Here is a 56896-nt window from a genome sequence, read left to right as displayed (position 1 = left end):
CTACCTCGCCGGCGACCGCGACCTCACCGGCCCCGAACGCGTCCGCATCGCCACCACCGCCTACGCCGAAACCGAAGACCACACCGGCCGCTTCTACGACGAATGCTGCACCCTCGGCCCAGACCTGCGCGCCGAGCAGACCGCCCTCTACGCCGCGTACAAGGCGTGGTGCCAAAATGAAGGGGCACCAGCCATGTCCTCGCGCGCATTCGCTGCCCGCACCCGAGAACTCGTCGGGCTGGCCTCGCCCAAGGAGATGATCCTGTCCAACCAGCGCAAGCACTATCCGGGCATCGGACTGCTCACCGACGAGGAAAGGGACGCCACCGCATGAGCTCCCTGATCACCGAGGACGAGATCAGCCACGAAACCGACATCGTCTGGCTGGAAGACATCGAACACCTCGACTACGTCCGCCAGAGCCTGGACCGACTGCCCACCCGCCGCGGCAAACCCCCCTACCACCGCCCCGGCCGCATGGTCGGCTACGCCCTCCTCGGCCCCCAGGCCAAAGCCTCCCGCTCCTCCGGCACCTTCCGCCGCCGCGTCTTCTGGCTCCTGCCCCACGACCGAGACACTGTCCCCGACGGCCTCTACGCAAAAGGTGCCCCCGCCGAGGCCGTGGATCCCCGCACCCTCGCCGCGGGCGTCAAGGGCTACAAGACCGAACGCTCTGAAGGCGGCCCGCCCTCCAGCGCGATGCAAGAACTCGGCATAACCCTCCCACTGTGACTGTCAGCCCACTTCAGCGCGCCACGGTCTATTGCCGGAACGACGGGCAGAACTCCGGCTCGCGGGACGAGGTAACTGCCCGCGCGACGCCGACCGCAAAGTTGAACTCCGAGATGGACTACTGCCATGCCCCATCCTCGGAACGACAGTGAGCCAGAGAGTTTTTGGTCGTTGGCTGCATGTACCAAAAACTGCAGGTCAGAGTGGTCATGACAAGCCGAGCAGCGACTGAAGCGACTCGCAGTCGGAATACAGAACGGTAAGCACGATCCGCTAGATCAAGGACGGCCAGATCGCCGCTGCCGACGGCAGAGAGTAAGAGAGGGGTGGGTCGATGGACAGGGTCGGGGACGGCCTCGAACAGGCACTCCAGAAGGCGTTCACCCGCCCCATCCCGAAGAGCGCAGGCGCGCAGATGCGCTACGTCGTCAAGCAGCTCAAGGGGACCAGGCCGACGGCCGAGCTACTCGGCATCACCCAACGCACGGTCGAACGCTACGTCAAGGACCAGATCCGCAAGCCCAGACGAGAGCTCGCGGAGCGCCTCGAGCGCGAAGTCCGCAGACGCTGGCAGCCGCAGGTCCGCGCCCGCGCGAAGAAGCAGGCGGCCACCACCACCGGCATCGTCATCGACACCCGCGCCCGCTTCGGCTACACCGCCGCCCCCGGCACCACCGACGACCCCCGGCTGCGCCACCTCACCGTGGCCCTGCCCCCCGAGTACGCCGCCCGCCTCTTCGACGCACAGGAAGCCGGCGCCACCGAGCGGCAGCTGCGCGACATCGCAGCCGAGGGCCTCGGCGAGATCTACTTCCGGGACCGCGGCCGCCGCGCCCAGCGCCTCGACGTTGAGTTCACCGACGTCGAGCACGTCGAGTTCGACCTCTGAGCCTGTTCACCGACGGCCCGGGCAGCTCAGCAGGAGGAGAAACGTCGCAGGTTGGCGCAGAGACAGAGCGATGAGGCGAAGCGGTGTTCTTCGAGCTTCTCGCCGTGATTTCGGATAATTCCCGCTTTCGGGTGGACGCGATAGGCGCGTTTCCCCGACGAACCAGACCGGTGTTGTGCTGCCGGAAGAATGGACCAGACCTGGTCGACAGCGACGGGAGCAGTCGTGGGCATCATCGGGACCTGGAACCTGGAAAACTTCTGCCGACCGCTGCCGCCGGGCAGCCCGGCATCCGCCAACAAGTGCGCTGCCAAGGACGAGGCCACCTACGAGGCGAAGGTGGAAGCGCTGGCCGGAGTGATCAGCGAGATCGGGCCGGACCTGCTCGGGGTACAGGAGGTCGGCAGCCATGAGGCCCTGGACGACCTGGCTGCGAAGCTGCCGGGCACCTGGCACACCGCGGTGTCGAACCATCCCGACGGACGCGGCATCCGGGTGGGGATCATCAGCCGCTGGCCGCTGCTCGACCTCCACCAGCGCGTCGCCTTCCCAGACCACCTGGGCCCGGTCCAGGTCGACGACGACGGCGGCACCATCAACGAGATGGGCCGCGGAGCCCTGTCCGCGCGAGTGGAGCCGGCCCCCGGAAAGAGCCTCCACGTAGCCGTCTGCCACCTGAAGTCCAAGCTCCTGACCTTCCCGGGCAACCAGCACAGCACGCACGACGAAGGCCTGCGCGCCCGCTACGCCGCCTACGCACTCTTCCGCCGCGGCGCCGAAGCCGTCACCATGCGCGCCCTGGCCGACGAGCTCCTCCAGGACGACGGCATCAACCGCGACGTCATCGTGCTGGGCGACTTCAACGACGACTGGCAAGCCGCCACCACCCAGATCCTCTACGGCCCGCCCGGCTCCCAGATCGGCACCAGCGGCTTCGACCACCCCGACCAGGGCGACACAAAGAGACTGTGGAACCTCGCCCCGCGCATCCTCGAACAAGGCGGATACTCCCGCATCTTCGAGGGCCAGCCCGAACTCATCGACCACATCCTGATCAGCCACTCCCTGCTCGCAAAATTCCAGAAGGTCTCCACCACAACCAACAAGCTGCCAACCGTGGTGTCCACGCAGCCGGCCGCACCGCACGACAAGCCTTCCGACCACTCGCCCGTGGTAGCCACGTTCAATCTCTAGTCCCGCGCCGGCGCGGTCCGCCCCACCCCCGGAACCAGCAGATCGCCGACATCGGCGCCATCCATCCACCCGAGAAGGAGACCCTCGGCCTCGCCATCGAGATCAGGCGGCTCTCCGTCGACTGATGATTTATCCGTGGTGCACGGGGCTGTGTTCCGGCCCGTCACGGACACATAGAGCGAGCCATCCTCCAACATTCGTTAATGAACATGTCAACAACGCGCCAAACCTGTCACTACGACATGTAGTGTCCCACCGGTACCGGACACTGACATGACGTCAAAGGGGGAGTGGCCGTGACAGGCTTCCGCGCGCCGGCGCAGAGCGACTTTCACGCCTATGCGGAGCTCACGAAGAAGCAGAGCGACCATTTGGGCAGACTTGTGCAGTGGAGTGCCAACGAGTGCGCGCAGGTCGACGGCCTGGACGGACTGCTCCTTGTGGCGCGCGCGTTCGTCCCCGAGGTCTCGGCCTTCTTCAGCGACAAGCTTGCCCAGTGCCAGCGCGGTATGGGCGTGATCGACGAAAAGATCCAGCGCACGAGTGCCGCCTACACCCAGGTCGACCAGGACAACGCGGCGTATCTGCGCAACATATACCCGCAGTCCTCCTTCTCCTTCCCGGACATCTCGACGCTTCCCGGCGCCTCGCACCTGGGCAACTTCAGCGACGAGGAAGTCGAACTCAAGAAACTGGACGACGCCGACGAAACCACGTCGAAAGCCATCCACGCCGCGCTGTTCGCGGCCAAGCACAGTGCAGACCTCAAGATGGCGGAGCACGCCTTCCAGTGGTGCACCGGCCAGAGCCTGGTCGAATTGATGCTGACGCCTCTCTTCGGCGAATTCGGTCGGCTGAGTTACCTGCACCACGCCTACGACGAATTGGCCAATGCGGCGTACACGGTGGCCGGAACGCTGCGCAGGGGTTCCTGGAGGCTCGGCAGTGAGTGGTCCGGGGAGACCGCGACGAACTTCGACTCGTACATGTTCCGCTGGACCATGGGCATCGGCGGCATCGGTGATGCGGCCAAGCTCGCGGGCAACGCGTTCAAGGACGGCTACTACGTCGTCGTGGGACTCGTCTGGAAGGCGCTCAGCGAGATCGGCGAGCTGATGGAGAACGAGATAAAGCAACTCATCGAGCAGTTCGCGGAAATGATTGCCGGCGACGCCGCCATCGAAGCGGTCGGCCTCGGGCCCGAAGACCCGGTCGCGGACGCCGTCGCGGGCTTCTGGACCGCCGAAAGGCTCTACAACATGTACAAGATCGTCAGGTTCATCATCAACAAGATCGGCATGATCCAGACGATCTTCGAGCAGATCTCCGAAGCCTTGGATGCCATCAAGAAGGAGGCCAAGAAGGCCATGGACTTCGTGGAGTCGCCCCCGTCCGTCGGCAGTCTCATCGACGACGTGGAGCAGCGCGGCTTCGAGTTCGAGAAGAGCGGCGGCTGGTCCCCGACCATGGGGGCGTCCCGCATCGGCATGCTACCCGCGGCCTGAACATCAGCACCGGCGCCCACGCCCAGGAGGAATCCAGTGAACCAGTTGCTCCAGTCACTTCAGGAGTTCACGGTCTCTGCCGACTACAGCCGCTCGCACACCACCTGGGAGGTGCGGGAAGCCGGGCAGCACGCGCCCGTGATCCTGATGCACAAGGATTCCCCGCACCACTCCATGCCCGAATACCGCGTATTCCCCTCGGAACGCCCGGACGAGACCCTGGGGTTCGTCACTCCGTGGATGCCGTTCTCGGCCGACCGCAGGCAGATCGGCGAGGTCCGCTCCCCCGACTGGCACCGGCATACCGGCGCGTGGACCCTGGTCCAGCATGACCTCGGGGAACTGACCGGGCAGCCCAAAGGCCTGAACACCAGGCTGCGCCGCGCTCCGGTCATCGACTGGTACCTCAGCCGCCCGAGCCTCGACGCCATTCTGTCCGCACAGCACCGCTTTTCCGGGCCGCAGTCCGAGGGGTTCGACTTCGCCCGGCGCGCAGGGATCCGGGCCACCTACGACGTCACGGTCCATGACTCCCGCGTGAACCGGCTGCTGATCCTCGCCTGGGTCCTGCACTTCAACGGGCACCACTCCATGGATGTACGCAAGACCGCGGTCGACCTGACCACCAACCCGTTCCGCGGCCTCGGCGAGGCGCGACAGGCCATGAAGCGCCAGAAGGCCCGACAGGCCCAGCAGAACCGGCAGACCGGGCAGAACTAAGCGGAAGGAACTGGAGCACGACCATGCCCTCCTACCACGCATACGGCGGCACAGACCCCGAGGACGACCCCGCCGCGCAGCGCCGTGCGGCCCGAATCACCGAGTTCGGCGAGGAGTTGGTGGCCAGCCAGACATGGCGGCAGAAGGAGATCGCAGGCAGGATCTACCAGGAGCTTAAGGCCGGCGCCCACGTCGAGGACATTCAGCACCTCATCAAGCAGCTACGCCAGACCACCATCGAGGACGCCCGCGACCGGAGCACGCAAAGGCGCCCAGGCGGCCGACGGTGATCCGGTCGCTCACCTCCTTCTCCGTGCTCCCCCGCTTCGGCCGTACTTCCCCCCTTCGACGTGCACGCCGACGGCACGGCCCGTTCGTGACCCGCACGTGAAACCCCACTCCGCCGGCGCTGGGTTACGGTCGCCGTGTGGCACATGAGGTCGATACGCGGTGGCTCCTGGTGTCGGTGACGACGGCGGGAGCCGCGTCGTCGCTGCGGATGCAGGTATGGCGAAAGCTGAAGGGACTGGGGGCGCTGTATCTGCAGCAGTCGGTGTGCCTGTTGCCCGACCGGCCGGCGGTGGCTGGCGCGGTCGCCGAGTTGGGCGAGCGGGTCAGGACGGATGGCGGGCGTATGCGGGTCGTCCACGTCAAGATCTCTGACGAAGGCGAGCGATGCGGACTCGCTGAGGAGATGACCGCCGCGGTCGACAGCGAGTACGCGGAGGTGCTGGAACGGCTGCCGTCGTTTTTCACGGAGCTCGAGATGGAGTCCGGGCGCGGACGCGCGATCTTCGCGGAGGTGGAGGAGTCGGAGGCGGACCTGGAGCGGTTCCGCTCGTGGGTCGCGAAGATCGAGGCCCGGGACTACTTCGGCGCTCCGCGGGGGGAACTGGTGCGCGCCGAGTTGGCGCGGGCGTCCCAGGCGCTGGCCGCGTTCGAGGCGGCTGCGCTGGGAGGCGAGCACTCCGACAGCGCCGACACGCCGACAAACCCCGCCTGAGCTGGGCACAGCGGCGAGCAGTATCAGGGCGGGCGCGCCTCTGAACGGTTACGGGGGATCGCCCACCTACTCCTGAGCAGCGGCCACCGGCAGTCCGGCAAGGCGGCGTACGACGTTCAGCCCGTCATCGGTGCCGGGCCAGTGGCGGGTGAGGGCGTCGGATCCGGACTGCCGGATGACGGCGCGCAGCACCAGGGCGACGGCAATGGCGTCGTCGGAGTAACCCAGGACCGGGATGAAGTCGGGGACCAGGTCGATGGGCAGGGCGAGGTAGCCGGCCAGGATCCACAGCAGCCAGCGGGTGCGGCGCGGGATGGACCGGTCACGGGCGAGGCGGGACACCAGGCGGAGCAGGTCGGGCAGGAGGCGGACCGCCTCGGTGAGCAGGTTGCCTTTCGGACGCGCGATCGCCAGCGTGGCGAGCAGGAGCAGCCAGCAGGCCAGAAAGCCCACCGTGACGCCGATCGCTGTCTGCCATATGCCGCTCACTGATCCACCTCATAGTCCATTGGCGCCGACCCGCCTCATGCCATGTTACGCCCGTAACAATGTTACTGGTGTAACATTCTCGCTGCTGTGAGGTCGGCACCCGCGCCTCGACTTCCCAGCCCGTCCAAGGGGAGTAACCCCGACTCTCCTTGGACCCTACGTGTTGTAGGGTCCGGCGCCATGAGCTGGTTTCATGCCGTCGTCCTGGGCTTGTTGCAGGGACTGACCGAGTTCCTGCCCGTCTCCTCCAGCGCCCACCTGCGAGTCTTCTCCGCCCTCGCAGGCTGGGAGGATCCCGGTGCGGCGTTCACCGCCGTGACCCAGCTGGGCACGGAGAGCGCTGTACTGATCTACTTCCGGCGCGACATCGGCAACATCATCCGCGCCTGGAGCGCCTCGCTCGTACGACCGGAGCGGCGCAAGGACCCGGACGCGCGCATGGGCTGGTTCGTCATCGTCGGCACGCTTCCGATCGGCGTGCTCGGCATGGCGTTCCAGGACACCATCGAGACATCGCTGCGAGACCTGCGGATCGTGGGCACCACGCTGATCGTCTTCGGCCTGGTCCTTGCGGTGGCCGACCGGACGCGGGCCATCCGGTACGCCAAGCCGGTCACCGAGCTGACCTTCCCGCAGGCACTGGGCTACGGCTTCGCGCAGTCTCTCGCTCTGATTCCGGGGGTTTCGCGTTCGGGCGGCACCATCAGCGCGGGCCTGTTCATGGGCTACACCCGCGAAGGCGCCGCACGCTATTCGTTCCTGCTGGCCATCCCCGCAGTGCTGGCCTCCGGCGGACTGGAGCTGCTCAAGATCGGTGAGGGTCCTGGGCCCGCGTGGGGGCCGACGCTGCTGGCGACCGGCATCGCGTTCGTGGTCGGGTACGCGGCGGTGGCGTGGTTCCTGAAGTACATCTCCCACAACAGCTTCATCCCGTTCGTGGTCTACAGGGTGCTGCTGGGCATCGCCATCATCGGGCTGGTGACCGCCGGCGTGCTCGCTCCGGGCGCAGGCTCCATGGGCTGATATGCACGTGACGGTGGGTCAGCCTCAGCGCTCTTCCTCGTCATGGCCGTCGTCCTCGACCTTGTGCTCCCTCTTGCTGTGGTCTTCTTGACCGCCGTCGCCTCCCGTACCCGAGGGTGTCGGCAGTTGTGGGGGAGCGGTCATGGCCGTGGGTGTCACAGGGACGGTCGGTGCGGTGGGCTGCGCCGGCGTTTTTGAGGGGGCGGCCCGACCGGTGGGGAGCGTGACCCGGGCGCCGCCCCCGGCGGGTTGCGCCTCGTTCCCGGGGAGGGTTAGGCCGTCCGTGACCATCGCCACGACGAGGAGGACACCAAGGAAGACGAAAGCCACGACGGCGGCGCTCAGGGCCGTGGCTCTGCGGTCTCCCAGCCGGTCCCACAGCCCTGGGCCGTCCTCCTCGGGGTCGTCGACGGCGGGGGTCACCGTGATCGGCGAGATCGGGGCGTCACCGAGAGGCCGGGCGGAGTTACACGTATCCGGCTCCGGCCTTGAGGACGGCTGAGGACGGCCTTCGGACTCGGATCGCACGGTGTCCTTTCCTGGCCTGGGGGCATGACCGCTGACCGGCAGCCTAGGAGGCCGGGGGACAGGACAAGTGCAGAGCTGTGCCAGCGGGTTGTTAGGAATCGACCAACGTTCCGCTCAGGCCGTGTCAGGCCGCTGGGCGGCGTGCGGCAGGCTGGTAGGCGGCGTCGGATCGGAATCGGCTGTCGATGCCTATGGGCGGCGGTGATGCCACCGCGGTGAGCGGGGCGGTGTTCTCGAGCGCGTGGGAGCGGGCCGCGATCACGGCCGACAGGGCGACGGCGGCCACGGCGGAGATCGCGCCGCCGAGGATGAGGCTGAAGCGGGCGCCGAGGGTGTCGGAGACCAGGCCGACCAGGGGGGCGCCAATGGGGGTGCCGCCGAGCAGGACGAGCAGGTAGACGGAGACGATACGGCCGCGCAGGCTCGGATCGGCGTGGAGCTGGGTCATGGCGTTGGCGGTGGTCGTGACGGTCACGGAGGCGAGACCGGTGGGCAGGAGCAGGAGGAGGAAGGTGGCGTAGCCGGGCATGAGGCCCGCCACGGCCTCCAGGGTTCCGAAGACGACCGTGGCGGTGACCAGACGGCGGATGGTGGGAGGTTTTCGTTTGCCGGCTCCGCGCAATGCGCCGATGAGGCTGCCGATGGCGTAGGCGGCGGACAGGTAGCCGTAGGCGGCGGAGCCGGAGTGGAAGACGGTGATGGCGACCAGGGAGATGGTGACCTGGAAGTTGAGGCCGAAGGTGCCGACGAAGGCGATGACCGTGATCGGCAGCAGCAGGTCGGGGGTGGAGCGGATGGCGCGGAAGGCGTCGGACAGTCGGGTGTTTCCGCGTCTCTTCTCCTTCGGGGCGTACAGCTCGCCGGCTCTGATCGCGATCAGGCCGTAGAGGACGGCCAGGTACGACGCTGCGTTGATCAGGAAGACGGGTCCGGTGCCCGCTGCGGCGACCGCCAGGCCCGCCACGGCCGGGCCGATCGCACGAGCGACATTGAACTGCGCGGAGTTGAGACTGACCGCGTTGGCCAGGCGTTCCCTGCCGACGAGTTCCGAGACGAAGGCGTTGCGGGCCGGGCTGTCCAGGGCAGTCGCGGTGCCGAGTACGAAGGCCAGGGCGTACACGTACCACAGGTTCACCGCACCGGTGACGGTCAGGACGCCCAGCAGCAGCGACTGCAGGCCCATGGCGGTCTGGGTGACGATCAGCAGGCGGCGTTTGGGGAAGCGGTCGGCGAAGACGCCCCCGGAGAGCCCGAAGAGCGTCTGGGGCAAGAACTGCAAGGCAGTCAGGATGCCGACGGCGCTACCGCTGTTGCCGGTGAGCTGGAGCACCAGCAGATCCTGGGCGGCGCGCTGCATCCAGGTGCCGATGTTGGAGACGAGCTGCCCAATCAGGTAGCGGCGGAAGTTGCGGGCCCCGAGCGTGGCCAGTGCTTCGCTCGGGGCCCGTCGCTTCCCGCCCCTGCGGACCCTGCGGTGCCGGCCCCCCATGTCGAGGGCGGCCACCTGGGCGCGGAGGGACTGCAACCTGTCGCTGCTGCGGACACGGCGGTGCTTGCTCATGACCTTCTACGGGTGGGATCCGGCGGGAACGGAAACAGGGGCGTGGTCGAGGTGGTGGAAGCCGGGGGCCGGGTGCATCAGGAACTCGTGGTGGGAGATGTTCCAGGCGTACGCTCCGGCCAGGGCGAAGGCGATTCTGTCGCCGGCACACAGCCGCGGGACGTGGACGTGGGCGGCCAGGACGTCCTTGGGGGTGCACAACTGGCCGACCAGCGTGACGGGTTGGTTCTGGATCTGCGGGCGCGCCCACGGGCGGTCCCAGGCGTCCGTGGGGATGATCTCGAACGGCTGGTTGTGCCCTTTCGTCGCCGGGGTGCGCAGGTGGTGGGTGCCGCCGCGCAGGACGGCGAAGGCGTGGCCGTGGCTGCGCTTGATGTCGAGGACCTCGGTGACGTACCAGCCGCAGTACACGGAGACCGAGCGGCCCGGCTCGATGCGCAGGGTCAGGTCCGGATACCGCTGAAGCAGGCGGCGCAGGCCGGCGCCGAAGGCCGGCCAGTCGAACCGCTGCTCGGGGCGGGTGTAGTCGACGCCCATGCCGCCGCCGAGGTTGACCTCGGTCAGCTCCAGGCCCTTCTCGTCCGCCCATTCGGTCGCCCAGGTCAGGACCTGCCCGGCCAGGTCGAGCTGGGCGGTAGCGTCCAGGCCGCTGGCGAGGTGGACGTGGATGCTGCGCAGCCGGATGCGTCGGTCCGCGGTGATGAGGGCCAGGCAGCGGTCGAGGTCCAGCGGGTCCAGGCCGAAGGGGCTGGGCTGTCCTCCCATGGCAAGGGCCACCGGGCCCAGCGCGATGGGCAGGTTGACCCGGAGCAGGACGTCCACCGTGCCCTCGCCCAGGAGACGGCCGAGCTGGTGGAGTTCCTGTTCGCTTTCGATGTGCAGGCGCTCCACTCCGGCTTGGAGGGCCTGCCGGAGCTCGGCGGGCGTCTTGCCGGGGCCGCCGAAGGCGATCGGCGTGCCGGGGCAGGTCGCCTGGACGTGCTGCAGTTCACCGCCGGAGGCGACCTCGAAGCCGTCGACATGGTCTTGAAGAACTTTCAGGAGCCGGGGGTCGGAGTTGGCCTTGGCGGCGTAGAAGAGCTGGACGCGCTCGGGCAGAGCGGCCCGGATGGCTGCCGCGTGCTCGCGCAGGTCCCCCAGGTCGTAGACGTAGGCGGGCAGGTCGTCGCCGGTCAGGCCCTCGATGTGGCGGAGAAGGTGGTCCCTCATCGGGTCACCTCGCGAGGGAAGCCCTCGCCGAGCGGGCTGGGCAGGGGTACGTAGCCGGCGTGCCGGTCGGCCTGGCGGGACCAGCGCAGCAGCAGGTTGGCCTTGGCGGGCAGCGGCACGCCCGAGAGCAGGGCGCGCAGCCGGGGCGGGTCGCCGGCGCTGCGGGCGTAGGCGTCGAGGTGGTCGCGGACCAAACCCCACAAGGCCGGTTCCAGGGCGGGGTCGGTGTCGGCGAGGGCGGCGAGCACCTCGGCGGTGTGGTTGACCAGCAGGCAGTAGGCGACCCGGTTCCAGCCGCGTTCGGCGTCGTACGTCATCGGGGCGCGGACGTCCTCGGGCAGGGCCGCGAGGGTCTCGCGGTGGTGCTCGGGGACGAGCTTGGTGCCCTCCAGGTCGCGGAACAGCATCTGCGCCGGTGTGCCGTCGGCGCGGACCCCGACGACGACGTTCTGCAGGTGGGGTTCGAGGACGACGCCGTGCTCGAAGTAGGCGGTCAACGCCGGTGGCAGCAGCAGGCCGAGGTAGGCGTCCCACCAGGCGAGCACGTCGCCGTCGCCGCGGGCCAGCAGGCGGGAGACCTGGGCGGAGCTGGTGGGGTGCTCGTCGGCCACCGCGGCGGCGAGCAGTGGGGTGACGCCGGGGCGCAGGTGCTCGCGCAGACCGGTGCGGACGATGACGCCGAAGCCCTCCAGCAGGGAGAGGTCGTTGTCGAGGGCGATGCTGCGGTAGCCGGGCTCGGCGAGCAGCGCGGTCCCCGGATGCGCCTCGGCGATCTTGGTGAAGAGGGGCTTCAGGATCCGGTTGAGGGCGACGGCGCCGGACAGCTCGTAGGAGGCGTTCTTGCGGACGCAGTTGGTCAGGCGGACGTTCAGGCTGAACTTCAGGAAGGCGTCGGCGTCCGGCTGGTACAGGGTGCGCACTGAAGCGGTGGGGGCGAAGTCGGGGCCGGTGACACCGGTGTCGATGATGTGGCCCGCGGCCATCGCCCTGCGCAGTCCCGGGTAGCTGCTGAGCAGCCGGTACTGCCATGGATGGACGGGCAGGGTCACGAAGCCCTTCCGCTCCTGCGGGTGCAGGGCGTCGAGCCGGCTCAGGTCGCCTTCCTCGCGTACCAGGCGGCGGCGGACGGCCAGGTAGCGCAGGGGGAAGCGGGTGCCGGTCTCCGGCCCGTAGTCCAGCCAGTCCTCCGGGGCGCCGGTGCGGGATTTGGGAGAGGGGTGGAAGCGGTGGCCGAAGACCAGGGACTGCTCCGACGCCAGGTATGGGTCATCCGGCAGCGTCGCGGTCGCGCGCTGTTCGAGGACGGTGTGGATGGTGTTCCTGCTGTCGGTGACCTGGGCCAGGAACTCGTCGTTGGCCACGCCGGTGCGCAGCTGAAGCTCGTCCTGGATGTATCCGGCAAGTTCGCGCCAGCCGACCGTGGTCCACGTGGAGCCGCTGTGCCGCTGTACCGGGCCCTCGAAGCGGTGGGCGCCGATCAGGGAGACGCGGCGCAGGCGTACGCGGAGCAGGGTGTCGCGGCGGGGGAGCCGCAGCAGCAGGTGGTCCTTGGCGACGGTGACCTGCCGTTCGGGCGCGGACACCTCGCGGATCAGGCAGTTGAGCAGGGTGTGGGCGGTGACGGCGTCGGCGGTCTGCTCGAAACTGCCGGCGGGGGCGAGAGCGGTGCTGGTGGTGCTGGGGACGGTCATGCGGTGGGGCTCCCATGAGTGCGGCGGATGTGCTGTTCGGTGCGGCGGGAGGTGCTTCGCCAGTGCGTCGGGGCGGACGTCAGCGATAACGGGCCAGGGGGTTGGGAACGGGGGTCCATTGCGCGGCCCCGGAGTCGTCGGCCAGGCGCATCGCGATGGTCGCCTTCAGCGGCAGCGTGTCGCCGAAGAAGGCCTCCCGGTCCCCGGCCGCGTCCGGAAGGTCGGCGTAGACACGGCGGCCGACGGCGGCCACGGCGGCCCACAGCTCCTCCGGATCGGCTCCTCGGCTGCGGGAGAGGACGTCGACCAGTTCGCTGAAGACGCCGCTGAGCAGGCCGCCGAACAGCTTGGTGCGCAGCGCGGTCTCGTCGTTCCCGGCGCGGGTGCCGGCCAGCGGTGGCAGGGAGAAGCCGTGCAGGGTGAGCCGGTCGGGGTGGATGCGTACGCCGTCCAGGTCGCGGTACAGCACCCGCACCGGACGCCCGTCCCGCAGGGCGACGAGCGTGTTCTGCCCGTGCGCCTCCAGGGCCACACCCATCGACAGCAGCGTCAGCGCGGGCGGCAGGACCAGCCTGGCGAACTCCGTCAGCCAGGTGACCGGGTCCCCGGTCACCATGCTGGCTCCGGTGGCGTGGACGGCGGTGAGCGGGACGGCGATCTCCCCGGGCCCGAGGTGCCACTCGGACGACTCCCGGATCATCGAGGCCAGGCTCGACGACGACTTTCCGTCCACGAGAACGGCGCCGCCGGCCAGTTCGCGCAGGATGCGCAGGCTCTCGCCGTACCCGGCCTTGTCGACGACCGCGGTGACCAGCTCGGACAGCGGGGCACCGTCGCAGACCTCGGCCGGGGAGATGGTGCGCCGGTAGTTGGTGACCTGGACGTCCAGCGCCGTCTTGATGTGGCAGCCGGGCAGGGCGTCGAGCGGGGACATGGTGCGCATCGACAGCAGCGGGCGGGCGGCGATCGTACGGTCCACGACGGTCAGGTCCGGGTGGTGGGCGAGCACGTGGTCGCGCTGCCAGGGGTGCACCGGCATCAGCACCGTGTCGCCCTCGCGTAGTTCCTCAGGCCACTCGCCGGTGCCTTCCCATCGATCGGCCGGTACCGCGACCAGCGCCAGGCGAATGACGGGGTGGTGCTCGGGCGCGTAGGCGAGCACCTCGGCGGCGGACAGCCCGGTGCGGGTACGGCAGCACGGATGCTGCGGGTGGCCGTCGACCACGGCCTGCTCGGCGTCCGCGGAGTCCCGCACCTCGCGCGGCTCATGGTTCGCCGCCCGTGCCAGGGCCAGGTTGGCGATGCTGTTGTCGAGTTCGGCGGCCAACCGTGCCGCGCCACCCGTGAGCGGTCCCAGGGTGGCCAGAAGCCTGGTCGGCTCGTCGATCGGTCCGTCCGGGCCGGTCACAGTGAAGCCGTCGGGGACGGGAGCGAATCGTTCGGCCGCGGCTGACGGGCCGGTGAGCTGTCCGCTGTCGGCGAGGCGGATGACCAGGGTGCCGGCGTCGTGGCGGCGGCTGGCGATGCCCGGCAGGGGCTCGCGGGCGAAGGCACCCCACAGCCGGCCGAGCACCGTGGCACGCGCACCGGGGAGTGCGGCCATGAAGGGCTCGACCAGGTCGGGGCGCACCTGGGGCAGATCGTCGATCGTGCTGCTGTACGGCATTGGGTCACCGTCCCGTGGGCATAGGAAGACGAGCGGAAGGGAATGGGGGAGGCGATATGCGCGGGGCCGGCGCGGCATATCCCGAGATGCTGAGAGGAGCGCGTGTGACCGGCCGGATTCACCGGAGAACCGGGAATGCGGGCGCCATCCGCGATCAACTGCCGACAACGTTACGGGATCGTTAGTTAAGTGATGTCCAGAAGGCGGGAAGGGCGCCATCAGAATCGATCCAGGGTTCTGCTCACTCCACCGCCCCAAAAATAGGACAGTCGCAGGAAAAACGACTGGATGGGCGACTTCCCGGCATGGCCCGGGCGCACGGCGGTTCCCGACTGCCGCCCGCCAACAACGCCTTCGACCGGGCGGTTCGGCACATGCTGTGCTTTCTTAACAGACTGCTGGCATCGCGCTGTCAGTCCGCTAACCGTGTTCTGTATCGCCGCCCCTAGGGTCGATGACATGCGGAAGCCACCGTCGGTCGATGCCGACGGGTGGTTCGTGCGAGAAAAGGCCGCATGCATGTAAGGAAAGGCCGCAAAGGGCCGCCGACCGTCTCCAGGGCGCCACGGTCGGTGGCCCTTTGCTCTTGGCGAGAAATCGGTGAGGAAAGCGCTTGTTCAGTTTCGCCGACGGTAGTTCCCGGGACATTCAGGCGATTCCCCGGCGCGGCACACCACAGACTTGTGAGTCTGTGGACATGCGTGTCTTACTGATCGAGGACGACGACCGGGTTGCCGGCCCGCTGGTGGAAGGTCTGGGCCGTTTCGGGTTCACCGTCGACCGCGCCCGCACCGGCGCCGACGGACTCGCCGCCGCGGAAGCGGAGATGGTGCTGCTGGACCTGGGGCTGCCCGACATGGACGGCATCGACGTCTGCCGGACGCTCAGACTCCGCTCCCAGGTGCCTATCATCATGATCACCGCGAGGAGCGACGAGGTCGACCGGGTTCTCGGTCTGGAACTGGGGGCCGACGACTACCTGTCCAAGCCGTTCGGGGTCCGGGAGCTCGTCGCGCGGATCCGGGCCGTCATACGGCGCACCGCTCCGTCGGCCGCCGATGCGGCCTTGGCCGTGCCGCCCCCACCGCATGGCGCGGGACCGGCCCCAGCGGCCCGTGCCCAGCAGATCGGTCCGCTGACCATCGACCGACGGGGCCGCCAGGTCCACCTGAACCGCAGCCCGATCGCCTTGGCGCCCAAGGAGTTCGACCTGCTCGCCTACCTCGCCGACGACCCCGGAGCCGTCCGCACGCGCCAGCAGATCCTGGACACCGTGTGGGAGCCGAACTACTTCGGCCCCACAAAAACCCTCGACGTCCACATCGCCGCCCTGCGCCGCAAACTCGGAGATCCCGCCTGGATCGACAACATCCGCGGCGTAGGATTCCGGCTCTCCCCTCCCGCCGACGCCCAACCGGCGGCGCAGGCCCGGCAGGAACACGAAGGAGGTGCCCGATGACCCGCCGCCTCCTGCTCAGCTACCTCAGCCTCACCCTGCTCGTCCTGCTGTGCCTGGAAGTGCCGTTCGGCTACGTCTACGCACGCGCAGAAACCTCCCGCTTCACTGGCAACGCCCAGCAGGCGGCGGTGATGCTCGCAGAGGTCCTGGAGGAGAAGGTCGAACGGCAGTCCGCCTCCGACGTACCGGAGGTGGTGGCGGACTTCGCCCGCCGCACCGGCAGCCACGTGACCGTCATGGACCGCACCGGAAGACTGCTGACCGACTCAGGCAACACCGCTCCCCTCGGGACGGACCTGTCCGCCGAACCGGACATCGCCACCGCCCTGCGCAACCGTTCGACTTCCGGGACACGACAGGACGCCGCCCTGGGCGACAAGGTCTTCTTCACCACCGTGCCCGGCGCCTCCGGAACCACGGTCCGCTGCGTGGTCCGGGCCTCCTTTCCCCTCGCACCGGTGACATCCAAGATCCATGACGCCTGGATGGTGCTGGCAGCCGTCGGTCTGGGAGTGCTGGCGGCCGTCGCGGTGATAGCGCTCGCGCTGGCCCGCTGGATCACCCGCCCCGTACGGGCCCTGGAACACGCCACGAGCCAACTCGCCGACGGCACGCTCAAGGACCCGCCCGCCACCGACCTCGGACCCCCCGAACTGCGCCGCCTGGCCTCCACCTTCGTGCGCACCGCGACCCGGTTGCAGCACCTGCTCAAGGCCCAGCACGCCTTCGCCTCGGAGGCGTCGCACCAGCTGAAGACCCCACTGACCTCGCTGCGGCTGCGGCTGGAGAACTTCGAGCCCTACCTCGACCCACGGGCGCAGGGCAGCCTCGACGCGGCGGTGGGCGAGGTGGAGCGGCTCAGCCGCATGGTGCACGGGCTGCTCGCCCTGGCCCGGCTGGAGAACTCGGCAACCACACCGGAGGCCACCGACCTCGACGCCGTCGTCGCCGACCGCGCAGCCATCTGGTCCGCCTTCGCCGGCGAACACTACGTCGACATCACCGTGGCGGGCCCCCGGATCGGCCGGGTGTGGGCGATCCCCGGTGCATTGGAGCAGATCATCGACAACCTGCTCTCCAACGCCCTGCGGGTCTCACCGCCCAGCACCACCATCACCCTGGCCACCGCAATCCCAAGCGGAGCGCCCGGCGTCGTGGAGCTGCACGTGATCGACCAGGGGCCGGGTATGACCGCGGAACAACGGGGACGTGCCTTCGACCGCTTCTGGCGCGCGAACGACGCCGACCACGAGGGCACCGGGCTCGGTCTGCCCATCGTCCGACAACTGGCACACACGTCGGGCGGTGAGGTGGTCCTGCAGGCCGCGCCCGGTGGGGGGCTCGACGCCGTGGTCCGCCTCAGGCCCGCCGACGCACACCGCACCCCGCCGTCCCGGCGCTCGCGCTCCGCGATGTGGACCAAACAGGGTGCGGTACCGCCCGCTCCCACCGAACGTCCGCTTGCCGTGTCCGACGGACAGCAGTAAACCCTCAACGAGGCAGCAGACCGTCTCTGACGGACTGCGCGTGGCGCTGTGGAGAAGGCCCAGGGTCCACAGCGCCAGATGAGGGGGCGTGATGGCGGCAACGCCGGCGAAGACCAGGACCATCGCCTGGATCGGCTTGATGGTCATCGGGCTGTTCCTCATAGCCGCACCAGTCATGGACCTGGTCTCCGACCACGCCCACGGCCTGCCCGCCGACCACTCACCGGTCTTCACCAAACTGGCGGGTGCCTCGTTCAACACGCTAAAGGGATCCACACCAGGAACGGCGCACTACATCACCACGCTCGAGTACGGCTATGCACTGCACGAACTCACCTTCGCGCTGCTCTTCCTGGTCATCGTTGTCGTCCCCTTCCGCCGAGGAGAGCGGTGGGCCTGGTTCGCATGCTGGATCGTGCTGATCGCAGCGATCGGATACACGGCCACCATCGCCCACCACGACAGCACGCTGCTGTGGCGAAGCCTGATCGCCGACATCGCGATGCCGGTCCTGCTCCTGCTGTCGGCTCGTGGCTTCTTCACCGCCACCGCCGAAGCGAGGCGGCAGGGCCACAGGGCATAGCGCCCACTGTCGCATCCGGCCTCCTGAACGCAGAGAGTCAGACATTGGCTGATTCTTGGCAGCCTGCTGCCGGTTCGCTGACATTGCGTTGCAGTGCAGCCTCCTAAAGTCCTTGCCGTTCCCCGACGTTCGCCGCGTGGCCGCTGTGCGACCGCGAGGCGGGCGGCTCTCGTTTCCCGGCCCTGTGCTGCCAGGTGTCCTGTCCGCCACGGTCAGGCACAGGGTGGGCCAACCCAGTCGGCGCTCGGGAGGGGGGAAGCGGCATCGACCGAGGGGTGTCGACCGGCTCGGAACGCGGCGGCACCCGTCGGTTGGCCGTGAGCCGATCCGGCAGCGAGTCAACGAGGTCAGGACACCCATGGACGTGCCCAGAACCGCTCCAGCAGTCGGGGGCCTGCCGTCGTACCGCGGCACCGATCCCTACTACGACACGACGGCGGTCCTTCCGCCCGCCACCCCATTCCCCGACCCCGTCTCCGGCGACCACACTGCCGCCTTCGAGGCTGCGGTCGGTGACTGGACGGGCATCGGGACACCCGCCGACCCCTCGGCAGCGGGCATGACCCAATGGCCCCAGGGCAGCAGCTCTCCCGACATTCCTCGCCGTCATGCCCGGCGACAGCGCCGCAGTCGGCAGGCGCCACAGAACGGATTCCAGGAGCCGCTCGACCGGCCGGAGGCACCCGCGATCGGTGATCGCCCCGACGCGGGTGTCACCCACCGTCCTGGGCCGGCGGGCGGCAGCGAGGCGGAAGGCAACCGGCTCCTGGTAGTGCTCGCATTCTGGGCCTTGCTGGCCGCCAGCGTCGCCCTGTGGTGGTTCAACACCCCTGCGCAGTCCATCACCGACCTCGCCGGCGCGCTCACCGCGGCCGGCCGGATCACCGGCGTGGCCGGCGGCTTCGTCCTGCTGGCTCAGGTCCTGATGATGAGCCGGGTGAGCTGGTTGGAGGAGTGGGCCGGAGCGGACTCCTTGATGGCCTGGCACCGCCGACTGGGCGCCTTGACCGTCACGTTGATTCTCGCGCACACCGTGCTGATCATCCAGGGCTACGCCCTGGCCGGCAGCGTCTCCTTCGGCTCGCAGACCTGGACGATGCTGGCCACCTACGAGGATATGACCGGAGCCTTCGCCGCCACCGGCCTCCTCGTCGCCATCGCCCTCCTGGCCATCCGGTCGGTACGCCGCCGGATGCGCTACGAGCTCTGGTACGTCCTGCACCTGACGACCTACCTGGTGCTGCTGCTCGGCTACGGCCACCAGTTCACACTCGGCAGCGACCTTCAGTCACCGGTGGCCCGCGGTTACTGGACCGCCCTGTACGCGCTCACGATCGCCTGCCTCGCCTGGGGTCGCGTGCTGGAGCCGCTGGTGCTGAACCTGCGCCACGGGCTGAAAGTCGCCGCCGTGGTGCCCGAGCCCGGCGGCATGTTTTCCATCTACGTCCACGGCAGGCACCTGGACCGGATCGGCGCCCGCGCGGGGCAGTTCTTCCGCTGGCGCTTCCTCACCCCTCAGGGCTGGTGGCAATCCCATCCCTTCTCGCTCTCCTGCGCCCCCAACCGGCAGTGGCTGCGCCTGACCGTCAGCCCCGTCGGCGACCACACCACCCAGCTGCGTTCCCTGCGCCCGGGAACCCGCGTGATAGCCGAGGGCCCGTTCGGCACCTTCACCGCCGACCGGCGCCACCGCCCCAAAGCCCTGCTCATCGCGGCCGGCAGCGGAATCGCCCCCATACGAGCCCTGCTGGAGCGGATGCCCGCGCGGACGGATCTGGTCTATCGGGCCCGCACGGAAGAGGAACTCCTCTTCCGCGACGAACTTGAGGAACTCGCCCGCAAGCGCGACGCCCAGATCCACTACGTGCTCGGCTCCCGCGAAGACCCATGGCCCAAGAGCCTGTTCACCCCCGAAGGCATGACGGACCTCGTCCCCGACGTGGCTGACCGCGACGTCTACCTGTGCGGACCTGCCGGCCTCATCGCCACCGCGTTGGACGTGCTGCGCCGACTCGGCGTACCACACCGCCACATCCACCTCGACCCCTTCGAGTTCTGACCGCCACTCACTCCACAGCGCCCTGATCCCGTTCTCGTCGCACTGTCCGGAGGCATCCCATGCGCAAGACCACCGCCGCAGTCCTCGGTACGGCCGCAGCGACCGCCCTGCTGACCGCTCTCAAGCTCGGCATGGCTCCCGCCGGCGCCGACGCCTCATCCACGGCCGGCTCGGCACAGCCGGGAAGCGAGGCGACGATAAGCGGCGCCACCCCGGCATCCCCGGCACCGTCCACCGGCAGCCCCGCCGCCTGCCCTGCCGCGTTCACGGGCGGCGGCGCGGTCGAACCCGCCGCATACCTGACAGCCGGGGACAACCGAGGCGACGACGGCGACCGCCGCGGCGGTCAGGACGACGGGGGCGACGACGAACAGATCGCTCCCGCCCCCACGGACGCGGCGACTACGACACCGACCGGCACCTCCACACCCCCGCCCGCTCCCACAAACACCGCAGCCCCCAGCACCCCAAGCGCGCCCTGCAGTTCCTCCCCGGCCCCCAACGGCACCGGAGCAGCGACCACGCCTGCGGCCCCCTCCTCCCCGGCCACCGGCAGCGGTCTGAAGAACGGCACGTTCCGCGGCCTCGCCGCCCGCAACGAGTACGGCACCATCCAGACCACCATCACTGTCTCCGGCGGCCGCATCACCGACATCACCGCCAGCTTCCCGACCACGCCGGCCCGGAGCGCGCAGATCAACGCCAGGGCCATCCCCGCCCTGCGCCAGGAGGCTCTGGCCGCCCAGAGCGCGACCATCGACGCGGTGTCCGGAGCGAGCTTCACCAGCGCCTCGTACAAGCAGTCGCTGCAGGCCGCCATCGACGCGGCCAAGGCGTGAGCCGAGCGGGACGAGACAGCTGCTCAGGTCACACTCCGAGCCTCGTCAGAATATTGGCCGTCTCCTAACACTGTGCTGGCAGGCTTCTGGCGCCCTCCTGCCTGCCCGACCGTAAGGTCATTGCCGTTCCCCGGCTTCGCCCCCTGCGGCTCATCTGCCCACGTCCCTTTACGCGGGCGAGCGCCTGCCCTTAAAGCCTGCGAGGGAGAAGCCGTGTCCCCCGGATCCGACAGCGCCCTCTTCCCACCGCAGCCGGAGCGCAGCAGCGCCCTGTGTGTCCGGCCGACCGCCCTCGTCGTCGCAGTCCTCGCCGCGGTCGCTTTGGGAGGTTTCCTCTTCCTGGCGTCGCTATTCGGCGACAGTCCGGCAGCTTCGTTCACCCCGGCCCGCACCCACGACGCGACCCTGATCCAGGCCGGAACCCCGTCCGTGCCCACGGCGCCCCTCGCCGTCTTCAACTACTCGCAGGAAACGACGGTGGGCGAGGTCAGCGGCTCCGAGCCGTCCGCCGACGAGATCCGCGGACGCCACATCGCCCCGCTTCAAGCCCGCCGGCAGCGCATCATCGGCTCCCACCCGGGCAGCGCCCGCCGCCACGGCCGTGTCATTCCGCGCCTCCTGCGCTTGCGTATCCCCGCCGACCCGTCCGAGGACGCTCGCGGCATACACTCCCAGCCCCGTGAAAGGGCGGCCTGCACCCGGACGGCCGCCACCGCACGCCCCACCGCACGCCGCGACACCAGCGACGAACACGACAGAGACGACCATGGACACACCCATGACGACCAATAGCGATCCCACGTACAGGGCCGGGGGCGAGCAGGTCGTTCCGGCGGAACCGACCGGCGCCGCAGCCCGGCGGCTGATCGGCGTAAGCGAAGGCCCCGACCAGCCGACCAGACATGAGCCCGACGCCTCCATGCGGCTGCTGCTCGTCGAAGACGACGACCGGATCGCCGGCCCGCTCACGGAGGGCCTGAACCGCTACGGCTTCGCCGTGGAGCGTGTGAGTACAGGTGCCTCCGCCCTGTCGGCCTCGGTCGCCGACCTTGTCCTGCTGGACCTCGGCCTCCCCGACATGGACGGCATCGACGTCTGCCGGGCCCTGCGCGCCCGCTCCGCCGTGCCCATCATCATGATCACGGCGAGGAGCGAGGAGACCGACCGCGTCGTGGGCCTGGAGGTCGGCGCCGACGACTACCTGTCCAAGCCGTTCGGCGTACGCGAGCTTGTAGCCCGCATCCGGGCCGTCACCCGCCGCACCCACCCCGAACGCCACGCACCGCCCAGCACCAGCACCACCACATCCGCGCCGCCAGCCATGTCCTACCCCGGCACCGGACACACCCGACTCCCAGGCGAGCGAGGCGTCCAGCAGCTGGGCCCGCTGGCCATCAACCGGCGCACCCGGGGCGTCACCCTCAACGGTCAGCCGCTCACCCTCACCCCGAAGGAATTCGACCTGCTGGCCCAGCTCGCCGACGACCCCGGCGCCGTCTGGTCCCGGCAGCAGATCCTCGACGCGGTGTGGGACCCCAACTACTTCGGCCCGACCCGCACACTGGACGTGCACGTGTCGGCGCTGCGCCGCAAACTCGGCGACCCCGCCTGGATCGCCACCGTACGCGGCATCGGCTTCCGGCTCACGGTCCCCGGCGACGGCGCGCACGACTGAACGCACGAGGGCGGCACTCCTGGACCCGGTGCCAGACGGCTTCGGATGCTGCGCAGAAGCCTCTGCTGCCTACTGAACGGGAACGGTGAGGCTGAATCCGACGCCACGCGCCGTCGTGATCCACGCCGGATCGCCCAGCTTGCGGCGCAGGGCGGCGACATGAGCGTCCAGAGTCTTGGTGGGGCCGAAGAAGTGCGGATCCCACACCGCGTCCATGATCTGCTGACGGGAGTGCACAGCCCCGGGATCCTGGGCGAGATAGGTCAGCAGGTCGAATTCCCTCGGCGTCAGGACGATCTCGCGCCCCGACAGCCGGACCTGGCGTGTGCGCCGGTCGATGTGGAGAGATCCCAGTTGCTGCTCCGACGATGCCGGCACAGGTACGGCCGGTGTTCCAACAGCGCCGTGTACTGCCGGGAGCGTGCCGGTGCGCCGGGTGACAGCGCGGATGCGGGCCACCAACTCCCGTACGCCGAACGGCTTTGCAAGATAGTCGTCTGCTCCCAGTTCCAGGCCGACGATACGGTCAGCCTCCTCACCCCGCGCCGTGATCATGATGATCGGGACGGCGGAACGGGCCCGCAGACCGCGGCACACGTCCAGACCGTCCATGTCCGGCAATCCGAGGTCGAGCAGGACCAGATCCGGGGTACCACCGTCCGCCAGCCCGGCCGCGCCGGTGCACACCCGGTCGACCGTGAAGCCGTAGCGGCCCAGCCCTTCCGCGAGCGGGCCCGCAATCCGGTCGTCATCTTCGATCAACAGCAGCCGCATGGCGACAGGTTCGCACAGCTGTGGCAGAGGCGCTGGGGCGTTCATGGGAACCCACCTGATGCCGGAGGAGTGGGGAAGTACCGCGACGGCTCGGCGAGCCGAGCACGGCAAGCCGTCCGGCCGATCACGCGGGAGAAGAATCGGCCGGACGGCGAAAGCGAGGCGGTGACGCCACTGAAGGACCTGGGGAGTCAGCCGTCCTCGGAACGGTCACCGTCCTCGCGATCGTGGTCCCCCTGGCCGCTACCGCGCCCATCCGGCGTTGCGGCCTGCGACGGTGCGACCTGCGAAGGCGTGGCCGAGGCGCCGGACCTGCCGGGAACGGTGCCGCCACTGGTCGGTGCGGAGGCCGGGGCAGAGGCACTGGGCACAGAAGGTGGTGCCGTGGGCGATCCGGGCACGGAGACCTGGGCATTACCGCCGGGAGCCGGGTTCGAGGGCACCGTGTCACCGATCGTCGACAGGCCGACACCGAAACCACCCGCGACGATCAGACCGGCGGCGACCGTCAGAAGGACGGGACGCCGCGCCGCGACGAGCCGCTCCAGGACCGTAGAGCCCGTGCCCGGCTGCTGTTCCTCCAACTCGTAACGCGGCTCTACGGAAGGGACTTCCGCATGCTCACCGCTGGGCACCGGTTCCTCCACCGCACCCGGCTGCGCGGGCGCCGTTGAAGGGTAATCGAAGGAATCCTCCTCATAACGGTCCCCGTAGGCGCTTGCCGTTTCCAGCCCCCCCGGCGAGAGCCGGACAGGATCCGTCGCCATGGTGTCTCTCCCTTCGGCCGGCCAGTCAGGTGTCATCGACGCCGCATCAGCCCGCGTTCTCCTTCTCCTCGGTGCCCTCCTGCTTGGTGCCCGTGATCTTGAAGGACTTGTCGACGTAGACCTCGACCGACGTCCCGTCCGCCTTCTTGACCTCGACGGCGTACATGCCGGGCTTCTCCGCGTCCTCCTCCGACTTCACGACCGTTCCCGGGTACTTGGCGAGAGCCGCCGCCTCCGCCTTCTGCTTCACCTCACCGGTCAGCGGCGGCTCCGTCTTGTCGTCAGCATCCTGGCCCGCCGCCGCGCCACCCGCGCTCTGCGCCGACTGCTGCTCGGCGGCCTTGGAATCGCCGGAGCCGGAGCCTGAGTCGGAGCCACCACCGCAGGCCACCAGGGCGAACATGAGCACGGCAGCGGGGAGGGCAGCCACAGTGCGACGGGTCGTTGCACGCATAGGACATCTCCAGAACAGTCGGGGACAGTGGTACGGAGATCCGCGGACGGAACCTCCGGGGGACGGCAACGACCCTAGGAACACGCCCACCAGAGGACGCCCAGCAAACGGACAGAGGAGATACAGCAGTTGCCCAAAGTTTCCGCAACGCTTCTGTAAAGCTCGCTTGAGGCGTCGTTCCGGGGCGATCTTGCTGTGAGGCACCCAAGATGCGGCCCGCCTACCCTGCCGTGGTGACCCTCTTCACCGGACGACGCAAGGTGCGCCTGTCGAACCACCGCACCGCGGACAGCCCCATCGGACAAGTACGGATCAGCTACAGCAACTGGCCCCGCGTCATCGTGGCCGTGCAGACGCCGCAGATGCCCGTCCTCACGGTCGTACCCGACCGTGACATCGGCGCCATGAGCATGGACAAGCAGGTGATCCGCTGTACGACCACGAGCCGCAACCGCTGGAACCCCCGCCGCAAAGGCCGTACCCGTACCGCCCTGGTGGGCGACCGGACGTACGAACTGCGGCCCACCGGGCTGCGCCGCGCACAGCTGCGCCGGGACGGAGAGATCATCGCGAAGGCACACGGCACCCTCGCTCCCTACAACCCGTTCCGTGCGATCCGGGGCTTCCACGCCAGGTTGGCCCGGTCCGGATGGGTCGACGCAACGGATGTGGCGATCGGCCAGTCCATGGTGGTTGCCTACGGGGCGGGCGCACCCAACGAGATCACGTCGCTGTTCGGGAACTTGGTGGGCTGGGACGTCTGAGGCGTCACGCCAGGCCCGGACGAGGCCGTGGACGGCGATGCCGGTGTCGTGGGGCCAGCTGGAACCGGTGGGGTAGCCGTAGGGGTTGAAGCCTCCTGAGCCGCTGCTGAGTGTGCCGCAGTCGTAGCGCAGCGGACGGCCCCTCGGCCGTCCGCCGCGCCGAGGCCCGTGCGCGAAGGCAGAGGTGACCGAGTCGACTGGGCGGCTGTTATGGTCCAGAGCCGCAGCCGGGTTGGGGCCGTGAGATTCCTGCAGCCAGAACCGTTTGCGGAAGAGTTCGGCCAGCCGCTCCGCCCACTCCTCCCATCGCCGGTCCCAGGGCGGTCGAAGGCTCGCAGCTGCGCGGCTCCGCCGCGTGCTGCCTCGTAGGCGTATGCCTGTACCTACCTCGCACAGGGCTATCGGAGCGTGGCGAGGCGGCCGTCGTGGTGGCGGATGGAGTCGTCGTGGTCCTTCCAGGCCTGGTTGGCCAGGCCCAGGCCGGTCTGGTCGACATATTTGAGGAAGCTGTCGCCGTCCGTGTCGCTCTGCTCGCGAATCCAGGACAGCGCCGTTTCGGCGTGCGGCAGGAGCTGCTCGACCTCCTCGGAGCGAGGCCCCAGCGCCAGGCGTCGTGTCTCCTGGGGCGCTTGAGGAGCCGCAGCTGGCGCCCGCGCGACGAGTTGGACACGTCGGCTGGTGACTACCTTCGCGCACTTCACAAGATGCGCGTCAGCCATTTAAGGGTGGCGGAAAGTTCCCGACGCACATTAAAGACTTCATCAAGAACCCAGAGTAAAAAAGCATGACATAACGGGCTGATTGACTGATCACTTACCTTTTTTGACCCTCTTCCTTGTCGTGTTCACACCTTATGCTCGCCGCTCGGCCCATCACAGGGCCTTCACAAGGAGGTTGAGCGTGCGTCAGCACCTTCCCCCGTCGTCCAGGTGGCGACGGGGGCTTTTTCGGAGAGTGGCCGCGCCTATAGCCGGTTCACTGGCCTTGGCCGTTTCCGTCTCGCTCCTCGAGGGCAGCGAGACGGCCTTCGCCGCACCCCAACCCCAGTCCGGGGTCACGGCCGCCAAGGCGGCAAAGCACTGGGCGACGCAGGCGGCTGACCTGCCGTCGGCACGGGTTGCGGCCCGGTTGTCGGGCAAGCGGGTCGAGGCGCTGTCGGAGCGCACCGAGACGTCCACGACGTGGGTCAACCCCAATGGGTCGTTGACCACGGAACTTGCAGCCGGACCTGTGCGGTTCAAGCGCGGCGACAAATGGGTCGACGTGGACCTAAACCTGGCGGCCCGCGCCGACGGCACTATCGTGCCCGCCGCTCATCCCCGGGGCCTGGTCCTGGGCGGCAAGGGCGGCTCCAGGCCCGCATCCTTGAAGGCGGCCGGCAAGGCCGCGGCGCGCACCCTGGTGACCCTCGGCCAGGGACAGGAGCAGGTCGAACTGCAGTGGAAGGGAGGCCTGCCCGCACCCGTGCTGGACGGGCCGCAGGCGACCTACCGCGATGCCGTGCCCGGCGCGGATGTCGTGGTGGAAGCCACCCGGACCGGTTTCGAGCAGTACGTCACCATCAAGCAGCGCCCCACCGCCGAGGGCTACTCCTACACCATGCCGCTGAAGGCCAAGGGCCTGAAAGCGCAGCAGCAAGCCGACGGCAGCGTCGTGTTCACCGACGCCAAGACCGGCAAGAAGCGGGCGGTGATGCCCGCGCCGGTGATGTGGGACGCCACCACCGACAAGGTCTCCGGGGAGCACACCCATCGGGCCAAGGTCGGCCTGAAGGTTGTCCAGCACGGCTCGGACATCGACCTGGTCTTCACCCCGGACGCAGGCTTCCTCGCCGATGCGGCGACGCAGTTCCCGGTCACGGTGGACCCCTCCACCGCGGCGCTGAGCAACGTCTTCGACACCTACGTGCAGCAGGGTGAGACCGTCGACTGGTCGGCGGACACCGAGCTGGACCTGGGCAACCCCGGTACGAAGAACGCCGACGGCACCCCGCGCACGGCCCGCTCGTTCATCACGTGGAACACGGCGCCGTTCGCTGATGCGCTGGTGTCCAAGGCCACGCTGTCGCTGTGGAACTTCCACTCGGGCAATACCGACTGCAAGGCCTACCCGTGGGAGGTGTGGGACACCGGCAAGCCCACGACCTCCTCGCGCTGGACAGCGCAGCCGGCGTGGAACCAGAAGTTCGCCACGTCGACGGCGACCACCGGCAACCCGGGGTGCTCGACGCAGCCGGACGGCTGGATCACCGCGGACGTCACCAACCTGGCGCAGACGTGGGCGTCGGCGAAGAACGCGACCTCGAACATGGGCCTTCGGGCGTCGGACGAGTCGGTCATCGCGCAGTGGAAGCGGGTCAACTCCGCCAACGCCGCCTCCAACCCGCCCAAGCTGGTCGTCACCTACAACTACCGGCCGCGCACGGGCACCGACCAGCAGGCCGGCCCGCCGTTCTTCAAGGACTCGAGCGGCACCTGGTACGTCAACACCCTGACGCCAACGCTGCGGGACACCTTCGCCGACCCGAACAACGACAAGGTGCAGGGTTTCTTCCAGGTAGCCGACAACGCCACCGGCACCCAGGTCGGCTCCAACCTGTCCTCAGCATTCGTGCCGGCCGGGCAGCCGGCCTCCGTGACCGTGCCTGCGGGCCTGCTGGCCAACGGCAAGACCTACAAGTTCCGCACCACCCCGTATGACGGCACCAGCTACAACCTCGGCTGGTCCCCGTACGCGGTCTTCACCGTCGACACCTCCGCGCCTTCGGCGCCGACCTCGGTGACCTCCACCGACTACCCCAGTGACCAGTGGGTCAAGGGCGCCGGGCAGGCGGGCACGTTCACCGTCACACCGCCCAGCGGGGATCAGAACGGCATCGAGTGGTCGCTGGACGGCACCACCTGGACCAAGGTCGCCACCTCCGGCACCACCCCGGTGACCTTCTCCGTGACACCGGCCAAGGCCGGCACCAACACGCTGCAGGTGCGGGCGACCGACAAGGCGGAGAACAAGTCCGAGCCGGTCTCCTATACCTTCCACGTCGGTCCGGGCGGCGTCACCGCCCCCGACGACGGCACCCGCACCGCAGCACGCGTCTCGCTCGCTGCGGAGGCCGACGCCGCCAAGTACGACAAGGTCACCTTTTCCTGGCGACGCGGTGATGCGGATACCTGGACGCCGATCCCGGCCGCGGATGTGACGTCCGGCGGGCAGGCCCTGACTAGCTGGCCGGTCGTCCTGACCAGTGGCAAGAGCCCCGCCCTGACCTGGAACGCCACCTCCACCGTCAGCCCCGACGGTGCCGTGCAGTTGCGGGCCGACTTCACCGGCCCGAATAGCGCGGCCACGTCGTCGGACCCGATCACCGCAGTGGTCGACCGCACCGCCGACGGCGCGGCCTCCGAGGACGTCGGGCCCGGCTCGGTGAACCTGCTCACCGGCGACTACACCCTTTCCGACACCGACGCCGCCTTCTTCGGCACGTCGGTGACCCGCACCGCCTCTTCCCGCACTCCGGACGCAGGCGCCAAGCAGGAGGGGCAGGTCCCGATCTTCGGCAAGGAGTGGCTGTCCGGCACCACGGCCGAAGACGTCGACTCCGACTACACGCAGATCGTGAAGACCTCGGCGACCTCGCTGAACGTGACCACCGTGGACGGCGACACGATCAACTTCACCTCCAACGCCGCCAAGACCGGCTGGGTGCCCGAGCCCGGGTCGGAGGACCTGACTCTCAAAGGCTCCTTCACCTCTGGCGACTTCACGCTGTCCGACTCCGACGGCACGGTGACGACCTTCTCCAAGGTCGACTCGGCTGCGACGACGTGGACGGTGACCAGCTCGCTGGCCGACGGCCTGGCCAACTCCACCACCAAGGTGGTCTCCGAGGCCGTCACCGTCGGTGGCAAGACCCTGGCCCGGCCCAAGCGGATCATCACCCCCACCTCCGCCACCACTCTGGCCGCCTGTGAGGCCGACCCGTCGACCAAGGGCTGCCGGGTGCTGGAGTTCGTCTACCCGACGACCACCACCGCCACCGCCACCGCCTTCGGGGACGTGGCCGGACAGGTGTCCCAGATCAAGCTGTGGTCCACCGCCCCCGGCGCCTCCGCCGCTACCGCGGTCGCCGTGGCGCAGTACGCCTACGACGACGCAGGCCGGCTGCGCGAGCAGTGGGACCCGCGCATCAGCCCCGCACTGAAGACCGCCTACGTCTATGACAGCGCCGGACGGGTCACCACGCTGACCCCGGCCGGGCAGCTGCCGTGGACCTTCGCCTACGGCCAGGCTGGCTCGAATCCGGCGGCCGGCGACGGCATGCTGCTTAAGGTGTCTCGCGCCACGCTCATCCCGGGCAGCGCGAGCCAGACCAACGGCACGGCCACCACCACCGTCGTATACGGAGTGCCGGTCAGCGGAAGCACCGCTCCCGAGAACCTCAGCGCGAGCGCGGTCGCCGCCTGGGGGCAGAGCGACCTGCCCACCGACGCCACCGCCGTCTTCCCCGCCGACCAGACGCCCGCGTCCAGCAACGGCTCCGACCTCCCCGCCGACGCCTACACTCGCGCCGGCATCCACTACCTCGACGCCTCAGGCCAGGAAGTCGACGAGGCCACCCCCGGCCATCACATCTCGGTGACCGAGTACGACCGGTTCGGCAACACGGTCCGCACCCTGACCGCGGGCAACCGCGAGCTCGCCCTGGGCGCCACCCAGGCCCAGAAGGACCGGCTCACCGACCTGGGCATCAACGCCCTGGCCTCCGCCGAACGCGCCCAACTGCTCTCCAGCACCTCGGTCTACAGTGCCGACGGCATCCGCGAACTGGAGACCTACGCACCCCTGCGCCAGGTCACCCTGGCAGGCGACCTGGCCAGCGGCACCACCACTGTGGCCGCGGCCGGCACCCAGGTCATGGCCCGCCAGCACACCGTGAAGGAGTACGACACCGGGCGTCCGACCGACGGCACCGCCACCGTCAAAAACCAGGTCACCAAGCAGACCGCCGACGCCCAGGTTCGCTCCTGGCCGGACCTGTCGGCCGATGCGCGGGTGACCTCCACCGTGTACGACTGGGTCAAGGGCGTGCCGACTTCCGCCACGGAGGACCCGGGCGGGTTGGCGATCACCACCACCACCGGCTACGACGACCAGGGCCGCGTGATCAAGAAGAGCCAGCCCGCCTCCAGCGGGACGGATGCCGGCACCACGGTCACCACCTATTACACCGGTGACGGAACCGGCACGTGCGGCGGGCGTCCGGAGTGGGCGGACGCGGTCTGCCAGACCGGGCCGGCTGCGGCCATCACCGGTGGCGGCTCCAACCCCAGCACCCTGCCCACGACGACCACTCAGTACGACCGGTGGGGCAACCCCACCACCGTCACGGAAACGTCGGGCAGCACCACCCGCACGACCACGACCGGCTACGACGGCGCGGGGCGGGCGACCACGGTCACCGTTTCCGGCGGCCTCGGTGCGGCCGTCCCGGCGGTGACCACTGGCTATGACAGCGCTACCGGTCAGGCGGTCACCCAGACGTCCAGCAGCGGCGGGACGATCACCAAGGCGTATGACCAGCTCGGCCGCCTGATGTCCTACACCGACGCGGACGGCGCGGTCACGACCACCGAGTACGACGCACTGGACCGGCCCACCAAGGTCAGCGACAGCGTGCCGTCGACCACCACCTACAACTACGACACCGCCATCGACCCGCGCGGTCTGACCACGTCGATGACCGACTCGGTCGCCGGCACCTTCACCGCCCGCTATGACGCCGACGGCGACCTGGCAACCGAAGGCCTGCCCGGCGGCTACACCATGACCGAGGAGCAGGATCCCACCGGCACCGCGACGAGCCGCACTTACACCCGCGACAGCGACGGCAGCGTGCTGGTCTCCGACAGCATCACCGAAACCGTCCAGGGTCAGTGGGCCACCCACGTCGGCACCCCCGGGGTGACCGCTTCCCAGTCCTATGCCTACGACAAGGCCGGACGCCTTTCCCAGGTGCAGGACACCACTCCCGACGCGGTCTGCACCACCCGCGCCTACACCTTCGACAAGAACACCAACCGCAAGACATTGGCAACCGCCACCGCAGGTGTCGGCCTGGACTGCACCACCAGCGGAGCGACCACCACCAGCTACAGCTACGACAGCGCCGATCGGCTGGTGAACAGCGGCTACACCTACGACGCCTTCGGCCGCACCACCGCACTGCCCGGCTCGACCATCAGCTACTACACCAACGACCTCGTCCAGCAGCAGACCGCCGGCAACCAGCGCCAGACCTGGACCCTGGACTCGGCTCTGCGCCGACGCGGCTTCACCACTGAGAGCAACGCCTCCGGCAGCTGGACGCAGACCGCTTCCAAACTCAACCACTACGACTCCGACAGCGACAGCCCCCGCTGGACTGTCGAGGACACCGCGACCGGAGCAGTGACCCGTAGCATCGACGGCCTGGACGGCAACCTGGCCGCCACCACCACCAAGACCGGTGGCACCGTCCTCACCCTGACCAACCTGCACGGCGACACCGCCCTGGAGCTGCCCACAGACAGCAGCATCGCCCCGACCGTCCTCGACTACGACGAGTACGGCAACCCCCGCACCGGGCAGGATGCTGTCCGCTACGGCTGGCTCGGCGGCAAGCAGCGCTCCAGCGAGACCCTCACCGGCCTCACCCTCATGGGCGTACGTCTCTACAACCCCGCCACCGGCCGCTTCCTGTCCATCGACCCGGTGCCCGGCGGCTCGGCGAACGCCTATGAGTACTGCGGCGGCGATCCCATCAACCGCTTCGACCTCGACGGCAGGTTCTGGGGCTTTCACTGGAGCATCGGAGCGAAGCTGGCCGGGCACTACCTCAGCCGCGGCTATGCCGGTTACAACCGGTGGAGGCACCGTCAACAGGCGCGGATCGTCGGAGTCGGCCTCGCGTACGTCGGGACCCGCTATCTGGGCTACCGGTGCCGGTACCGCTACGGTATGCGCGTCTGCACCGGGGGCTTCGGCCTCCATGCCCGCGGCGGCACCACGCTCGGCACCACCTACTTCACCAGTAGCAACCGCTACACATCCCGCAGCCGCATACGCCACGAACGCAGGCACAAGCAGCAGTGGATGCGCTACGGATACCGGTTCGCCTACATGTACCTCAGAGCAGGAAGCAACCCATGTCACAACCGTTGGGAACGCCGCGCCGGATGGAGGGACGGGGGGTACAACTGCTGAACCGGTCCCGGCAACGACCGAAGTGGATCCCTTTCGTGCTGCTCGGGTCGGTACTCGGCCTGGCTCTCCTCAGCGCTGTCGGTGTCTGGGTGTACGGCGTCTACAGCATGTCCGACCCTGAGTCGCCCCTCCTGGTCGGTATCCGCATCGACGGATCCCGCATCTCGGTCAAGGCACCCACCTGCCCCACGGACCAGGTCGGGACCGTCGAGGTGTACGACGGCGACTCCGACACGCTGCTGTGGCGAGCAAGCGGACCGAAGACACCCGAGGGGGAACAAGGAGCGGTCACGCTCTGGAAGGCAGACGATTTCTCGAAGGCGGGTCCGGAAACTCAGCCCAAAATCCTGCCGGCGAACCTCGACGTCTCCGTTACGTACACCGGCACCAAGGACGGGGCAGGAGACACATTCAACGTCCCCAAAGTCAAAAGCGCGCATATCCCCGAAGAGCAGTACTGGACGTACGACGGTCCCAAGACGGCAGCACAGCTCGATGCACAACTCAAGTGCGGCGACCGTACGTGACAAGGAGGCCGAGGCCGTAGATAACTTTCTTCAGACGGGAAGCGACTCCTTATCCGTCTGAACCGAGAGGGTGCCGCACGCGTGCGCGGCACCCTCTGCCGGCTCGTAGGCGCTTTTGATTCCCTTTGGGCGGCGATCCTGACGGCTGCGGACTGCTGGGGATGGACCCCCGTCTGGCACCACCCGCACTGCGATCGTGCCGCCGCTAGGTTCTGTCAACCGGATCAGTGACTGAGCGGGTTTGGTCTCGTGGCCGTTTTCGCGCTTTAAGGGACAAGGCGATCTGACGAACGCGGAGTGGCTCGTGTGAAGCCGCATCTGCCCTCGCCAGGACAGCGAGATGGGCGTTGGGTGAGCCATCGCAAGTGATCAACGGCATCCTCTTACGCCAGCAGACTCCACCTTGGCCGGTGTCACCACTCCGGCGGCGGGGGCGCCACCTTCGACACCTTGCGGTCTGCCGCCGCGTCGTCGTCGATGCCGCTGCACGCCGCGGCCAGGGCGAGGACGGCCAGGCTGCCAGCGAGCGCGGCGCCGCGCATCAGGCGGGCGGTGGACAGGGCACGCGATATGTTCTCGCGGTTGCTGCTGTGGCACGTCGCCTCTCCAAGTCGGCTCTTCCTGCCCACGCGGGCGGGCGGGGTGTACTGAAGGGGTACGAGTGAACGCGGGTGGCTGCTCACGACGTATGGCCGGTCGGGTCCGCGGGACGGCAGGACCCCGCCACACGGACCCGCGGCTCAGGTCGAGGCGGGTGCGCGCTCGGGCTGGCCGGTGTGCGCGTTGTGCTGGTCCGCCCAGTTCTGCAGGGCGCTCATGCGCCGTTCGGACCGAGGACCGGTCACTCCGCGGAGTGAAGACCGGCAACGACTCCACCCACGGCACCATCCGCGCCAACGCGCCGACAGGCCCAACCCCCCTGGGATTCGCGACGGGAAACCGGCCCGCCATGAGACCACTGCCGCCCCGCTTTGACGAGAACCTTATGTGCTCACTTGATTACTGTTCGCACTCATGAGGGTTGCTGCGATCTCCCGAAGCAGCCGCTCCGTGTCACGCACCGGAGCGGTACTGCTGGTGCTCGTTGCCGCCCTCATCCACATGCTGGCCTGCGCACACGGCCCGACGTCGGCACCGGCCGGTCGGGTCGACGCGATCCCGGCGGCCTCAACCGCCAGCGCAGAGCCCGCTCCGGAGACGACCGGCGAGAAGCAGACAGATTCCCGTCACGGTGGCGCGACGCACTGCTCGGGCCTGGACGAACCAACGATCCACTCCCCTCGGGACACCGCTCTGGTGGCACAGGGCATCCCGGATTCCCTGCCCGCCGAAGGTACCGGCGCTCTCACCCGGCCCCTACTGCGGGCCGCCCCCTTGTCGCTTCACATGCCCGGTGAGTCTTCCGCAGGGGAGACACGGGCTCAATTCGGCGTGTGGCGGACCTGATCGGCCCACTCCGTGCCTCCCGCCTGGAGGCCGGCCACCGATCACCCCGCCCTCCCTCCCACACACGGCCGACAGCAGATCATGCCGTCGGCCGCAGGAGAGACACGCCATGAACCATCCCGCCCGCACGTCTGCGCCCATTTCTCCGGCGCAGCTACTGGCCGACGCCAAACACCCCCTGCACACCCCTGCCGGTCTTGTCGGCGACACCCCGTCTGTGGATCGGCGAGCCGTTCACCGCCGCCGGGCGCGGCTTCTGGGCCAAGCTCGAAGGTCACAACCCCGGCGGCATCAAGGACCGCACCGCCCTGTACATGGTCCGCGCCGCCCGCGAGCGCGGGCGGCTGCTGCCCGGCGCCCGCATCATCGAGTCATCCTCCGGCACTCTCGGCCTCGGTCTGGCTCTGGCCGGTGCAACCTACGGCCACCCGGTCACCGTGGTCAGCGACCCCGGCATGGAACCGCTGATGACCGGCCTGCTCACCGCGTACGGGGCCGAGGTCGACATCGTCACCGCCCCCCATGCGGACGGCGGCTGGCAGCAGGCCCGCCGCCACCGCGTCGAGGAACTGCTCGCCGTCTACCCGGACGCCTGGTGCCCCGACCAGTACAACAACCCCGACAACGTCGCCGCCTACGCCCCGCTCGCCCACGAACTCCTCGCCCAGCTCGGCCGTATCGACACCCTCGTCGTCTCCGTCGGTACCGGCGGCCACTCCGCCGGCATCGCCTCCGTACTGCGCGGCTTCTTCCCTGGCCTCCGGGTCGTCGGCGTCGACACCACCGGCTCGACGATCTTCGGCCAGCCCGCCGCACCCCGTCTGATGCGCGGCCTCGGCTCCAGCATCCACCCCGGCAACGTCGCCTACGACCTGTTCGACGAGGTCCACTGGGTCGCCGCCCCGGAAGCGGTGTGGGCGGCGCGCCGCCTGGCCCGCGACCACTACGCCACCGGCGGCTGGAGCGTCGGCGCCGTCGCCCTCGTCTCCCGCTGGCTGGCCCGCACCCTGCCTCCGGAGGACCGGATCGTCGCCGTCTTCCCCGACGGCCCGCAGCGCTACGTCGGCACGGTGTTCGACGACACCTACTGCCGTCAGCACCATCTCCTCGGGCATCTGCCCGCCGACGACCCCGACGAGATCGCCCATCCCCGGGAGCGCACCGTCACCCGCTGGACCCGATGCACCCGCATCACCGACCCCCTCATCAGCACAGGCACGCACGAACCCGCCGAAGTCCCCGAAGTAGCCGCAGTCGCCGGAGCCCTCCGATGAAGCACCTGTGGCAGCAGACCCGCTCCTTTCCGCCCGTAGTGAGGCTGTTGATGGTGAACCAGTTCGCCACCAACCTGGCCTTCTTCATGCTGATGCCCTACCTGGCCGCCCACCTGTCCGACGGGCTCGGACTCGCCGCCTGGGCCGTCGGCCTCGTTCTCGGCGTACGCAACTTCTCCCAGCAGGGCATGTTCCTCATCGGCGGCACCATCGCCGACCGCCTCGGCTACAAGGTCCCGATCGTGGTGGGCTGCCTGCTGCGCGTCGTCGGTTTCGGCCTGCTCGGCTGGGTCGGCAACCTGCCGACCCTCATTGCGGCGTCCGCCGCCACCGGCTTCGCCGGAGCCCTGTTCAACCCTGCCGTGCGCGCCTACCTCGCCGTCGAGGCCGGGGAGCGCCGTGTGGACGCCTTCGCCACCTTCAACGTCTACTACCAGGCCGGCATGCTGCTCGGCCCGCTGGCCGGACTCGCGCTGCTGGCCGCCGACTTCCGCCTCGTGTGCACCGTCGCCGCCGCCATCTTCGCCGGACTCACCCTGCTGCAGCTGCGGGCACTGACGGCAGGCCACCACGGCACAGCCACCACCGGCCGGGACGGGGTACTGGCGCAGTGGCGCACGGTCGCGGCCAACAGGCCCTTCCTGCTCTTCTCCGCCGCGATGATCGGCTCCTACGTCCTGACGTTCCAGGTCTACCTCGCCCTGCCGCTCGCTGCGGGGGACGCCCTCGGCCCGCGGGGTACGACGGCCACCAGCGGACTGTTCGTCGTCTCGGCCGCGGTGGCCGTGGCCGGACAACTGCGCCTGACCGGCTGGGCGAAACAGCGGTGGCAGCCGGCCGAGGCACTGGTACGGGGACTGGCCGCCATGGGACTGGCGTTCCTGCCGCTCGCACTGACTACCAGAGGATCCTCCGCCACGGCGGTCGGCTGCCTGGTTGTGGCCGTGGTGCTCCTCGCGGCCGGATCCGCGGTGGTCTACCCGTTCGAGATGGACACGGTCGTCACCCTGTCCGGCGACCGCTTGGTCGCCACCCATTACGGCTTCTACAACACCCTCTCCGGCCTCGGTGTCACCCTCGGCAACCTCGCCACCGGCGCTCTCTGGGACTTCGCGCAGGGACACGACGCTCTCTGGCTGACCTGGTGCGCCCTGACCACTACAGGGCTGGGGTGCGCGGCATCGGTTGCCGCCCTGGCCCGCACGGGACGCCTGACGGTACGACAGCCGCAGCCCGTCGCGGCGTAAGACGAGCCAGGAGGCCCGGCCCGCCTGGTCCGGGCCTCCCGCAGGTTACCTACCGTATGCATTCTCACGACCAGTCATTTACCTTGCCTTTGTCAACACCTGGTGGTCTGGCTCCGTTGGTTCCCGCTCCGTACACCGGACGCTTCAAGGAGTCGTATCGATGGCCAGACCCTCCCGCCGTCACCTCACGGTCGCCACCGCGCTGCTCGCCGCCTCCACGGCCGCCGTGGCCGCCACCACCGCCGCCGGCGCCTTCGACAGCAAGGAGCAGGCGAAGAACGCGATCCAGGGCGGGAAGGCGAAGAACGTCATCCTGCTCATCGGTGACGGCATGGGCGATTCGGAGATCACCCTCGCCCGCGACTACACCGTCGGTGCAGGCGGCCGTCTGAACATGGACAAGTTCCCGCTGACCGGCGCCTACACCACCTACGCGGTCCACGCCGACGGCACCCCGGACTACGTCACCGACTCCGCCGCCAGCGGCACGGGCTGGGCCACCGGCGTAAAGACGGTCAACGGCCGCATCTCCAAGACACCTGGCACCGACAAGGCCGTCCCCACCCTGCTGGAATTGGCGCAGAAGAACGGCTACGCCACCGGCAGCGTCACCACCGCCGAACTCACCGACGCCACCCCGGCCGTGCTCGCCTCCCACGTCACCGACCGCTCCTGCCAGGGACCGGCCGACATGGCCAAGTGCCCGACCGACACCCTCGCGGCCGGCGGCCCCGGCTCGATCGCCGAGCAGTCCGTCAACCACAAGGTCGACGTCCTCTTCGGCGGCGGCAAGCAGCGATTCGACCAGAAGGTCACCAACGGCACGTACAAGGGCCTGACCGTCACCGAGCAGGCGCAGAAGCTCGGCTACCAGGTCGTCACCGACAACGTGGGCCTCACAAACGTGAAGGTGGGCAAGCCGGTGCTGGGCCTGTTCGCCACCGGCAACGTGCCGGTCGAGTGGACCGGCAAGCCGGCCGCGGTCGGCGGCACCGCCCCGCAACGCTGCATGACATCCAACCCGAACCGCCCGGCCACGACCCCCAGCCTCGCGGACTCCGCCACCAAGGCGATCCAGCTCCTGGAGGCCAAGCAGAAGCAGGCCCACTCCAAGCAGGGCTTCTTCCTGCAGATCGAGGGCGCCTCCATCGACAAGCAGGACCACGCCGCCGACCCCTGCGGCCAGATCGGCGAGACCGCCGCCTTCGACCGGGCGGTGAAGGTCGCCCGCGACTACGCGGCCAAGCACCCCGACACCCTCGTCGTCACCACCGCCGACCACGGCCACACAAGCCAGATCGTCCCGCTGGAGGCCACCCCGCCCGGCCAGTCCTCGACGCTGATCACCAACGAGGGCCAGCAGCTGAAGGTCAACTACTCGACCAACACCCCGGGCCAGTCCCAGGAGCACACCGGCACCCAGGTCCGCATCGCGGCCCAGGGCCCGCTGGCGTACCGCGTCCTCGGCGTCACCAACCAGACCGACCTGTTCACCACGATCCGCGAGGCCCTGCGCCTGCGCTGAGCCCAGCGAACCGATGGGCGGCCGAAGGCCCCGACCCGCGTGAGGGTCGGGGCCTTGGGCACCTTCTCAGCCTGCCTTCTTGACCCGTGGCGAACGGGCTGAGCCTGCCGAGGAGCATCGTCAGCGGGGAACCGGAGCCGCCCCCGCCCTCGCCCCCTGCACGGTCGCCTGTTCCGCGGCCTTCGGGGCCAGCACCCGCTCGGCGAGCAGCCCGAAGACGAGCCCGAAGGCAGTCCACAGGGTCAATTGGATGGCCAGGGCCGAAAGGCGGAACTGCCAGAGCAGGGTGGCCGAGAAGTCCTTCGGCACCTCGTTGACAGCCGGCAGGAACACGTACGCCAGCCCGATGGCCAGGATGAAGAACGCCCCTGCGGCCACCGTCGCGTTCCAGTTGCCCAGGCGCGGTCCCAGCCGCTTGCCGAGGATCACCGTGGCGATCGCCAGCAGCACACTGAGCAGCATCATCAGGAAGTACAGAGTGGTGCGCTTGCCGATGGTGTCGGGGTCGCCCACGGACGGCGGGTTGGCGGGGTACTTCAGGAACGGCACGACATACACGGCGATCAGTCCGGCCGCCGCGAGGAGCAGCGCGCTCGCGCGCGGCCCGAAGCGGCCGATCCGGCCGAGCGCGAAGCAGTACGCGAGGGCGGCGATACCGCCGAACGCGACGCCGTAGACGAGGACTCCGGTGGCCAGGCCACCGGTGGACTGCATCGTGCGGCTGACGACCTCCATGCCGTGCTCGTGAGAGTGCGCCTCCTCATAGGCGATGGCCGAGTCGACGCGCGGCTCACCGAGGAAGTAGGCGACGACGAGGGCGAGCAGGCCCGCGGCGAGTCCCGCGAGCATGCCACGCACCAGCAGATTTCGGACGGTTGCCGAGTTCATGGGGCGGGTTCCTCGCCGCCGTCAGTGGCAGGGGAAGCCGAGCAGGTGGCGGGCGTCGTGCACCCACTCGTGCACATCCTCGCCGGACATCACGGAGGTGGCGCCCTGCTCGGCGCCGACGAAGTAGAGCAGAACCAGCATCAGGACGCCGAAGAAGACCGCCCAGGGGACGATCGCGCCGATCGGCAGCTTGGCCGGTGCAGCGGTGGGGGTGGTGGTCGGCTGAGCGACGGACTGCGCCATGGCAGAACCTCCTGGGGAACTCGCGTCCCGTCTCGGTGGTGCACAGGACGACGGCGCGGGTCTGACTTGTCCACCACACAACGAAAGATGTGTCGTGGGGGCTTACAGTGGCGCGACCGTGCCGGAATCCCACCGGCTTCCGCGATCCGTCGTCGATATCGCCGAGAAGGTACCGCGAAGCGGAGGTGCGGCCAAGGGCGCACGGGCGCTGACGGGGGCGCGTCAGGCCGCCGTTTTCTGTGAACGCCCTGTGACAGCAGGGCTGTCGACCGCGAGAGTGAGCACGTGACGAGCCGAGTGATGTTGATCTCACCAGCTATGAACGCGTCCCTGCGCGCGGCTCGCTTCGACGACGGGTGCTCACTTGACGCGATCGGGGCGGCGCACGCCCGCTCGGCGGCAGGCGCCCTTTCTCGAGCCGGGCGAGCGCTTGCCTCCCCCACCGTCCGCTGCCGACAGACGGCCACCGCGCTCGGCCTCGACGCCGACGACGAACCCGTACTGGCCGGCCTAGACATGGGTCGATGGCGTGGCCGGACGCTCGACGAGGTGGGCGCCGCCGAGCCGGACGCGGTGGCCGTGTGGCTGTCCGACCCGGCAGCCGTCCCGCACGGCGGGGAGTCGGTGCACGAGTTGTGTGAGCGGGTCGCGGCCTGGCTGGACGAGGCCGCGCAGTTCTCCGGCCGGACAGTCGCCGTTGTCGAACCGGATGTCGTACGGGCCGTGACCGTCCGGGTGCTGTGGGCCCCGGAGCCGTCCTTTTGGCGGATTGATGTACCGCCGCTGACTGCAGCCGCGTTCAGTGGCCGCGCCGGGCGCTGGAACCTGACACTTGGCCGACCGCTCGGGCGAGCCGACGACGACTGACAGAGACCGGCGCGGCATACGCGGCCGTGTCAGCTGCCGCCCACTCCCAGCGCCGCCAGTAGCACCAGCAGCAGAGTGGCTGCGCCAAGAACACCGTGGGCGGCGACCACCGGGACCGGCAGGCGCCGTTCCGCGGGCGTCGTCTCATCCCCCGTGGCGGCGGTGGGGTAGAGGGGCAGCCAGCGGGCAAGCATGGTGAGGCCGAGGAGGGCGACGGCGACGAGGATGCAGGACGTCCACGCCAGGGCCGCCCGGTCGGCGACCAGGTAGATGATCCAGACGACCAGCCCGGCCGCCGCTATCAGCGTTCCGACCCGGTACTGCCGGTGGCCCGGGCCACCGACGCGGGCCGGGTGGGACAGCACTTGCTTGGAGTGAGGGAAAGAAACGGGCGGGATAGGCGGCACAGCCGCGGCTGGGGAACAGGGCGCGCGCTCAGCCGGTTGCGCGTCGGCACGGCCGCCGCGCCCGTGCCGCCGTCAGCGTGGCCGCGACGCCAGGCGGGGGACGTCGGCGGGAGAGAGGTCGGGGCGGGCACGGTGCAGGTGTGCGGGGTGGCGCCACCGGCCGGAGGCGTCGCGGGCGACGTCGACGCCGACTTCCACCACCAACTCCGGTTCCATCAGCGTGACGTCCAGCGTCTCCCGACTGCCCCACCCGGCGGAGAACGACCAGCCCGTCCACGGATGACCGCGCCGCGCCGGGGCGAGTAGCCCGGCGACCGTGCTGCTCGCCGTCCGGGCGAGAGTGGTGGTGCGGCCGACGTACTGAAGGCGGCCGCGGTCGTCGAACCTGCCGAGCAGCAGAGTGCGCGGAGAGGCGAGTGTGCCGGTGACTGCGCTGACGATCGCTTCGGTGGTCTCGCGCACCTTGTACTTCCGCCAACCGCGCACCGCGGGCTCGTACACGCTGTCCAACCGCTTGAACAGCACGCCCTCCATCCCGACCGACGCCCACGTCAGCCACTCACGCACGGTGTCCGGGTCGGTGGTCGACGGGCACAGCACCCACGGGGCCGACAGCCGGCGCGCGGCGAACACGGACTCCAGCGCGGCCCTGCGCCGCCGATACGGCCATCCGGTCGTGTCGGTCCCGGACAGCCGCAGCAGATCGAACGCGACAAAGTGGGCCGGCCACTCGCCCGCGGCCCGGGCCGCCGCGGCGCCGCGCCGCTGAAGCCGGTTCTGCAGCTGCTCGAAGGCGAGCCGTCCCGCGGTGTCCCATACGACCAGCTCGCCATCAAGCGCGGTCTCATCCGGCAACTGCGCGGCGCCGGCCCGAATCTCTGGAAACGCCGGAAGCATCTCGGTGCCGCGCCTGGAGCGCAGCACCACCCAGCCCGCGTCGACGGAGACCAGAGCCCGGAACCCATCCCACTTCGGCTCCGCCGCCCAGCCCGGCCGCAGCTCGGGCCCGGGCACGGGAGCGCTCAGCATGGGTTCCGGCGGCGTCCACGTCACACCAGATCCCTTCCACCGAGCGATCCGGTGCTGTCAGGGGTGAGGGCGGGAGAGCCCCGCCAGTGATTCAGGGGGGTACTGACCACGAGGCCGACCACGCCCGGCGCGACCCCGACCACGGTTCCGGTCGGGCGTGCCGAAGTGACACGCATTTCGAACATGCGATCTAATGCGGGGATGGACGTGACCGACTTCCCCGACGACCTGGTGCAGACGCAAGCAGCCTGGAACGACACCTACCAAGCGCTCGCCGCGCCCCGCCCCCGCGACACCACCGCTCTGCGCCGCCGCCTGCTGCTTTTGTCCGTACGGCTGTGGTGGCACCCGTACTGGGAGACCGTCCCCTCGGCGCCGGCGGCACGGTCCGAGCTGCGCCACCTCGCCCGCGCCCACGGAGCCGTCCTGGCCGCGTGACCGGTCGTCCCGTCGACCAGGAGCACGAGGTTGCGGCAAGGGTTGCGCCTATCTGTTGCGTTGGGGGTTGCGCCAGGTGTTGCGCGGCCCCGCAGGACCGTCCCCGTGCCCGCGCAGGTCACCACGCTGGTCCGGCCGTGGTCGGCGCCCGATCCCCTCTACGCCCCCGAGTCCACGCCCCACAGCAGGAAGAAAAGAGAAGTGGGTGGGACAGGCCCCGGGCGGCGGGCGAGGGGATCGGGCGCCGCTGGTGCTCCTGGCGCGCGAGGGCGGGGCCGCGCGCGAAGCCGGGCAGACAAGTTGCCCGGGCTGGCCTGCTACTGCCCGGCCTCCAGCTGTTTGCCCTTCGCCTGCAGCTTGGCTGCGCTCACGCGGTCTCCATCGATGAACGGGTTGACGGTGACATCCAGGCCGAAGAGCGCGTAGATGTAGCGCAGTGCTTCGTAGGCGTCGCGTTCCGGGTCTCCCAGGGCCCTCCAGCTGTGATTCCAGTCATCGCTCGTGGCCATCTCGGTGGAGCCCCAGAGCGGGAAGGCCGGGTCCTCACCGGATGCGAGCACGCGCCCAGGCGGTCGGGCGAAGTCCAGGGCGACGATCCGGTGCGTCCACGCACCGTCGACGAGGGGCAGGACGTGCCGGTCGACCAGCCGGAAATACTCCAGGGCGATCTCGGTCAGCACGAACACGTTGATCCTGCGCACGCCGCTGCCGTCGTTGTACCGCTCCATTGCCCAGCCGAGCATCTCCGCGGTCGCTGACACGGCCCCGGTGACCGCGCCGTCCGACTCGACCAGCAGTCCGCGGCGGGGAGCGTCGGCGAGCAGGAGACCGCCCTCACGAGGTGCCGGACGCGTGTAATCCGAGGACCAGTTGAAGGCATGGGCGCCCCGGAGTGTGTCCTGATTGCTCAGGACGTCGCGCAGGCCGCCGTCGGCGTACATGCCTGGGACAAGCCCGCGCGGGTGATCGGGCACACTCTGGAAGAAGAGCACGGGTGCCTCCTCCAGCTTCAGACCAGCGCGCAGGACTTCCCGGACTTTCACGCGGTCCGCGGCCGGTGCGGGCGCCGGCGCCGTGGCAGCGGCCGTGAACCGCGCACGCAGGCCGTCGTTCAGGAGGCGGTATACCTCGTCCTGTGGGAGGAAGGCCGTGGTGTCGCCGTTGCGGATCGGGATGGTCCAGCTGTTCTTGATGAACTGGCCGTTGTCGGTGATGCCCCGGGTGACAATCGCCCACCGGGCGGCCTCGGGCAGCGGCGGTACCTCGATCACGAAGTAGTGCCCGGATGCCTCCGGGTCGGCCTCGGGGTGGTCGTACCAGAAGAATTTGACCTTGATCAGCGGGCGCACGTACTCGGTGAGGACGTCCTTGTAGGAGTCGGTGTTCACCAGCCTCTTGTCGAAGGGCGTCGCTTTCTCCGCCACCTCGTAGAGCTCGTTCGGGCGCTTCTTCGCCTTGAACCCGCACACGAGCAGGCCACCGCCGGCGTTCGCGAAGGCGGCGACGTCCTTCGCCAGCTCGAACTTGCCCTTATCGGTGCTCAGGTCGTACGGCCCATTGGGTGAGATGCTCTTGAAGTCAACCCACTCGCTCTCCGGCGTGCCCTTGATCTCGTGCGGCTGCTGCGCGGTGAGGTAGGAGACGAGCTGAACCATGCTGTCGGCGGCCATGCCGTTGGAGCCTACGCGCACGTGGGCATTGCCTGTACGGCCGAGGGTCGGGGCGCGCTCAGCCCGCTTGCGCGTCGGCCGGGCCGCCGCGCCTCTGTCACCCGGCGGCGGAGCCGGGACGAAGTCGCCGACGGCCGGCCCGCCTCGGAAGGGCATCGTCCTGTGGCTCACGTACGGCGTGCTGGCGCTGTGTGGGAGTGCTTTGTACAGGTCCTGGGCGCGCTCGGGGGACTGGGCCGGTGCGTCGGTGTTCGAGGACTCTCCGCCTCGCGCGCCTTTCGCCAGCCAGGACACGGGGCGTTGTCAGTGCCCTGCGCTACGGTCGCGCCGTTCCCGCCTGGCCTCCTACTTAGGCCAGGCGGGAACGGCTTAGCGCGCACCCCTTTTGGTTTTCGGCGGCGGGGGGCGGCTCTTCCGGATGGAAGGGCGACACCGAGGTGTCCTGTCTCCATATGACGGGGTCGCGGTGGCGATTGCAAGGAAAACCGGGAACTTCACCCGCTCTGTCTCTGGTCCCGGCCTCTACATGGGCTGGAGCGGTCATAGGGCGGTCCCGACCTGACACCTTGTGAAACCTAATGTTCCGTGATTCCTTGATCACGTGGCGTAGCGCATGTGTGTCGGTCCATGCTGAGGCTCCTCAACAGCGGTTCGGCGGCCGTCTGTTGAGAGGTCCCTTTGACGTGGCTTCCGGATGGCTGCGGCATGACATCAAGGAGTGTGATGGACACCAGGACGATAGTGATCGCGCTCGTGCTGATCACGGTGGTGGTGTTCGGCTGGAGCACGGCGATGGTGATGACGGGCCATGAGGCCTTGATCGCCACGCTGGCCCCCGTCCTCGGCCTGACGGTGCAGCAGGTCGTGCGTACGACCCGCTCGCGCAACGCGACGACCTCCCGGAACCGCGTCACAGCGGCGGCCGACAAGGAGGACGGCGCCCCGTGACAACGCCCTTTGAATCACCGGCGCCGGCCTCCGGCCCGACGCCGGTACGTCCCGGACGCAAGCTCGGTCCGATCGCGGACAGCGTGGGCAGTTCCCACCGGGCCTGGCTGGAGCCGATCCGCTGCTACTACATCAGCAGCGGCCGCACACTCAGCGACCTGAGCGATCACGTGCTGCTGGCCAAGTCCAAGCTCTCCGAGCTGCTGCGCGGCATAGGCCACTACCCGCGGTGGGAGGTCGTCCACCGTCTGTCCACCGCACTGGGCATCCCTAACTGGCCCCTGTACCGGCTGTGGCGGCAGGCGGCCCTTGACATCGGCAAGACGAGGGAATGGATCGAGCGGTCCAGCGAGGGCGCCTCGGCTACCACCGACAGCGCACCACCTTTCGAACACCGTCCGTTCCGGCTCTTGATGGAAGACGACTACCGCCACTACGCCGAGGTCTTCCTCCCTCCCGAGGTGTGCGACGCCGCGGTCGAAGACACCTTCGCCATCCTCTGGCTGTCCTGGGACGACGCCCTGGCCAGCCCGGACACCCGCCGCTACGCCTGGAAGATCCTGCGGGCCACCGTCATGGCCAAGGCCACCTACCGCGACAACCTCCCCGAGATGGAGAACGCGGTCTTCGACACCGTCGCCCTGCGCGGCCACCGCTCCGCGGCCGGCCGTGCAGCACAGCTGACGGAAAGCCTGGAGCTGTTCAAAGCGATCAGCAGACTGCCCGACGCTCAACTCGACGTCATGGTGCTCCGCTACCTTTGCGGCGCCACCGACGAGAAGGCCTCCCACCTCCTCGGTGTGCCGCTGGCCACCGTACGGTCCGACGAGCGTCACGCCCACCGCTTCCTGAAGAGCGCCGTCACCCTGCCGCCCGAGACCGAAGGACCTGCCACGTGACACCACTTCAAGAAATCCTGTCCAGGGCACTGCTGGTCCGCGACCGTGCCGTACCACGCGACGTCGTCCCGCCCAGCCGCCCCGACCACTGCCCTCACACCGCTGTCCGGCCGGCCAAAGCCAGCCAGGAGGCGAACACGACCGCGGCGAAAGACCTTCGCGCACTCTGCGAAGCCCTGGTCACCCACACCCCCACCCCAGCGGTCGGCGCGTTCGTCACCGACCAGGTACCCGAGCCCCACAGCGCGATGGTCCTGGCCTGCGTCCTGCAGCTGACCGACACCGACGACGGCGCCCGCTTCTGGTGGCAGTACGCCGCCGGCGCCGGCCAGGCAGCCGCCGCATACTGCCTCTACCTCCACCACCTCTCACTGGGCGAGGACGACACAGCCCAGTGGTGGCACCGCCAGACCGATGACGTCCAACCCCCGCCCCCCACCGACAGTCCCTCCCCTCAAGGCCGCATCGACGAAGCCCCCACCAGCACACTTCTGCGCATTCTGCGACACCTGGCCGCGCAGACCTCCCGCCGGCCACGCTCCGCCGCAGTCACCGAACTCATGAAGTTCCTGCCCACCGCCGTCGCCGTCGGATACCTCCGCGAACCCGACATGGAGATGCCCCTGCCAGGCCCCGACTTCGCCCGCAAGATTCGCACACTGCTGACAACCGCCGCTGGTCGGCCCAGCGACTCCATCGAGCGACCCGCCCGCCTCGAGACGCGCCCGCGCAAGCGACGCGGTACAGCTCGTACCATGCCGCGGATTCCCGAGCAGATGGGGAAGACCGCCACACGATGAGCCTCTATGAGGGTCCCGAACCGTCACCGTCTGGGACCCTCAAGCGCGGCACGGACGCCTGTCTGGCGACGCGGCGGCCGAACGGATCGCCGACGCACTCGGCACCCCGAACCCGACCGCGTACGGCGAGCGGGCGAACGTGACGGCGTTCGTGGTGCGCCGGTTCGTCCACCATGGCCTGATGGTCGACCTGAGCAGAGTGACGATGAGGTCAGCCGTCCGCTTCGTTTTCGAGGCGACCGGCGTGGTCGGGACCGGGGTGGTCGACGCCGGGCACCATAGGGATGTCATAGTCGAACTCCGCCTTGCCGAAGGATTCGCTGGTGATGGGTGGGGGGTCGTTGTCGACGATGATCAGCTGCAGGCGTTCGCCGTACGCGTCGGCCATGGTCCTGAAGCGGCTGTAGATCTCGGCCGCGCGATCCAGCGCGTCGGCGGTCGGACGGTGAAACGGCGCAGACTGCCGCCGTCACACGGCTCGTGGGATGCTGCCCAGTGCGCCTCCCGTGGCCTGTCTGCAGTCGCGGCAGATGCCATCGGGGTGCGCTGGACCAACCATGGGCCTGCCGCAGTCGTAGCATTCAGGGCGTCGCTGTCTCTTGCTCTCTCGAGTGGTCGCACTGGGTTGGGCGGCGTTTCCGTTGCGGTGATCGCGCTGGTGTTCGGCGCAGCGGGGGCATGACTGATTGGTGTCGATGATGACCCCGTCTTCGCAGCGTGGGTCAGGGCATTCGCGGCCGCACTTGCTGATGGGACATCGGTGGGAGGCTATGAGCCGTACCGCAACGCCGACGGGGTGGGCCAGTCCTGTTCCGCCGGTGGAGGTGTCGGCGGTTGCGGCGAAGCCCCAGGCGTACCAGCGGCGGTCGGCTCGTGCGATCAGCTCTTCGGCAGTTCGGTGCTGGTGTTCGCGCAGGATGGTGTCCCGCAGTGTCATGGGGCGGAACGGGGGGAGCAGGGCGCGCAGTTCCTGTGGGAGGCCGGCTTCGACGGCCTCGACGATCTGGGTTTGGGCCGGGGTCATGCGTTGGCGGACACCGCTACGGGGTGGGCGTCCTTGCCGCGGTGCCGGCAGTTCAGGTCGTCCGTTGTCGGTGTCGTTGTGACGGGCGTTCCTACTACTTGCTGTATGAGGCCTTCGGCCGGGAGCGACGCTTCGCGCCGCAGGCGCGGGTTCTTGGTGTTGTTCTTTTTGGTCTACTTCAACCCCTTGCTGGGGGGGTGCGAAGCGCTTTGCTGTGGGGGTACGTACCCCCACAGCAGGGGGTACGGTCTGGCCTGCTGATTTCGCGGAATCCCCAGGTCGCCTCGTGCCCCCTGCTGTGGGGGTACGGAAGGTCGCTCCGAGGAAGGGTGTGGCCGGCGGCAGGGGAGTGCGGCTCTTGCGTGCCTGGGCTCGGGCGTGGGCGGTCTGCTGGCAGTGTTCCTTGAGTGTCTGGCGGGTGGCCGTGAGCCAGGAGTCGAAGGTCTCTTCGCGGGCGTCGCGCTCTTCGGGGGTCTCGTCGGGGGCAGCTCGGTTGAGGGCGTACCAGTCGGCCATGGACCGTGGTCCGCAGTAGTCGGCGGGTGGGGTTTGGTGGACGATGTAGCGGTTGCGGCGTACCAGGCCCGTGGTGGAGCGGATGACCTCGATGGCTCCGATCACTTCCAGCTGCAGCATGTACTTGGAGACGTTTTCGGGCTTCTTCAGTCCCAGGATGCGGGCGAGTGTGAGCAGGCCGGGCCAGACTTCGTTGTCGTCTCGCGAGGTGTTGAGGTGGGCGGACAGTGCCCAGTACAGGGTTCGGGCGTCGGAGTCTGCGCCGGAGAGCAGGACCCAGTCGCCGACCTGGGTGAAGGGGGCGCGTCGGCCGAGAGATACCTCCAGCGTGTGGTCGAGGGCTGTCGGATCGTCGGGTACGTGTGTGCTCACTGCGCTGCACCTACTGGGTGGGGGGTGTGTGCTTGGTGCTGTGTCCGGTCCACGGGGGCAGGGGAGTCGCCTGCTGTTCCTCGCTGGTCAGTCGGGGTGAGCTGGGCGTGGCCGTACCGCTTCCGGTTGGTTTCCCACAGGATGGGCGCGTGCTGCCATCAGTCCCCCATTAACGTCAGTTCATGACTGTGGTTGATACTAGACACGAGATCGACTTCATGACCAGTAAACTTGCATGCCCTGAGCAATAGTTGAGGTTCACTCAGTACACTCAGAGCCGGGCGCCCATGAACTAGCAAGGAGTCGGGGGATGAGCAGCACGACCGAGCATGGTGCTGGCGGCGAGGTGGGCCGCACTCTTGCACAGAAACTCGATCATCTGTTCGAAACCGCGACACCGAGGGACCAGAAGGCGCCGTCTCACGAGGACGTCGCCACTGCCATCAACATCGCCGCGGGTGAACGGGCGATCAGCGGCACCTACATCTGGCAGCTGCGTACCGGCAGGAAGACCAACCCGACCATGAAGCACCTCGAAGCCCTGGCCCGCTACTTCGGTGTCAGCCCTGCCTACTTCCTCGACAACGAGCAGGCACAGCGCATCGACGAGCAACTCGCGTTGCTGCAGGCGCTGAAGGACAGCGATGTGCGCAACATCGCACTTCGGGCACATGGTCTTTCCGACTCAAGTCGTCAGACCCTGGCAGGAGTCGTGAGTCAGCTGCGGAAGCTGGAAGGACTGGGAGAAGACCCGGACTCACAGAACGGCGATGTCTGACCGTCGCATCCGCCCACCCGCAGCACGACCACACAGGGGCGCATCAGCGCCATCTCGATCGGGGCCGCACACGTCCACGGGCGGCTGCGGGCAGCCGCAGCCTGCTGCCCCGAACCCGTCTGCCGGGGGTCTTTGCCAACCCTTGTAAACCCTTCGCTAGTGTTCCCTCGCAGACGGTTTATGAACGAGTCGTGTCGTGCTCTGACCAGGCATGGCGCGACTCGGCCTGCGGTGGCCAACCAGCACGGATGCCCCCTACGGCATGAGCCGCCGCCGCACGAAGGAAGTTCGACCTTGATCTAGGGGGAACGGTTGAAGGAGCGACAACTTCGTCGCCGCTGCAAACGGGAGCTCCAGGCCCTGGACATTCAACCGCCTCTGCAGGTGGAGGCCCTGTGCCGCGCATTGGGCGAGCGCCGAGGCCGGCCGATTCATCTGGTGCCCTACTCCCTGCCCGTGCCAGGCCCCTTCGGGGTCTGGATTGCCACGGGTGCCAGCGACTTCATCGTCTACCAGCGCGAGACGACGAAAGCCCACCAGGACCACATCATCCTGCACGAGGTGGGCCACATCCTGGCCGACCACGACAGTGACGACGGCGACGAGCAGCTGTGGGGCCTGATGATGCCCGACATCGCGCCCGAAGCGATCCGCCGGGCACTGCGGCGCACGTCCTACGACCAGGAGCACGAGCGAGAGGCGGAACTCGTCGCCACCATCATCCTGGAGTGGGCCTCGGTGCTGAACAGGGTTACACCCCCACGGCCAGCGGACGCGTCGGTCCGGCGAGTCCAGACGGCGCTGGGCGACAGGCAGGGATGGCTTTGATCGTCTCCGTAATCATGTGGGCCATGAGCCTGGCGTTCGTCGCAGCGCTGGGATGGAAGATATTCCAGCTGGCCAAGGCCCCCCGTGATGCGGCCTTGCGCGCGGTCACGCTGTGCCTGATCAGTGCCGCCTGCTCCTTCGTGCTGGCCAGACAGCCCTTTGCCGGCTGGATCGCGTCTGTGTACGGTCCGGGCGCCCCCCGGCTGGTGCAGAACCTGTTCGTGCTCAGCATGGTGTACTGGCTGATGTGCTTCTATCTGTACTCGGCCGCCGCTGATACGGCTGAGGGCAACAGACGCGCCCGCCGGGAGGCACTCCTGCTGGCTCTCGCCGCCATCGGCCTCATCACGGCGACCGTCGCGGCAGGCGTTCATGACCACGGCGCGAACTTCCGGGGATCCGACCTGCGCGATCCGGCTCTTGTGAGTTTCTACCTCGTCGCGGATGTGTATCTCGTCTACGCCCTGGCCATGGCCCTGCGGTGGACTTGTTCCTACGCCCGGACCTCACAGCGACCGCTGGCAACCGGCCTCTGGCTGACCGCAGTGGCTATCGGTGCCATGGCCGCGTCCTGCACGATCCGTACCGTGCTGACCGTGGTTCGCTGGCAAGGGAAGACCGTGCCCCACGCTGTCACCTGGACCTCAAGCGTGATCATCGCGCTGGCGGTCCCGCTGTTCCTCATCGGAGTCAGCTACCCCGGAGTTGCCACCCGGATGGCTGCCGTGCGGGTACGCCGCCAGCACCGCCGCATGTATCGCCGACTGGGACCGCTGTGGCAGATGCTCAACGAGGCATACCCCGAGCACACCCTCTACCGGATGCCGGCCAAACCGTGGCGCGACCACCTGCTCCCGCTCGGCGTGCACCGGCGCTATTACCGCAGAGTCATCGAGTGCCGTGACGGCCTGGTACGGATCAGCCCCCACCTGACGCCGCTCGCAGGCCCGGTGGAGGACCAGCCGGGGTGGGCCGACGACCTGGCTGACCAGCTCTACGCGGCACTGCACAGCGAGCAGCCCCCAGCGGCGCCCGCCCAGGCCGTCGCCGTCGCGAGGCCGCTGACACAAAGCCTGGAAGACGACGTGCGGCAGCTGGCCCAGCTGTCGGACGCGGTGAGACGACGACGTGTCCTCGCCGGAACCAAGCACAGCGACTGAGAAAGCGAGACGTCGTGAACCAGATACTCATCACCGCAGGACGCATACTGCTCGGTCCCAGCAGCACACACATCGACGACGGCGCCGTCCTCGTCTCAGGCGACACCATCGTGGCAGCCGGGGCACGCAACGACGTGCTCGCTCACACAGAACCGGGCTGCCAGGTGATGGAGTTTCCCGATGCCACCGTGCTGCCCGGGCTGATCGACTGCCACGTCCACCTGGCTTTCGACGCAGGACCGGACCCAGTCACCACGCTGACCGACAGCGACGATGCGACGCTTCTCCTGGCCATGGCAGGCCGAGCCGGGCAACTGCTCGACGCCGGCATCACCACCGCCCGTGACTTGGGTGACCGTGGCGGCCTGTCCGTCCGGCTCCGGGATGCGATCAGCGAGGGCGCCGTCGCCGGGCCGCGGATTCTGGCCGCCACCGCGCCGCTGACAACCCCCAAGGGGCACTGCTGGTTCCTCGGCGGCGAGGTCGAGGGCGAGAAAGAGATCCGGCAGAAGGTGCGCCAAAACGCCGAGGAAGGCGCGGACGTCATCAAAGTGATGGCGACAGGCGGAGGTCTGACCCGCGGCGGCCCTTCGATCTGGCAGCCCCAGTTCACCACCGAAGAACTCGCCGTCGTGGTGGAGGAGGCGCACCGGCTCGGTCTGCCGGTAGCCGCCCACGCGCACGGCGTGCAGGGCATCGCCGCCGCGATCACCGCAGGGGTCGACACGATCGAGCACTGCAGCTGGATGACCGAAGACGGCACCGCCGACCTGCGTGAGGACCTCCTCGCGCAGCTCATCGACAAGCAGATTCACGTCTGCCTTGCCAACCATCCGAACTGGCAGGCCTTCGCCGACCGGGTCGGTCCCGAAAAGGCCGCTGAGTTGTTCGCCCCCACGCGCCGGATGGCAGAGAGCGGGGTCCGGCTCGTGGCAGGGACGGATGCCGGCATTCCACGAGCCTTCTTCGGCGGACTCATCGCCAGCCTGGAGTTCTTCGAGTACTTGGGCGTTCCAAGGCACCGCGTCATCGACATGGCCACCATCGACGCCGCCTCCGCACTCAGGCTGAGCGATCAGACCGGCCGCCTCGCCGCGGGTTGTCGCGCTGACATCCTGGTCGTCGACGGTGACCCTCTGGCCGACCTGAATGCCCTGCGCGCTGTGCGCCTCGTGCTGGCGGGTGGCCGTTTCCACATCCCGCATTCCGCAGCCATGTCGTGGGCCCAGCAGCGGCCCGCCTCAGCGCAGCAGGCTGACTCGTGATCTATGAGGGAACGATGGGCACGGATGAGGGCGCTCCGGCAACAGCGCGCCTCCGCGATGTACTGAACCGTGCTGGGCACGTCGTGATCGCCGAGGGATCTCCTGACGAGGCAGACTCCGCCGGCGTGGCGCGGATCGTGGTGACGGGTGCCGAGATCGCGGACTTGGCCCAACTGCTGGCCATTGTGGACGGCGGTAGGGGCGACCGGTGCCTGTGCAACGGCTGGCCGACGATCATGGTTCACGACGTCAAGGGCGAGCTGATCGCCTGCTGGACGCTTCACCATCAATCCGGTCTTCGAGGAATCGGTGACTGCGATGCCGACCTGCGGGATGGTCCGGCACTCACCGAGTGGCTGGCAGAGCGCGGCCTGACCGGATCTCGGGAGGTTCAGGCGGGGCTGGCGGTGCAAGAGGCCGAGGAAGACCGACGCCGGCTGCGTTGGCTCCAAGCCGCGCCCGCTGGGGTACGCGACGCCGCCAGGGAGGTCTCCAACCCGCCGGGGCGTGACCTGGAAGCCTGGTCAGGTCTCCTGCGCGACGCCAAGGCCCGGCTCGCCACGCTCGTCCAAGACGGCTATCCCGACGGGGTCGAGCGGATTCGCGCCCTGCTGGCTTGGGCTGGGGTTCCCGCCAGGGAGTCCACTGGCGGCCTGAAGTGGTACGACATGGCGGTCCAGCAGCTGCTGCTCGCCGAGGATGCTGACCTCATCCTCACCGCGCTCGCCACCGGCTCGCCGAGCCTGGCCCAGCTCGATGGCGCGGCCCAGCTCTTCGGATCCCTCGAATGGACCGGAGTGCACGGCAAGCAGCTATCCGAGCCGGTGCGGTCGATGCTGATCGGGCACATCCAAGCGGACGGCACCGATCCCATGAGGTTCCGGATGCGCCACGGCTACTACGGTGCCGAGCGATCTGCCTGAGTGGAGCGCCACCACAGACTCTCTTGAACGGCCGGCACACCTCTCACAACATTCCACGAGCGGGTGGCCCCGGCCGACAACACGCCCGGCGCTCGCTGAAACAACCCGCTTCGTTGAACGCCAGACCAAGTGGGGCGACGAGCGTATCTGGCCGTTTTCAAAACGGCTCTGTCCGCAGTTCCGTGAATGATGTTGGTGCTGCGGCAGGCTGCCGCCGAATCGGTCTCACCTCTCGATCGTGCTGCCGAAGTGGCAAGTCGTCTGCACAGCCCTCAGCCCGAGGTTTCCCTCGTGACGGTGCGGGTGCAGGGTGCTTGACGCCTTGTGTTTCCGGAGCGGCAGCGCGGGCGGGCGCCGGATTACCGATGAGGCGTTTGCCTTCGGCAGGATGGGCGCATGACCGAGATCCGCACACCCCGTCTCCTCCTCCGTAGCTGGCACGACGACGACCTCGTGCCAATGGCGGACATCAACGCGGACCCACGGGTCATGCGCTGGATCGACGACGGCTCGGTGCGCGACCTGGACCACACGGCCGAGTCCATCGAGCGATGGGAGGAGGAGTGGGACGAGGAGGGCTTCGGGCTCTTCGCCGTCGAGCTGCTGGCCTCGGGCGAACTGATCGGCTTCACGGGACTGTCCGTGCCCGAGTTCCTGCCGGAGGTGATGCCCGCCGTGGCGATCAGCTGGCGGCTGGGTTCACAGTTCTGGGACCAGGGGTACGCGTCCGAAGCCGCGCACGCCACGCTGGAGTTCGCGCTTCAGGACCGCGGCCTGGACCGCGTCATCAGCATCAACCGGGTGGGGGACAACGCCTCCGAGAACGTCATCCGCAAGCTCGGCATGGTGCCCGAGCGGGAGACGGTGCACCCGGTGTACGGCTACCCTCTGCTCGTTCACGCCATCGACCTCACTGAGTTCCAGGCGTAAATCGGCCGAACCATCGATCATCGCAAGACAGCCGACCAATGTTTTCAAAGGTCAGGCGCGCGATCCGCAGGGCGATGCCGCGTTCCCGCAGCCATTTCCGCAGGTGGTCGTAGTCATAGCCCTTGTCCCCGTACAGCTTGGCAGGCCGCCGACGACCCGGTCCCGGCGGGATCGGATGGGTGGGATGCCATCACCAGGGCTCGGCGTCGGGTTGAGCCGGTCTGCGTCGCTGACCTTTTGATTTCGGCGTAAATCGCCCGCTGCAGGCGGCCGAAGTCCGTCCGGCGCCTGCGTGTCGAGTGGTCATCCAGGTCGGCAGGCAGCGTACGCAGGCTCAACAAGCGGCAGCTCCCCGTACGGGGGCCGGGGAGCTGCCGGTATAGGGGTGCTCTGGCCTTGAGGCCGGCGGTGTCAGTCAGGCGCGACCGTTTTTCGCCTACGCGCGGGCGGCCTTCTCGGCGGTTGCAGAGCAGCGGTATGCGAAAGTGTCATCACGGGTCAGGTCAGGCGGCCCCGTAGCGCATTGCGTTGGCTTGTGTACGTCTGTCGGGGGACTCCAATGATGTGGCAGAACCTCGAAACGCTGAGCCCCCGCGCAGTCCGTATGGCCTCGAGGTCTGAGTAGGGACTGCCCGCGGGTCCAATGCGGCGCGTCCTGCCTTGAGCTGGAGGAATGCTTCGCCCAGCGCTGCCTTGAGTCTGTTGATCTCGTCGAGGAGTTGCTGCTCGCGCTGCGACTTCCCCGACCCGGCTTCGAGGCCGCGTTGTCCTGCGGCGATGAACTGGCGCCGCCAGTTGCCTATCGACTGCTCTGTGACATTGGCTTCCCGGGCTGCCTGGGAGACCGTGGTCTGTCCAGACAGTACGGCGAGAACCAGCTGAACCTTCTCGTCTGGCGGCACGGCCGGTGGACGAGGCATGGGCCTACTCCCCCTCAGTAGCTCTTGCGAACGGGGCGCTGATGCGGTGGGTGCAGCCGTGTGTCGAGCAAGGCCGCGAGGGGAGTACAGCGCGTCGCTGCGGTCCCACATGCTTAGCCCCCGTGTGCTCTCTGACCGGCCAACCGACCTGGTCTGCATCAGCAGCCCCTCTTAACAGATCCCACCACATTCGCACGCTAGTTGCACGCCTCATGAGTTCTACAGCGTGCAAATCTTGCCATGAGGCAGGCAGTTGCCTACCTGGAAACTATATGCCACTCTTGCAGCAACGCTTCTGATGGGGGATCAACGAGATGAACACGTACGACGACGCCCGTGCGTCGCTGGACACGGCAGCAACCATGCAAACGGCCGCCCGTGCGCGTCCTGTCGCGGCCTGGCACCCGCCCTTCGTTGGGCTCGGCTTTGCCGTTGGACTGTCCGCACTCGGCCTGGCCGATGACTTGCACCCCTGGCAGTGGGTGATCCGCGCGGTCGCTCTCCTTCTGGTCGTCGCGGCCGTCGCGGTGCCTTTTGTGGCCGCACGCCGTAGCGGGGTCATGGCCTGGTCGGGAGGCTCTAGCAAAGACCGCCGGAAGAATGGCGCTTCGATGTCCCTCGCCGTGGTTGTCGCGCTGCTCGTCGACGCGGCAGCCGGCGGGCCCTGGTTCTTCATCGTGCTGGGCTGTGGTCTCGGTGCTGCCGCTTGGATCCGCCTGGCCCGCGCACGCAAGGCGTGAGGACCGATGTCAGGCAAGCTGCATGAGCAGATCCACCACCCCACGCGTCTGGCCATCGTCGCCTTCCTCTCCGGCTGCATAGAGGCTGAATTCAAGGCGGTTCAGGAGTGCTGCGGTGCGTCAGCCGCTACGCTCTCAAAGCTGGTCACGGCGCTGGAGAGTGCCGGATACGTGCGGGTGCGCAAGGGGTACTTCGGTAAGCGACCGCGTACTTGGCTCTCTTTGACGCCTGATGGCAGGAAGGCTCTGGAGGAGCACCTCGCCGCACTGAACGCGCTGGTGGACACAAGTGTCGAACAGGGCCGACGGCACGAGACGACGACTGCCGCGCCCGACACCTAAAACGCCGGTAGGTGCCCGTCCTGTACACGGGCACCTACCGGTTCGCCCCGCTCGCCGGCGGGAGAGTCACATCGGGGGATATGTGACGGGCTTCGTTCCGTCACTTCGCGAAGATTTCCACGAAGTGACCAAAGCCGGCGTTACAGCTGTCAGCAGCCACCGTGGATGGTCTGGGAGATGCTGTAGCCGATGGTCGCGCCGCAGGCCGCGGACGAGGTGTCGATCGACACCAGGATCGACGGCGTGGTGGCCGGGGCGTCGCCCTCGGCGGTGACGCCGAACTCCTCGGCGGAGGTGTAGGCGGTGTAGCCGGCGATGAGCTGGTCGACAGCGTTCACGTGAACTCCTTCAAATCGGTCTGCCCGGTGACTGGGCAGAGTTGGCGGTAGTGAGGCAGGTCAGCAGTGGCCGGACAGCGTGGTGCCGACGACGGAGGCGGTGAGGGAGACGCACTCGGTCGACGAGACCGTGGTCACGGTGACCGGCGTGGTGGCCGGGGCGTCGCCCTCGGCGGTGACGCCGAACTCCTCGGCGGAGGTGTAGGCGGTGTAGCCGGCGATGAGCTGGTCGGCGCTGT

General features: G+C 68.7%; 54 protein-coding genes, 3 pseudogenes and 1 riboswitch (1 of these 58 cut by a window edge). Of the genes and pseudogenes, 35 read left to right on the top strand and 22 right to left on the bottom strand.

Annotation, left to right across the window (positions count from 1 at the left end):
- The 8 genes from ACZ7L1_RS31735 to ACZ7L1_RS31700 form a co-directional block, all read left to right on the top strand.
- Window positions 1-334, top strand: partial view of a DNA primase family protein gene (locus ACZ7L1_RS31735; protein WP_471442052.1) — the 3' end only. It extends 1193 nt beyond the left edge of the window; only the last 334 of its 1527 coding nucleotides appear in the window; its start codon lies beyond the left edge, outside the window; it ends in the stop codon at window positions 332-334.
- The gene (locus tag ACZ7L1_RS31730) at window positions 331-732 is read left to right on the top strand and encodes a DUF6009 family protein (protein WP_471442050.1); all 402 of its coding nucleotides are present in this window, start codon (window positions 331-333) and stop codon (window positions 730-732) included. Before ACZ7L1_RS31735 ends, ACZ7L1_RS31730 begins: the two co-directional genes overlap by 4 nt.
- A gap of 334 nt (window positions 733-1066) precedes the next feature.
- Complete coding sequence (gene tpg / locus ACZ7L1_RS31725; RefSeq protein WP_471442048.1) at window positions 1067-1621, top strand: telomere-protecting terminal protein Tpg; 555 nt, start codon at window positions 1067-1069, stop codon at window positions 1619-1621.
- A gap of 225 nt (window positions 1622-1846) precedes the next feature.
- A complete protein-coding gene (locus ACZ7L1_RS31720) occupies window positions 1847-2815 on the top strand; it encodes an endonuclease/exonuclease/phosphatase family protein (RefSeq protein WP_471442046.1) in 969 nt (322 codons plus the stop codon).
- A gap of 296 nt (window positions 2816-3111) precedes the next feature.
- Window positions 3112-4320 (top strand): hypothetical protein, encoded by a 1209-nt coding sequence (locus ACZ7L1_RS31715; RefSeq protein WP_471442044.1) that lies wholly within the window; start codon window positions 3112-3114, stop codon window positions 4318-4320.
- 36 nt (window positions 4321-4356) lie between these two features.
- Window positions 4357-5040, top strand: coding sequence for a hypothetical protein (locus tag ACZ7L1_RS31710; RefSeq protein ID WP_471442042.1), 684 nt, complete (start codon window positions 4357-4359; stop codon window positions 5038-5040).
- Window positions 5041-5063: 23 nt separating this feature from the next.
- Window positions 5064-5330 carry a hypothetical protein gene (locus ACZ7L1_RS31705; protein WP_471442040.1) on the top strand — a complete coding sequence of 89 codons (267 nt, stop codon included), beginning with the start codon at window positions 5064-5066 and terminating at the stop codon, window positions 5328-5330.
- Window positions 5331-5467: 137 nt separating this feature from the next.
- Window positions 5468-6043, top strand: coding sequence for a Chromate resistance protein ChrB (locus ACZ7L1_RS31700; RefSeq protein ID WP_471442038.1), 576 nt, complete (start codon window positions 5468-5470; stop codon window positions 6041-6043).
- Between the two features lie 66 nt (window positions 6044-6109).
- Here the strand turns inward: ACZ7L1_RS31700 and ACZ7L1_RS31695 are convergent, their stop codons facing one another.
- On the bottom strand, window positions 6110-6532 hold the full coding sequence (locus ACZ7L1_RS31695; protein WP_471442036.1) for a YkvA family protein: 423 nt from the start codon (window positions 6530-6532) through the stop codon (window positions 6110-6112).
- Between the two features lie 180 nt (window positions 6533-6712).
- Between ACZ7L1_RS31695 and ACZ7L1_RS31690 the strand changes: the two genes are divergently transcribed.
- Window positions 6713-7555, top strand: coding sequence for an undecaprenyl-diphosphate phosphatase (locus ACZ7L1_RS31690; protein ID WP_471442034.1), 843 nt, complete (start codon window positions 6713-6715; stop codon window positions 7553-7555).
- 24 nt (window positions 7556-7579) lie between these two features.
- Here ACZ7L1_RS31690 and ACZ7L1_RS31685 read toward each other — a convergent pair whose 3' ends face one another.
- The 5 genes from ACZ7L1_RS31685 to ACZ7L1_RS31665 all read right to left on the bottom strand — a co-directional run bounded on the left by ACZ7L1_RS31685 (window position 7580) and on the right by ACZ7L1_RS31665 (window position 14210).
- On the bottom strand, window positions 7580-7978 hold the full coding sequence (locus ACZ7L1_RS31685; RefSeq protein ID WP_471442032.1) for a hypothetical protein: 399 nt from the start codon (window positions 7976-7978) through the stop codon (window positions 7580-7582).
- Between the two features lie 229 nt (window positions 7979-8207).
- Window positions 8208-9644: an MFS transporter gene (locus ACZ7L1_RS31680; protein WP_471442030.1), complete on the bottom strand. Its 1437-nt coding sequence runs from the start codon at window positions 9642-9644 to the stop codon at window positions 8208-8210.
- 6 nt (window positions 9645-9650) lie between these two features.
- Window positions 9651-10853, bottom strand: coding sequence for a type III PLP-dependent enzyme (locus ACZ7L1_RS31675; protein WP_471442028.1), 1203 nt, complete (start codon window positions 10851-10853; stop codon window positions 9651-9653).
- A complete protein-coding gene (locus ACZ7L1_RS31670; RefSeq protein WP_471442026.1) occupies window positions 10850-12544 on the bottom strand; it encodes an IucA/IucC family protein in 1695 nt (564 codons plus the stop codon). Before ACZ7L1_RS31670 ends, ACZ7L1_RS31675 begins: the two co-directional genes overlap by 4 nt.
- 79 nt (window positions 12545-12623) lie before the next feature.
- Complete coding sequence (locus ACZ7L1_RS31665; protein ID WP_471442024.1) at window positions 12624-14210, bottom strand: IucA/IucC family protein; 1587 nt, start codon at window positions 14208-14210, stop codon at window positions 12624-12626.
- A gap of 697 nt (window positions 14211-14907) precedes the next feature.
- Here ACZ7L1_RS31665 and ACZ7L1_RS31660 point away from each other — a divergent pair.
- From ACZ7L1_RS31660 to ACZ7L1_RS31630, 7 genes are all read left to right on the top strand, one after another.
- Window positions 14908-15669 carry a response regulator transcription factor gene (locus tag ACZ7L1_RS31660; RefSeq protein ID WP_471442022.1) on the top strand — a complete coding sequence of 254 codons (762 nt, stop codon included), beginning with the start codon at window positions 14908-14910 and terminating at the stop codon, window positions 15667-15669.
- On the top strand, window positions 15666-17156 hold the full coding sequence (locus tag ACZ7L1_RS31655; RefSeq protein ID WP_471442020.1) for a sensor histidine kinase: 1491 nt from the start codon (window positions 15666-15668) through the stop codon (window positions 17154-17156). Before ACZ7L1_RS31660 ends, ACZ7L1_RS31655 begins: the two co-directional genes overlap by 4 nt.
- Before the next feature lie 91 nt (window positions 17157-17247).
- Window positions 17248-17739 carry a hypothetical protein gene (locus ACZ7L1_RS31650; RefSeq protein ID WP_471442018.1) on the top strand — a complete coding sequence of 164 codons (492 nt, stop codon included), beginning with the start codon at window positions 17248-17250 and terminating at the stop codon, window positions 17737-17739.
- Window positions 17740-18097: 358 nt separating this feature from the next.
- Window positions 18098-19798, top strand: coding sequence for a ferredoxin reductase family protein (locus ACZ7L1_RS31645; protein ID WP_471442016.1), 1701 nt, complete (start codon window positions 18098-18100; stop codon window positions 19796-19798).
- A 59-nt stretch (window positions 19799-19857) separates the two neighbouring features.
- Window positions 19858-20637, top strand: a complete 780-nt coding sequence (locus tag ACZ7L1_RS31640) for an FMN-binding protein (protein ID WP_471442014.1) — start codon at window positions 19858-19860, stop codon at window positions 20635-20637.
- Window positions 20638-20850: 213 nt separating this feature from the next.
- Window positions 20851-21429: a hypothetical protein gene (locus tag ACZ7L1_RS31635; protein WP_471442012.1), complete on the top strand. Its 579-nt coding sequence runs from the start codon at window positions 20851-20853 to the stop codon at window positions 21427-21429.
- Between the two features lie 127 nt (window positions 21430-21556).
- A complete protein-coding gene (locus ACZ7L1_RS31630) occupies window positions 21557-22312 on the top strand; it encodes a response regulator transcription factor (RefSeq protein WP_471442082.1) in 756 nt (251 codons plus the stop codon).
- Window positions 22313-22381: 69 nt separating this feature from the next.
- On the opposite strand, the gene ACZ7L1_RS31625 is transcribed toward ACZ7L1_RS31630, so the two are convergent.
- The 3 genes from ACZ7L1_RS31625 to ACZ7L1_RS31615 form a co-directional block, all read right to left on the bottom strand.
- Window positions 22382-23086, bottom strand: coding sequence for a response regulator transcription factor (locus tag ACZ7L1_RS31625; RefSeq protein ID WP_471442080.1), 705 nt, complete (start codon window positions 23084-23086; stop codon window positions 22382-22384).
- Window positions 23087-23277: 191 nt separating this feature from the next.
- Entirely contained in the window at window positions 23278-23853 is a 576-nt protein-coding gene (locus ACZ7L1_RS31620; RefSeq protein WP_471442010.1) for a hypothetical protein, read from the bottom strand.
- 46 nt (window positions 23854-23899) lie between these two features.
- Window positions 23900-24307, bottom strand: coding sequence for a PepSY domain-containing protein (locus ACZ7L1_RS31615; protein ID WP_471442008.1), 408 nt, complete (start codon window positions 24305-24307; stop codon window positions 23900-23902).
- Window positions 24308-24540: 233 nt separating this feature from the next.
- Between ACZ7L1_RS31615 and ACZ7L1_RS31610 the strand changes: the two genes are divergently transcribed.
- On the top strand, window positions 24541-25071 hold the full coding sequence (locus ACZ7L1_RS31610) for a hypothetical protein (RefSeq protein ID WP_471442084.1): 531 nt from the start codon (window positions 24541-24543) through the stop codon (window positions 25069-25071).
- A 12-nt stretch (window positions 25072-25083) separates the two neighbouring features.
- Here the strand turns inward: ACZ7L1_RS31610 and ACZ7L1_RS31605 are convergent.
- Window positions 25084-25687: pseudogene (locus ACZ7L1_RS31605) on the bottom strand (glucosidase family protein); the annotation flags it as partial.
- A 362-nt stretch (window positions 25688-26049) separates the two neighbouring features.
- Between ACZ7L1_RS31605 and ACZ7L1_RS31600 the strand changes: the two are divergent.
- Together ACZ7L1_RS31600 and ACZ7L1_RS31595 are read left to right on the top strand one after the other, a co-directional pair.
- On the top strand, window positions 26050-32313 hold the full coding sequence (locus tag ACZ7L1_RS31600) for a DNRLRE domain-containing protein (RefSeq protein WP_471442078.1): 6264 nt from the start codon (window positions 26050-26052) through the stop codon (window positions 32311-32313).
- Between the two features lie 35 nt (window positions 32314-32348).
- Window positions 32349-32840, top strand: coding sequence for a hypothetical protein (locus tag ACZ7L1_RS31595; protein ID WP_471442006.1), 492 nt, complete (start codon window positions 32349-32351; stop codon window positions 32838-32840).
- A gap of 413 nt (window positions 32841-33253) precedes the next feature.
- Here ACZ7L1_RS31595 and ACZ7L1_RS31590 read toward each other — a convergent pair whose 3' ends face one another.
- Window positions 33254-33523 carry a hypothetical protein gene (locus ACZ7L1_RS31590; protein WP_471442004.1) on the bottom strand — a complete coding sequence of 90 codons (270 nt, stop codon included), beginning with the start codon at window positions 33521-33523 and terminating at the stop codon, window positions 33254-33256.
- 872 nt (window positions 33524-34395) lie between these two features.
- Between ACZ7L1_RS31590 and ACZ7L1_RS31585 the strand changes: the two are divergent.
- The 3 genes and pseudogenes from ACZ7L1_RS31585 to ACZ7L1_RS31575 all read left to right on the top strand — a co-directional run bounded on the left by ACZ7L1_RS31585 (window position 34396) and on the right by ACZ7L1_RS31575 (window position 38332).
- Window positions 34396-35560 (top strand): annotated as a pseudogene (locus ACZ7L1_RS31585) (PLP-dependent cysteine synthase family protein).
- Window positions 35557-36807 (top strand): MFS transporter, encoded by a 1251-nt coding sequence (locus ACZ7L1_RS31580; protein WP_471442002.1) that lies wholly within the window; start codon window positions 35557-35559, stop codon window positions 36805-36807. Before ACZ7L1_RS31585 ends, ACZ7L1_RS31580 begins: the two are co-directional and overlap by 4 nt.
- A 160-nt stretch (window positions 36808-36967) precedes the next feature.
- A complete protein-coding gene (locus tag ACZ7L1_RS31575; protein ID WP_471442000.1) occupies window positions 36968-38332 on the top strand; it encodes an alkaline phosphatase in 1365 nt (454 codons plus the stop codon).
- Between the two features lie 120 nt (window positions 38333-38452).
- Here ACZ7L1_RS31575 and ACZ7L1_RS31570 read toward each other — a convergent pair whose 3' ends face one another.
- Window positions 38453-39220, bottom strand: coding sequence for a CbtA family protein (locus tag ACZ7L1_RS31570; protein WP_471441999.1), 768 nt, complete (start codon window positions 39218-39220; stop codon window positions 38453-38455).
- A gap of 21 nt (window positions 39221-39241) precedes the next feature.
- Window positions 39242-39463: a CbtB domain-containing protein gene (locus ACZ7L1_RS31565; protein WP_471441997.1), complete on the bottom strand. Its 222-nt coding sequence runs from the start codon at window positions 39461-39463 to the stop codon at window positions 39242-39244.
- Between the two features lie 35 nt (window positions 39464-39498).
- Window positions 39499-39655, bottom strand: a riboswitch (cobalamin riboswitch).
- A 93-nt stretch (window positions 39656-39748) separates the two neighbouring features.
- Between ACZ7L1_RS31565 and ACZ7L1_RS31560 the strand changes: the two genes are divergently transcribed.
- Window positions 39749-40330: a histidine phosphatase family protein gene (locus tag ACZ7L1_RS31560; RefSeq protein WP_471441995.1), complete on the top strand. Its 582-nt coding sequence runs from the start codon at window positions 39749-39751 to the stop codon at window positions 40328-40330.
- Window positions 40331-40359: 29 nt separating this feature from the next.
- Here the strand turns inward: ACZ7L1_RS31560 and ACZ7L1_RS31555 are convergent, their stop codons facing one another.
- The gene (locus ACZ7L1_RS31555) at window positions 40360-40695 is read right to left on the bottom strand and encodes a hypothetical protein (RefSeq protein ID WP_471441993.1); all 336 of its coding nucleotides are present in this window, start codon (window positions 40693-40695) and stop codon (window positions 40360-40362) included.
- Window positions 40696-40809: 114 nt separating this feature from the next.
- A complete protein-coding gene (locus ACZ7L1_RS31550) occupies window positions 40810-41790 on the bottom strand; it encodes an ATP-dependent DNA ligase (protein WP_471441991.1) in 981 nt (326 codons plus the stop codon).
- A 177-nt stretch (window positions 41791-41967) separates the two neighbouring features.
- On the opposite strand from ACZ7L1_RS31550, the gene ACZ7L1_RS31545 reads away from it, so the two are divergent.
- Window positions 41968-42204 carry a hypothetical protein gene (locus tag ACZ7L1_RS31545; RefSeq protein WP_471441989.1) on the top strand — a complete coding sequence of 79 codons (237 nt, stop codon included), beginning with the start codon at window positions 41968-41970 and terminating at the stop codon, window positions 42202-42204.
- A 317-nt stretch (window positions 42205-42521) separates the two neighbouring features.
- On the opposite strand, the gene ACZ7L1_RS31540 is transcribed toward ACZ7L1_RS31545, so the two are convergent.
- Window positions 42522-43874, bottom strand: a complete 1353-nt coding sequence (locus ACZ7L1_RS31540) for an AlbA family DNA-binding domain-containing protein (protein ID WP_471441987.1) — start codon at window positions 43872-43874, stop codon at window positions 42522-42524.
- 723 nt (window positions 43875-44597) lie between these two features.
- On the opposite strand from ACZ7L1_RS31540, the gene ACZ7L1_RS31535 reads away from it, so the two are divergent.
- From ACZ7L1_RS31535 to ACZ7L1_RS31525, 3 genes are read left to right on the top strand one after another with little or no spacing between them, the layout of a single operon-like run.
- Window positions 44598-44822 carry a hypothetical protein gene (locus tag ACZ7L1_RS31535; protein ID WP_471441986.1) on the top strand — a complete coding sequence of 75 codons (225 nt, stop codon included), beginning with the start codon at window positions 44598-44600 and terminating at the stop codon, window positions 44820-44822.
- Entirely contained in the window at window positions 44819-45721 is a 903-nt protein-coding gene (locus ACZ7L1_RS31530; RefSeq protein ID WP_471441984.1) for an RNA polymerase sigma factor, read from the top strand. The genes ACZ7L1_RS31535 and ACZ7L1_RS31530 overlap by 4 nt, the downstream gene beginning before the upstream one ends.
- A complete protein-coding gene (locus ACZ7L1_RS31525) occupies window positions 45718-46521 on the top strand; it encodes a hypothetical protein (RefSeq protein ID WP_471441982.1) in 804 nt (267 codons plus the stop codon). Before ACZ7L1_RS31530 ends, ACZ7L1_RS31525 begins: the two co-directional genes overlap by 4 nt.
- Window positions 46522-46732: 211 nt before the next feature.
- On the opposite strand, the gene ACZ7L1_RS31520 is transcribed toward ACZ7L1_RS31525, so the two are convergent.
- A complete protein-coding gene (locus ACZ7L1_RS31520) occupies window positions 46733-46909 on the bottom strand; it encodes a hypothetical protein (RefSeq protein WP_471441980.1) in 177 nt (58 codons plus the stop codon).
- Window positions 46910-46990: 81 nt separating this feature from the next.
- Window positions 46991-48433, bottom strand: coding sequence for a hypothetical protein (locus ACZ7L1_RS31515; RefSeq protein WP_471441978.1), 1443 nt, complete (start codon window positions 48431-48433; stop codon window positions 46991-46993).
- A gap of 310 nt (window positions 48434-48743) precedes the next feature.
- Here ACZ7L1_RS31515 and ACZ7L1_RS31510 point away from each other — a divergent pair, with 310 nt between their 5' ends.
- From ACZ7L1_RS31510 to ACZ7L1_RS31485, 6 genes are all read left to right on the top strand, one after another.
- The gene (locus tag ACZ7L1_RS31510) at window positions 48744-49211 is read left to right on the top strand and encodes a helix-turn-helix domain-containing protein (RefSeq protein ID WP_471441976.1); all 468 of its coding nucleotides are present in this window, start codon (window positions 48744-48746) and stop codon (window positions 49209-49211) included.
- Window positions 49212-49667: 456 nt separating this feature from the next.
- Window positions 49668-50039: a hypothetical protein gene (locus ACZ7L1_RS31505; RefSeq protein ID WP_471441974.1), complete on the top strand. Its 372-nt coding sequence runs from the start codon at window positions 49668-49670 to the stop codon at window positions 50037-50039.
- A 23-nt stretch (window positions 50040-50062) separates the two neighbouring features.
- Complete coding sequence (locus tag ACZ7L1_RS31500) at window positions 50063-51199, top strand: MAB_1171c family putative transporter (RefSeq protein ID WP_471441972.1); 1137 nt, start codon at window positions 50063-50065, stop codon at window positions 51197-51199.
- A 14-nt stretch (window positions 51200-51213) separates the two neighbouring features.
- On the top strand, window positions 51214-52464 hold the full coding sequence (locus ACZ7L1_RS31495; protein ID WP_471441970.1) for an amidohydrolase family protein: 1251 nt from the start codon (window positions 51214-51216) through the stop codon (window positions 52462-52464).
- On the top strand, window positions 52461-53387 hold the full coding sequence (locus tag ACZ7L1_RS31490; protein WP_471441968.1) for a hypothetical protein: 927 nt from the start codon (window positions 52461-52463) through the stop codon (window positions 53385-53387). Before ACZ7L1_RS31495 ends, ACZ7L1_RS31490 begins: the two co-directional genes overlap by 4 nt.
- 396 nt (window positions 53388-53783) lie before the next feature.
- The gene (locus ACZ7L1_RS31485; RefSeq protein ID WP_471441966.1) at window positions 53784-54317 is read left to right on the top strand and encodes a GNAT family N-acetyltransferase; all 534 of its coding nucleotides are present in this window, start codon (window positions 53784-53786) and stop codon (window positions 54315-54317) included.
- A gap of 55 nt (window positions 54318-54372) precedes the next feature.
- On the opposite strand, the pseudogene ACZ7L1_RS31480 reads toward ACZ7L1_RS31485, so the two are convergent.
- A pseudogene (locus tag ACZ7L1_RS31480) lies at window positions 54373-54506 on the bottom strand (IS5/IS1182 family transposase); the annotation flags it as partial.
- Window positions 54507-54820: 314 nt separating this feature from the next.
- Window positions 54821-55237 carry a transposase gene (locus ACZ7L1_RS31475; protein ID WP_471441964.1) on the bottom strand — a complete coding sequence of 139 codons (417 nt, stop codon included), beginning with the start codon at window positions 55235-55237 and terminating at the stop codon, window positions 54821-54823.
- Window positions 55238-55551: 314 nt separating this feature from the next.
- On the opposite strand from ACZ7L1_RS31475, the gene ACZ7L1_RS31470 reads away from it, so the two are divergent.
- A complete protein-coding gene (locus ACZ7L1_RS31470) occupies window positions 55552-55977 on the top strand; it encodes a hypothetical protein (RefSeq protein ID WP_471441962.1) in 426 nt (141 codons plus the stop codon).
- A 6-nt stretch (window positions 55978-55983) separates the two neighbouring features.
- Complete coding sequence (locus ACZ7L1_RS31465) at window positions 55984-56319, top strand: winged helix-turn-helix domain-containing protein (RefSeq protein WP_471441961.1); 336 nt, start codon at window positions 55984-55986, stop codon at window positions 56317-56319.
- Between the two features lie 149 nt (window positions 56320-56468).
- Here ACZ7L1_RS31465 and ACZ7L1_RS31460 read toward each other — a convergent pair whose 3' ends face one another.
- Together ACZ7L1_RS31460 and ACZ7L1_RS31455 are read right to left on the bottom strand one after the other, a co-directional pair.
- Window positions 56469-56657 carry an LxmA leader domain family RiPP gene (locus ACZ7L1_RS31460; protein WP_453193014.1) on the bottom strand — a complete coding sequence of 63 codons (189 nt, stop codon included), beginning with the start codon at window positions 56655-56657 and terminating at the stop codon, window positions 56469-56471.
- 60 nt (window positions 56658-56717) lie between these two features.
- Window positions 56718-56879, bottom strand: coding sequence for an LxmA leader domain family RiPP (locus ACZ7L1_RS31455; RefSeq protein ID WP_471442076.1), 162 nt, complete (start codon window positions 56877-56879; stop codon window positions 56718-56720).
- Window positions 56880-56896 lie beyond the last annotated feature (17 nt).

It is taken from the genome of Streptomyces sp. NPDC107546 (assembly GCF_055639175.1).
Note: the sequence above shows the minus strand (reverse complement) of the source record. Positions and strands in the feature narration are given on the sequence as shown.

Coding starts and splice junctions, on each gene's coding strand:
- ACZ7L1_RS31730 (WP_471442050.1), top strand. CDS start 331: ATGAGCTCCCTGATCACCGAGGACGAGATCAGCCACGAAACCGACATC.
- tpg (WP_471442048.1), top strand. CDS start 1,067: ATGGACAGGGTCGGGGACGGCCTCGAACAGGCACTCCAGAAGGCGTTC.
- ACZ7L1_RS31705 (WP_471442040.1), top strand. CDS start 5,064: ATGCCCTCCTACCACGCATACGGCGGCACAGACCCCGAGGACGACCCC.
- ACZ7L1_RS31690 (WP_471442034.1), top strand. CDS start 6,713: ATGAGCTGGTTTCATGCCGTCGTCCTGGGCTTGTTGCAGGGACTGACC.
- ACZ7L1_RS31680 (WP_471442030.1), bottom strand. CDS start 9,644: ATGAGCAAGCACCGCCGTGTCCGCAGCAGCGACAGGTTGCAGTCCCTC.
- ACZ7L1_RS31675 (WP_471442028.1), bottom strand. CDS start 10,853: ATGAGGGACCACCTTCTCCGCCACATCGAGGGCCTGACCGGCGACGAC.
- ACZ7L1_RS31670 (WP_471442026.1), bottom strand. CDS start 12,544: ATGACCGTCCCCAGCACCACCAGCACCGCTCTCGCCCCCGCCGGCAGT.
- ACZ7L1_RS31665 (WP_471442024.1), bottom strand. CDS start 14,210: ATGCCGTACAGCAGCACGATCGACGATCTGCCCCAGGTGCGCCCCGAC.
- ACZ7L1_RS31660 (WP_471442022.1), top strand. CDS start 14,908: ATGCGTGTCTTACTGATCGAGGACGACGACCGGGTTGCCGGCCCGCTG.
- ACZ7L1_RS31655 (WP_471442020.1), top strand. CDS start 15,666: ATGACCCGCCGCCTCCTGCTCAGCTACCTCAGCCTCACCCTGCTCGTC.
- ACZ7L1_RS31650 (WP_471442018.1), top strand. CDS start 17,248: ATGGCGGCAACGCCGGCGAAGACCAGGACCATCGCCTGGATCGGCTTG.
- ACZ7L1_RS31645 (WP_471442016.1), top strand. CDS start 18,098: ATGGACGTGCCCAGAACCGCTCCAGCAGTCGGGGGCCTGCCGTCGTAC.
- ACZ7L1_RS31640 (WP_471442014.1), top strand. CDS start 19,858: ATGCGCAAGACCACCGCCGCAGTCCTCGGTACGGCCGCAGCGACCGCC.
- ACZ7L1_RS31630 (WP_471442082.1), top strand. CDS start 21,557: ATGCGGCTGCTGCTCGTCGAAGACGACGACCGGATCGCCGGCCCGCTC.
- ACZ7L1_RS31625 (WP_471442080.1), bottom strand. CDS start 23,086: ATGCGGCTGCTGTTGATCGAAGATGACGACCGGATTGCGGGCCCGCTC.
- ACZ7L1_RS31620 (WP_471442010.1), bottom strand. CDS start 23,853: ATGGCGACGGATCCTGTCCGGCTCTCGCCGGGGGGGCTGGAAACGGCA.
- ACZ7L1_RS31615 (WP_471442008.1), bottom strand. CDS start 24,307: ATGCGTGCAACGACCCGTCGCACTGTGGCTGCCCTCCCCGCTGCCGTG.
- ACZ7L1_RS31580 (WP_471442002.1), top strand. CDS start 35,557: ATGAAGCACCTGTGGCAGCAGACCCGCTCCTTTCCGCCCGTAGTGAGG.
- ACZ7L1_RS31575 (WP_471442000.1), top strand. CDS start 36,968: ATGGCCAGACCCTCCCGCCGTCACCTCACGGTCGCCACCGCGCTGCTC.
- ACZ7L1_RS31570 (WP_471441999.1), bottom strand. CDS start 39,220: ATGAACTCGGCAACCGTCCGAAATCTGCTGGTGCGTGGCATGCTCGCG.
- ACZ7L1_RS31565 (WP_471441997.1), bottom strand. CDS start 39,463: ATGGCGCAGTCCGTCGCTCAGCCGACCACCACCCCCACCGCTGCACCG.
- ACZ7L1_RS31545 (WP_471441989.1), top strand. CDS start 41,968: ATGGACGTGACCGACTTCCCCGACGACCTGGTGCAGACGCAAGCAGCC.
- ACZ7L1_RS31540 (WP_471441987.1), bottom strand. CDS start 43,874: ATGGCCGCCGACAGCATGGTTCAGCTCGTCTCCTACCTCACCGCGCAG.
- ACZ7L1_RS31535 (WP_471441986.1), top strand. CDS start 44,598: ATGGACACCAGGACGATAGTGATCGCGCTCGTGCTGATCACGGTGGTG.
- ACZ7L1_RS31520 (WP_471441980.1), bottom strand. CDS start 46,909: ATGGCCGACGCGTACGGCGAACGCCTGCAGCTGATCATCGTCGACAAC.
- ACZ7L1_RS31510 (WP_471441976.1), top strand. CDS start 48,744: ATGAGCAGCACGACCGAGCATGGTGCTGGCGGCGAGGTGGGCCGCACT.
- ACZ7L1_RS31500 (WP_471441972.1), top strand. CDS start 50,063: ATGAGCCTGGCGTTCGTCGCAGCGCTGGGATGGAAGATATTCCAGCTG.
- ACZ7L1_RS31485 (WP_471441966.1), top strand. CDS start 53,784: ATGACCGAGATCCGCACACCCCGTCTCCTCCTCCGTAGCTGGCACGAC.
- ACZ7L1_RS31475 (WP_471441964.1), bottom strand. CDS start 55,237: ATGCCTCGTCCACCGGCCGTGCCGCCAGACGAGAAGGTTCAGCTGGTT.
- ACZ7L1_RS31470 (WP_471441962.1), top strand. CDS start 55,552: ATGAACACGTACGACGACGCCCGTGCGTCGCTGGACACGGCAGCAACC.
- ACZ7L1_RS31465 (WP_471441961.1), top strand. CDS start 55,984: ATGTCAGGCAAGCTGCATGAGCAGATCCACCACCCCACGCGTCTGGCC.